This is a genomic window from Shewanella chilikensis (assembly GCF_002836945.1).
GTDB classification, from domain to species: domain Bacteria; phylum Pseudomonadota; class Gammaproteobacteria; order Enterobacterales; family Shewanellaceae; genus Shewanella; species Shewanella chilikensis.
The window spans coordinates 1-43,178 of the sequence record NZ_NIJM01000036.1 but is presented as its reverse complement, the minus strand read 5'-3'; the positions used below and the strand labels follow the sequence as shown (position 1 = coordinate 43,178).

Genomic DNA, 43,178 nt, shown 5'->3' with positions numbered 1-43,178 from the left:
GTTTACACAAGCGGGCTTCTCTGAATATGGCGGAGGAGCAGGGATTTGAACCCTGCATGACGGCGCTATAAACCCAGCAACCCTCAAAGCGGTGCCAAGCTAGTAGCTATCATCAAAACTCAGATACGAAAAAGCCCGCCTGTTTGCACAAGCGGGCTTCTCTGAATATGGCGGAGGAGCAGGGATTTGAACCCTGGATGGGCTATAAACCCATGCCGGTTTTCAAGACCGGTGCATTCAACCACTCTGCCACCCCTCCGAACGCTGCAAATACTATAGCGAGGATATGAGACTGTAAAGCAGAAAATGTCACAGCCTTATCTATTTGCTCAATCTGCAATCAGTCTTTGGGTGTTTCTTCTGCATGCAGTGCCAAACGCGCCGGATCCGGCTTGGTAAAACCTGCCCTCACCTGCGACCAGTCGGCAAACTGACGCAGTTTATAACCAGCCAATACCAGCACACTACACCCCAGGATCCCCCAGGCGATAGCGGTTTCCCCGGTCGTGGCCCACACAGCAACCAGACTTGATGCTCCGAATGCCAAAGTTATCTGTAAAAAATTTTGCAGCCCGGCCGCTTTGGAGGCGCACTGACTGAAATGTTGCAACGCACTGTTAACCACTATCGGATAAATGGCGCCATTGGCGGCGGCCAGCACAGAAAATGCAATAAGCAATGGATAGATGGTTTGCGCCTTGAATACCAAAGTCGCCAAGGCAATCGCCAACACACACAAACCAAACAGGGCCAGCAACAGTTTAAGCGTCATCTCGCTGCCTACCCGGCGGATAAGCAACTTACTGGCATAGCCACCGACAATAAACATGATGGTTTGCGGAATAAAGCTTAAACCTATGGCGTCTGCTTCATAACCGTGCTGCTCCATCACAATCGGCCAAAGTGTCAGGTAGGCGAAGAAAGCCCCTGAACATGCACCATAGATGAGCACATTGCCCAAATAACCCGTGTTGTTGAAAAAGGTCTTGTAAGCCACTTTTGCTTCAGCTTTGGCAGCACTCTCGCTTGCCGGCTTAACCAACACCATGGTCAGTGCCATCAATGCCAGCGCCGTCGCCGCCAAAATGAAAAATATCGCTTCCCAGCCCAGATGCCCAAGCACCTTGGCACCGAGAATAGGCGCCAATGCCGGTGACAAGGCCACCAAAGGCATGATGTTGGAGAAGATGCGCTGCGAATCTTTGGCATCATACTGCTCTACCACCAAAGCCTGCCAGATAACTGCCGCGCTGCAGACGCCAATCGCCTGGAAGAAACGGGCGCAGTTGAGCATGATGATATTGTCACTGAAACCTATACTGACTGTTGCCAGGGCGAACAGTGCCAAACCACCGAGCAGTGAATTACGTTTACCGAAACGCTGCACCAAAGGGCCGTAGAGCAGTTGCCCCAAGGCCAATCCGGCCAGGAAAGAGGTCAAGGACATGGCTACCTGAGAAGCGCTGGCATCAAGAGAGCTTTCAATTGCTTTGAATGCTGGGAGATACATGTCGGTCGCGATGAAAGCCAACATGCTCAGAAGCGCGAGATAGCATAAAAACATGAAATATTTAAGAGTCATATACAACCTGATTACAACTTAAGACAAAAGTAATATGAATACTGGTGCAGTCTAAAGTCTTGCTCAATCGAGGTGAAACGTTTATTTTTGACTTGTGTCTTCAAATATTCTCACAGCAAGGGATCGCCATGCTTTCTGAACAGTCGTTACAACTTATCGATATTGTTTCTCACCTTGGCAGTTTCACCGCAGCAGCCAACAAGCTGCATAAGGTGCCCTCCGCCGTGAGTTATGCCATTAAGCAGATTGAGGAAGAGTTGGGGGTTGTGCTGTTTGAGCGTCATCACCGCAGCGTCAGTTTGACGCCCGCCGGGGCTCACTTCGTCAAGGAAGCCAGGATCATGCTCAAGCAACTGGACGATCTGAAACGGGAAACCCAGCGGGTGGCCAATGGTTGGCAGCCGACACTGTCCATCGCCCTGGATAATATTGTCAGGGCCGACAGGATCAGTGTACTGATTGCCGACTTCTATCGTCACTTCACCGACGTGGAACTGATCATTCGCATTGAGGTGTTCAACGGTGTTTGGGAAGTCTTGTCTACCGGGCGCAGCGATGTTGCCATAGGTGCGACCACTGCCATTCCGGTCGGCGGCGCCTACCATCACAGAGACATGGGCGACATCGAGTGGGCATTTTTGGTGAGCAAGTCTCACCCATTGGCGGCCATCGACCGGCCACTGGAGGATGAAGAGCTCAGGCCCTTCCCTTCAATTTGCCTGGATGACACGTCAAGAGAGATCCCCAAGCGTCACACCTGGTTGCTGGATAATCAGCGCCGCTTGGTGGTGCCGGATTGGATCCGTGCCATCAACTGTTTCCGCGAAGGCTTGGGGATAGGCTATATGCCGGTGCACCTCGCCAGCCCCTTTATTCGCGCCGGTGCCCTGGTGGAAAAACAGTTGGCAACGCCGTTACCGGCCAGTTCCTGCTGCCTGGCATGGAATGCCAACAAGATGTCACCGGCACTTAAATGGGTGCTCGATTATCTGGGCGATACCGAAAAACTGCACAGAGAATGGCTCGCCTGACTTTAATTCATAAAAGATTCAGTGTTTAATGACACAATTCTTAATAGGAAAACGACAGCGGAACCTAATAAGGTTTAAGCTGCTCTAACATGGAAACTAGCCGGGCCATTAACCCTGGCTATGTCAAGTCAACCTTCGGAGAAGCAAATGACTCAGCAAACCCTTTATTCGAGCCAAACTTCCACTATGGAAGTGAACAAAATGCTCAGAAACACCTACATGCTGCTGGCAATGACCATAGGGTTTTCAGCCGTATGTGCCGCCATCGCCATGGCTATGGGTATCGGCCCCATGATGTCACTGGGACTTTCCATCGGTGGCTTGGTGTTGCTGTTCGTTACCCTGAGAAAAGCGGAATCTGCCGCCGGGATCTTTTGGGTATTTGCCTTTACCGGTATGGAAGGCGCGTCTCTGGGTTATATCCTCAATCATTACGCCGGTATGAGTAACGGCCCTGAGCTGATTATTCAGGCCTTTGGTCTGACATCAGCCATCTTCGTCGCCCTGTCGGCCTATGCCGTGACCACCAAGAAAGATTTTTCCTTTATGCGCGGCTTCTTGATTGCCGGTCTGGTGGTCGTCATTGCCGCTGCGGTGATCAATATCTTTGTCGGTAACGGCGCGGTATTTATGGCTGTCAATGCGGGTATCGCCCTGCTGATGACAGGTTTTATCCTGTTTGATACCAGCCGTATCGTTAATGGTGGTGAGACCAACTATATCCGCGCTACCATTGCCTTGTACCTGGATTTCCTCAACCTGTTTATCAGCCTGCTACACCTGATGGGTGTTGGTGGCGATGACTGATCCCCACGGGATGGAAAATAGGTTAAAATGGCCCTAATTCAGGGTCATTTTTTTTGGTATGAGCAAACTTATTATTATGGTGAATGGCAGTGTCTACGGCCCGGCGGCCGGCTTCCATGCACTCAAATATACCCGGGCGGCGCTGCAAGCGGGCCATGAGATTCACTGTGTATTCTTTTATCAGGACGGCGTGAGCCAGTCCAATGCCCTATGCGCGCCAGCGTCTGACGAACTGGACTTAACTGCCGCATGGCAACAGTTGGCGAAGGAGTGGCAGCTTAATCTGGTGAACTGCGTCTCTGCCGCCCTGCGCCGCGGTGTGCTTTCAGCACAGGATGCCAAGGATAACGCCAAAGCGAGTGCCAATCTGGCCGCGGGCTTTACCATGGGTGGGCTTGGCGAGTTGGTTACCGGGCTTGAAAAGAGTGATCGTCTGGTGAGTTTTTAATGAAGAAAATAGCCATTATTTTTCGCCGGGCCCCCCATGGCTCGGCTTCCGGGCGCGAAGGCCTGGATCTGGCGCTGCTGAGCGCCAGTTTTGAGCAAGAGGTGAGCCTGATCTTTACCGATGAAGGCGTGCTTACGCTGCTGAAGCAACAGCAACCTGAGCTTATCGGCTGCAAGGATTATATCGCTACCTTGGGTGCGCTGCCCCTCTATGACATAGACACAGTGCTGGTCTGCAAACAATCGTTGCAGGAGCTGGGACTTGGCCGCACTGAACTGGTTATTCCTGCCACTATTTGTGATAACGAGCAGATCCGCCAGACTCTGCTGGATGCCGATGAGGTCATGGTTTTCTGATGATATTGCACCAAATACAAACATCGGCGGCGCGCGACACTGCGCTGTCCTGCGCACTGAGATATGCCGGCAAGACAGATGTGTTTCTGTTGGCAGGCGATGCTGTAAACGCCCTGCTGAAACGTCAATGGGCCATGGCGCTGTCCCCTTTTAAAGTTGTGCTGGTGGCCGATGACGTCAAGGCCCGCGGGCTCGAGGACTTTCTCTCCAATTATGAACAGTTGGATTATCCGGCGCTGGTAGCGCTGACATTAGCTCATACAAAGGTTATTTCGTGGTAGATTTCATTCAATTCAATGACAAGCAGATAGCGACTGATCCTCAAGGGTATTTGAAACAAGTTTCAGACTGGACGCCTGAGCTGGCGCCTGTCATCGCCGCAGCTGAAGATATAGAGCTGACAGATGCCCATTGGGAAGTGGTTAACTTTGTGCGGAACTTTTATCTTGAATACAAGACCAGCCCGGCTATTCGGGTATTGGTCAAGGCTATCGGCCAGGCACTTGGACCGGAGAAAGGTAACTCCAAGTACCTCTACACCCTGTTTCCTATGGGGCCGGCCAAGCAGGCCACCAAGATTGCCGGACTGCCCAAACCGGCCAAGTGTATTTAATGCGACTCGATTCTGCACACAAAAAAGCCCCGGTTCTCGGGGCTTTTTACTATGCAGAATAACTATTTTAAATTCTCATATACCAGCATGGCTGCCTTGCCGAGCGTGGCTAAAAACAGGGCAGAAAAAACTGCGATGACGGCCACGTAGGCAAGCCAGCGCAGGTAGCGCTGACCTTTATCCATATGACCTCGCCCATCAACCTATTTTTTCAATGCCGCCCATATAGCTACGCAGTGCTTCAGGTACTGTGACACTGCCATCGGCATTTTGGTAGTTTTCCAAAATGGCCACCAGAGTACGGCCAACCGCCAGCCCTGAGCCGTTTAGAGTATGAATAAGCTTGGGCTTGTTGTCGTCTTTGGCGCGATAACGGGCCTGCATACGCCGCGCCTGGAAGTCACGCACGTTGGAGCAAGAAGAGATCTCACGATAAGTTTTTTGAGCCGGAACCCAAACTTCAACGTCGTAGGTCTTGGCGGCACCAAAGCCCATATCACCTGTACACAGGACGATAGTTCTGTGCGGCAGACCCAGCTTCTTCAGTACGTTTTCGGCGTGACCGACCAACTCTTCCAATGCAGCTTCAGAATCCTGCGGCTTCACCAACTGCACCATTTCGACCTTGTCAAACTGGTGTTGGCGGATAAGGCCGCGGGTATCTTTACCGTAAGAGCCGGCTTCACTGCGGAAGCATGGTGTGTGAGCAGTCAACTTGATTGGCAGCTCGGCTTCATCCAGTATGGTGTCGCGGGCCAGGTTGGTCAGCGGCACTTCGGCGGTTGGGATCAGGCTAAGCCCCTGACCTTCCTCTGTGGCAGGTTTGGTGTGAAACAGATCTTCACCAAACTTGGGCAGTTGGCCTGTGCCCTTGAGGCTGGCTTCGTTGACCAGTAAAGGCACGTAGCATTCTGTGTAGCCGTGCTCCTGGGTATGCAAATCAAGCATGAACTGCGCCAGAGCGCGGTGCATACGGGCAATTTGGCCTTGCATAAAGATGAAGCGCGAACCTGTTACCTTAACAGCACTCTTGAAATCCAGTCCTTTGAGCAGTTCACCAAGATCCACATGATCTCTTACCGGGAAGTCAAACTCCCTTGGCGTGCCCCAGCGGCGGATTTCCACGTTGTCGTTCTCGTCTGAACCGACAGGTACAGATTCATCCGGCAAATTGGGAATGCTCATGGCAATAGCGTCCAGCTCTTCAAGCAGTGCACTCAGCTCCTGCTTTTTGCTGTCCAACTGGCTGCCGAGATCGCCTACCTGCGCCATGATTGGAGCAACGTCCTCACCGCGGGACTTGGCTTGACCTATGGACTTGGAGATGGCATTGCGACTGGCCTGCAGCTCTTCGGTTTCCACCTGCAGCGACTTGCGCTTTTCTTCCAGCTTGGTCAGCCTGTCTACATCGAGGATAAAACCACGGGTCGCCAGGCGCTCCGCAGTTGTTGCGAGTTCATTACGCAGATATTTTGGATCTAACATGTCTACTTGTCTTATCAGTTATACACGTGAAAAAATCAGCAGTTGTCCCAGATAAACCATGGCCAGGCACAGTCCCAGGTTCAACGCCACATTCAGAAATGCCTTTAGCAACTCACCTCCCTGTATCAGCAGTAAGGTTTCATTTGAGAAAGTCGAGAAGGTTGTCAGTGCTCCAAGGAATCCGACACCGACCAGCGCCTTGATCTCAGGGCTGATATGACTGAGTTCTCCCAGTGCATAGATCATCCCCATCAGAAATGAGCCAAGTACATTAACAACCAGTGTACCAAAAGGAAAACCACTGCCAAATAGCTGGAGCGCAAATATCGATATCAGGTAGCGCAAAACTGCGCCGGTTGCACCGCCAAGGGCGACAACGGTCAGATTAATCATACCTTTTGTTCTCACTTTGGCTATCGAGTTGGCAAAGCTGCGCCAACTTATCGCGGATCCGTTTCTCGAATCCTCGCTCAGTCGGATAATAAAAACGACTCTCGGCCAAGGCTTCCGGGAAATAACATTCGCCGGCAGCGTAAGCATTGGCCTCATCATGAGCATAACGATAGCCTTCACCGGCGCCGATGGATTTCATCAGTTCGGTCGGCGCATTTCTCAAGTGCATGGGTACAGGCTGCTGGCCGGTTTCCCGGGCCAATTGTCTGGCCGCCTTAAAGGCTGTATACACCGCATTGCTCTTGGGCGCCGAGGCGAGATAAACAATCGCCTGCGCTATGGCGCGCTCGCCCTCTGCCGGGCCAACCCGGTGAAAGCAGTCCCAGGCGTTGAGAGCAACTGTCATCGCGGTAGGATCGGCATTACCCACATCTTCAGAAGCTATCGCCAGCAGGCGTCTTGCGACATACAGAGGATCGCAGCCTCCTTCCAGCATGCGACAAAACCAATAGAGCGCCGCATCCGGCGCCGAGCCGCGAATCGATTTGTGCACGGCTGAGATCAGGTCGTAGTATTGATCGCCATTCTTATCGAACCCCGCCAACTGCTCACCGGCCACCTGCACCAGCATAGCCTCGGTAAAACTACCACCATCCGGCAGCATGTCACTCATCAGCTCTACCAGGTTGAGAACCTTGCGGGCATCGCCATCGGCGAGAGTCGCCAACTTGGCCATCAGCTCCGGTGGCATCTGCAACCGGCGTTTGCCTAGGCCACGCTCTTCATCAGCAAGTGCCTGGGTCACTATGGTAGCAATCTCGGCTTCATCGAGACGCTTAATCAGATATACCCGTACTCTGGAGAGCAAAGCGTTATTGATTTCAAACGAAGGGTTTTCTGTGGTGGCGCCGATAAAAATCACTGTGCCATCTTCAATAAAAGGCAGAAAGGCATCCTGCTGGCTCTTGTTGAATCTGTGCACCTCATCGACAAACAGCAAGGTGCGCTGGCCGCGCGATTGCGCCACGTTTTTGGCGTGTTCTATCGCCGAGCGGATCTCTTTCACCCCGGATGTAACCGCAGATATTCGCTCCACATGGGCGTTGGCATAATGAGCAACCAGCTCTGCCAGCGTAGTCTTGCCGGTACCCGGCGGCCCCCAGAACATCATGGAATGGGCCTTGCCGGCTTCCAGTGCCAGTCTCAGCGGTTGCCCAGGTCCCAACAGATGCTGCTGACCGACGTACTGTTCAAGCGTCGCCGGGCGCATTCTTGCAGCCAGGGGCCGAAAGTCGGGGGCGAAATCAAAGCTCAGGCTGGACAAGGTTAACCTTCCTGCCCCGGGCGCTGATCATCAATGGAAACGCCTTCGGGAACCTCAAATTGGAACAATCTCTTGTCGCTATCTGTCAGCGGCTGTTGCTCGCTCAGGTTGAACTGACTGAGATTACCCTGAGTGTCTTTCAGTGCCAGTAGGGTCAGAGTATCATCCTTGAAACAGACGCTGACCTGTTGCACTCCGGCCTCTTCAGTTTTGGGTGCTATCTGGAAACACTCTTTGTCCAGAGTGATGTTATAGCGAGCCCAACTGGTCTCGTCACGGCGCACCAAAAGCGTCATGGGCGAAGCGGCAATGGCATTTTCCAGCGCCAGCACGCTTACTTCCTCGGCGAACGGGTTATAGATCCAAACGTCTTTACCATCTGCCACTATCACAGATTCATCCGGCTGCTGCAGATGCCAGTAAAACCGATTGGGCTGCGCCAAGGCGAGCTCGCCACTGCCTTGTTGAATAAGTTTGCCATTGATATCTGTAACCTGCTGTTGAAAATCGGCTTTCAGACCGGCAATGGCATCTAACTTAGCTTTGAGTTTTCCGGCATCATCGGCCACGGCCGGTAAGCTCATTGCCAGAGCAAGAAACATAACGTTTTTTTTCATCTGTACCTCAAATCTGTCTTATCTTGGCGGCGGTGGCGCCAATACTTCGCGGTTGCCATTATGGCCCTGGGCACTGACCACCCCTTGAAGTTCCATCTGCTCTATGATGCGAGCGGCGCGGTTATAGCCTATCTTGAACTTACGCTGCACACTGGAGATAGAACCGCGGCGGGTTTCGGTAACAAAAGCCACGGCTTCATCGTAGAGTGCATCCAGTTCCTCCTCGCCGGCTTCCGGTGCTTCACCGGGCAGCAACACCTGTTCGCCGTCACTGGCACCCTGAAGAATTTCATCAATATATTGAGGTTTACCACGGGCATGCCAATCGGCAACCACCGCATGCACCTCGTGGTCGTCCACAAAGGCGCCGTGAACCCGGTTGGGCACGCCGGTACCCGGGGGCAGATAGAGCATATCGCCCATCCCAAGCAGGGTTTCGGCGCCCTGCTGATCCAAAATGGTGCGCGAGTCGATGCGGGAAGAAACCTGGAACGCGATTCGGGTGGGGATGTTGGCCTTGATAAGGCCGGTAATCACATCCACAGACGGACGCTGGGTCGCCAGAATAAGGTGTATACCGGCAGCGCGGGCCTTCTGGGCGATACGGGCAATCAGTTCTTCCACCTTTTTACCGACTATCATCATCATGTCGGCAAACTCGTCCACGACAACCACGATAGAGGGCAGCTTGTCGAGTTCAGGCGCCGTATCTTCCATGCTTTCGTTGGACTTCCACAGCGGATCACATATTGGCGTACCAGCGGCCTTGGCCTCGGCAATTTTGGCGTTGAAGCCCTTGAGGTTACGCACCCCGAGCGCCGACATCAGTTTGTAACGCCGCTCCATCTCACCAACACACCAACGCAATGCATTGGCTGCCTCTTTCATATCCGTGACCACTTCACACAAGAGGTGCGGAATACCTTCATAGACAGAAAGCTCCAGCATCTTGGGATCTATCATGATGAAACGCACATCTTCAGGGCCGGACTTATACAGCAGACTGGTGATCATCACGTTGACCCCAACCGACTTACCCGAGCCTGTGGTGCCTGCCACCAAAAGGTGCGGCATCTTGGCCAAATCCACCACGACAGGATCGCCTGCAATGTCTTGTCCCAGCACCATGGTGAGATTGGATTTACTGTCCTTGAATGCCTGGCAATCGAGCACATCACGCATAAATACTGTTTCGCGGAACTTGTTGGGCAGTTCCAGCCCCACATAGGCTTTACCCGGAATAACCTCCACCACCCGCACACTTTCGGCCAGCAGGGAACGGGCTAAATCCTTAGATAAGTTGGAAATTTTTGAAGCTTTGACCCCAGGAGCCAAGTCCAGCTCAAAGCGGGTGATCACAGGGCCAGGATAGACTCCGACCACTTGCGCGGTAATATTAAAGTCAGCGAGTTTGCTTTCCACCAAACGCGCCACCTGATCCAGTTCTTCTTTACTGATAGGGTTTTTCTTGCGGTTGGGCACATCCAGCAGCGAGATGCTCGGCAAGGGATCCATGGGTTGTTTATGCTCTTTGGAAGCGCCCTCTTCACCGGGTAAAATAATAATACCGTTTTCAACCCTGGCTTTCTGGGTCTGCAATTGCCGCTCTTTATGGCTGATAGCCCCTGTTGATGCACGCTTGTCGAAGTCGATTGTGTCACTGCCTTCGGTGCTATCTTGCCAAGGCGGCGTGTCTTCAGCATTGCCCGAGGGAATGTCCGCAGCCTTGTCAGCCGCAGTTCCGGCAACGCCAACCGAAAGCACAGGCTCTACCCTGCCCTGACGCTTGGGCTCAGTATCAGTATTCTCATCGGCCAATTCCGCGGCTTCCCGCTCCAGAGTTTGCTGATCCTTTTTACGGAAACGACTAAGGAGTCCAGGCTTCTTGGCGGGCGCCTCTACGACATCTTCATCGTCATCTTCTTCGAATACTTCTTCCGGCTCAACTGTATCGCGTTCACGGCGGAACTTGTCCACTACCGACATAAAGCCGCGGGTATCTTCGGTTTCTTTCGGACCAGACAGGCGTGCCGGCAACTGCTTGAGCTTGCGAAAACACCAGATAGTTGCCAAGCCGGTGAGCTCAACTATGGTAAGCCAGCTTATTCCGGTCAGCAGAGTGAAGCCCGCACCGACAAAGCAAAGCAGCAGCAATGTGGTACCCAACTGGTTGAAGTAAGGCAACATAGCTTGGGCTATCACATCACCGGCCACGCCACCGGCAGAAAACTCATAGATATCACCGGCGTTCATACTGGCCAAGGCTGCCAGGCTGAGCACCATCAATAGGAAGCCAATCAAGCGCAAGCCGACCGAGAAGTAATCCACTTCCAACAGTTTGTGAGCACGCCTAAAAATCAACCAACCGGTTCCGGCGATGATGATAGGGATTAGGTAGGCGGTGTAGCCAAAGAAATAGAACAGAACATCGGCCAGCCAGGCACCTACGGCACCGGTGACATTTTCGATCTCCCCTTGATAATTAGACTGACTCCAACCGGGATCGCCCGGATGAAAGCTGCCCAGCGCCAACAGTATATAAATGGCGATCATGCAGCACAGAATAAGCCCCCCTTCCAGCAGGCGTTGCAGGCCGCTGAGGGTTCTGACGCTATTTCCCTGAGACAAATGCGATTTCCATAAGCAAACGAAAAACGGATGGATTTAAGATACCAGAATCATCCTGAATGTGCAGCGAATAAGCCTGCGAAAGCTACTAAAAGCAAGTGGATAGGGAGACTTTGTGTATCAGACTTTCTATTCCGGATTAAAAAGCAAACAGCCGTGGTGAAAAAAGGAGCCAAATTGACTCCTTTTTCGAGGACGGTATCGGGATCAAGCTTCGGCTGAAATACTGATGGCCACTTTACTGGTTTGCTTCACCTCTTCCATTACCACATAGGTGCGGGTATCGGATACGGAAGGCAATTTCAGTAGGGTTTCACCGAGCAACCTGCGATAGGCAGACATATCAGACACCCGGGTCTTGAGCAGATAATCGAAATCGCCTGATACCAGATGACATTCCTGAATATCATCCAAAAGCTGTACCGCACGGTTAAACTTATCAAAGACTTCCGGAGTATCTCTGTTAAGAGTAATCTCAACAAATACCAGCAAGGATGCACCTAAAAAGTGCGGGTTGACCAGTGCAGTATAACCGTTAATGTAACCTTGTTTTTCGAGGCGCTTAACGCGTTCAAGACAGGGAGTTGGACTCAAACCAACACGTTTGGAAAGCTCAACGTTGGAAATGCGACCGTCAATTTGCAGTTCATTAAGAATATTACGATCGATACGATCCAAGTCTTTTACAGGACTCTTTTTATTATTTACCATATTTTTAACCTTGTTTTATCACTAAAACAACATTTAATTTTGCGTATGTCACAAGTTTAGCAGCATAATCTGCCCGGGCAATACTATACTAGACTTTCCTGAATTGATCACGTTCAGGTCACTATAAAATAACAATTATGCCCATTAAAAGTGGGTTTTTTAGTATATTGAGGCTCGAAAATGATAATTGGTGTTCCAAAGGAAATCAAAAACCATGAATATCGCGTGGGTATGGTGCCATCCAGCGTACGCGAACTGACTATGCATGGCCATCAGGTTTTTATCGAAACGAATGCTGGTAATGGGATCGGTTTTACCGATCAGGACTATATCAATGCCGGAGCGTCCATTTTGGACACGGCCGCCGAGGTTTTTGCCAAGGCTGAGATGATAGTCAAAGTCAAAGAGCCACAGGCCGTAGAACGTGCCATGTTGCGCCATGACCAGATCCTCTTTACCTATTTGCATCTTGCCCCCGATCTGCCTCAGACAGAAGAACTGGTCAACAGCGGCGCTGTTTGTATCGCTTATGAAACAGTTACCGATGATCGTGGTGGCTTGCCTTTGCTGGCTCCCATGTCAGAAGTGGCCGGACGCATGTCCATCCAGGCAGGCGCAATGGCGCTGGAAAAATCCATGGGTGGTCTGGGCATGTTGCTCGGTGGTGTTCCCGGAGTTGAGCCCGCCAAAGTTGTGATCATCGGTGGCGGTATGGTTGGAACCAATGCCGCACAAATGGCAGTAGGGATGGGCGCCGATGTTGTGGTGCTAGATCGCTCCATCGACGCGCTGCGTCGTTTGAATGTACAGTTCGGCTCCAAGGTCAAGGCTATCTATTCTACGGCCGACGCCATTGAGAAACATGTACTGCAAGCCGATCTGGTCATTGGTGGCGTATTGATCCCCGGGGCAGCTGCGCCGAAACTGGTTACCCGAGAACATATCAAGAAGATGAAGCCAGGTGCCGCGATAGTGGATGTTGCCATAGATCAGGGGGGCTGTGTGGAAACCTCTCATGCCACAACTCACCAGGATCCTACCTATATTGTCGATGATGTAGTGCATTACTGTGTAGCCAATATGCCTGGTGCCGTGGCGCGTACTTCGACCTTTGCCCTGAACAACGCGACCCTGCCCTACATTCTCAAGCTGGCCCGTCTGGGTTACCGCGACGCGCTCTTGTCTGATAAGCACTTACTGAATGGTCTTAACGTGATGCACGGTAAGATCACCTGTAAAGAAGTTGCCGAAGCCCACAATATGGCTTATACCGCCGCCAACGAACTGTTACAGTAAATAAATTCATTACTAGGTTAAAGGAGCCTTTTGGCTCCTTTTTTTTCGATTAAACCAATCTGGAAGATTCTGTTCCAAGCGCTTTACCCTTTGGGGGAAATTACCTACAATCGCTGCTATTTGCCAAGGCACGGAGAGAATAAAATGAGCCAAGCCAAACATTGTAACCTACTTATCTTGGGGTCTGGCCCCGCCGGCTATACCGCAGCCGTTTATGCTGCCCGCGCCAATCTTAATCCAGTGATGATCACTGGTATCCAACAGGGTGGACAGTTAACCACAACGACCGAAGTCGAGAATTGGCCCGGCGATGCTGAAGGCCTGACAGGCCCGGCGCTGATGGAGCGGATGCAAAAGCATGCCGAGAAGTTTGATACCGAAATCATCTTCGACCATATCAATGAAGTTGACCTGCAGCAGCGCCCTTTCACCTTGAAAGGTGACAACGGTGAATACACCTGTGATGCGCTGATCATAGCCACAGGCGCCTCGGCCAAGTACCTCGGCCTGCCATCTGAAGAAGCCTTCAAGGGACGTGGTGTATCTGCTTGTGCCACCTGTGACGGTTTCTTCTACCGCAACCAGAAAGTGGCGGTTATCGGCGGTGGGAACACAGCTGTGGAAGAAGCGCTCTATCTTTCCAACATAGCGGCTGAAGTGCACCTGATCCATCGCCGTGACAGTTTCCGCTCTGAGAAAATTCTCATCGATCGTCTGATGGACAAAGTCGAAAACGGTAATATCATTTTGCACTTGGATAAGACATTGGATGAAGTGACCGGCGATGCCATGGGCGTGACCGGACTCAAGATGAAGAGCACCAAAGACGGCAGTATTTCCGATTTGGAAGTGGCCGGGGTGTTTGTCGCCATTGGCCACAGCCCCAACACAGGCATTTTCGAAGGCCAGTTGGAGATGAATGGCGGCTATATCAAGGTTGAAAGTGGCCTCAACGGCAATGCCACCCAAACCAGCGTCAAAGGCGTATTCGCCGCTGGCGATGTGATGGATCAGCACTACCGCCAGGCTATCACCTCAGCCGGAACCGGTTGTATGGCGGCTCTGGATGCCGAGCGCTTCCTGGATGCCCAGAAATAAGCTCTGCCGATATACTGAAAAAGCCAGTCATTGATGACTGGCTTTTTTGTTTAAGACATTGAAACATAGACAAATCACAGGCATGAAAAAAGGGACCTAAGGTCCCTTTTTAACAGCTACTACAACTTATCTCCAGAGAGATTAGTTTGCCAGTGCTTCCTTCGCTTTTTCTACCAGAGTAGCAAACACTACTTTGTCGAATACAGCGATGTCTGCCAAAATCTTACGATCGATTTCGATAGACGCCTTTTTCAGACCGTTGATGAAACGGCTGTATGAAAGACCATTCTGACGAGAAGCCGCGTTGATACGTGCAATCCACAGTTGACGGAATTGACGCTTCTTCTGGCGACGGTCACGGTAAGCATATTGACCTGCTTTAGTTACTGCTTGTACCGCTACACGGAAAGTACGTGAACGGGCACCGTAGTAACCTTTGGCAAGTTTAAGAACTTTCTTGTGACGAGCTCGTGCTGTTACACCACGCTTAACTCTTGGCATTTTTCAATTCCTCCTAATTAAGCGTATGGCAGTTGGCGTGCGATCATAGGCACGTCAGCTTTGGCAACTAAACACTTGGCGCGCAGATGACGCTTACGCTTGGTGCTCTTCTTGGTCAGGATGTGACGCAGATGGGCTTGCTTACGCTTGAAACCATTGGCGGTTTTCTTAAAACGCTTCGCTACACCCTTGTCGGTTTTCATTTTAGGCATTACTAAAACTCCGCATTGGGACATTAATAAAACGCAAGGCGAGCAAAGGCCCGTAGACCTTTGCTACTTTTCAGGGTTGCCCTGCTATTTCTTCTTGGGCGCCAGCACCATGATGGCTTGTCTACCTTCCATTTTCGGGAAGGATTCAACAACCGCATACTCTTCCAGATCGGCCTTGATACGGTTCAGAAGATCCATACCCAGGTTCTGGTGTGCCATTTCGCGTCCGCGGAAACGCAGCGTAACTTTCGCTTTGTCTCCATCTTCCAGAAAACGAATCAGGTTGCGTAGTTTTACCTGATAGTCGTTTTCATCAGTACCAGGGCGGAATTTAACTTCCTTCACCTGGATCTGTTTCTGCTTCTTCTTCTGTTCTTTCTGGGCTTTTGCCTTATCGAACAGATATTTACCGTAGTCCATGATACGGCATACAGGCGGCTCAGCATTAGGACTGATCTCAACCAGATCCAGACCTGCCTCATCGGCTACTTCCTGAGCCTCTTTGATGCTGACGATACCAATGGCTTCACCATCAACGCCATTCAAACGTACCTCAGGTACGCCGGTAATTTCTTCATTAATTCTATTCGGGGCCGCCTGACGGCCTGCTGATTTTTTGATCTTTATGACCTAATCCTCCAACAATTCAAGACTACGGAGTGAAATTTGTTGCTTAACCTTAGCGGCGAAATCATCGATTCGCATCTTACCTAAGTCCACCCCGTCTCGGGTACGCACAGCGACTTCCCGATTTTCCATCTCCTGATCACCTATGACCAGCAAATAAGGAACCCGCCTCAAAGTGTGCTCGCGTATTTTAAAGCCTATTTTTTCATTCCTCAAGTCTTTAGAGGCACGTATGCCCTGTTCCTTGAAGAATTCGACTACTTCTTCAACATAATCAGCTTGTTTGTCTGTTATGTTCATAACAACAACCTGCACAGGCGCCAACCAGGTTGGGAAGCGACCGGCGAACTCTTCGATGAGAATACCGAGGAATCGCTCCAAAGAGCCCAAAATCGCACGGTGGATCATTACCGGAGTCTGACGGCTATTGTCTTCGGCGACATAGGTCGCGCCCAGGCGTCCTGGCAAAGCGTAGTCAAGCTGCACTGTACCGCACTGCCAGGCGCGGTCCAGGCAGTCGTGCAGAGTGAACTCGATTTTAGGACCGTAGAAGGCACCTTCACCTGGCAGTATTTCAAATTCAATATCGTTGCTGTGCAGCGCTTGTTTCAGAGCTTCTTCTGCCCTGTCCCACATGGCATCGTCACCGATACGCTTCTCTGGACGGGTAGAAAGCTTAACCACGATATTACTGAAGCCGAAAGTGGAATAGGTGTCGTACACCATCTTGATACACTTGCTTACTTCGGATTGCACCTGCTCTTCAGTACAGAATACGTGCGCATCGTCCTGGGTAAAACCACGAACTCGCATCAAGCCGTGCAAGGCACCCGAAGGCTCGTTACGGTGACAACAGCCAAATTCAGCCATCCGCAGCGGCAGATCGCGATAGGACTTGAGTCCTTGGTTGAAAATCTGTACGTGGCCGGGGCAATTCATCGGCTTGATGGCGTATTCGCGGTTCTCACTGCTGGTTGTAAACATCGCCTCGGCGTATTTATCCCAGTGACCGGAGCGTTCCCACAGCACACGGTCCATCATCAGAGGCCCCTTCACTTCCTGATAGTCGTACTGGCTCAACTTCTGGCGAATAAAACGCTCCAGTTCGAGGAATACGCTCCAGCCGTCGTTGTGCCAGAACACCATACCAGGAGCTTCTTCCTGCATGTGGTACAGATCCAGCTGCTTGCCGATTTTACGGTGATCACGTTTGGCTGCTTCTTCCAGACGAGTCAAGTGAGTCTTGAGCGCTTTCTTGTCGGCCCACGCAGTACCATAAATACGCTGCAACATCTTGTTGTCTGAGTTACCGCGCCAGTAGGCACCGGCAACATTCATCAGCTTAAAGAAATGGCAAAAACGCATGTTGGGCACATGGGGACCACGACACATGTCTGTGTATTCTTCGTGGTGATACAGCGCCGGGGTGGCATCACGGCTAATGTTTTCATCCAGGATCGCCATTTTGTAAGGCTCGCCGCGAGACTCAAAAGTATCACGGGCTTCCTGCCAACTAACCACGCGCTTGACCACGTCATAGTTGGTCTTGGCCAGTTCCAGCATGCGTTTTTCCAGCTTTTCCAGATCTTCCTGGGTCAGTTTATGCTCCAGGTCGATGTCATAGTAGAAGCCGTTATCGATAACAGGACCAATCGCCATCTTGGTTTCAGGCCACAGTTGTTTGATCGCATGACCCAACAAGTGTGCGCAAGAGTGACGAAGGATTTCCAGCCCTTCTTCATCTTTGGCCGTGATGATCGACAGTTCTGCATCTGTTTCGATCAGATCACAGGCATCTTTTAACTCGCCGTTGACTCGTCCGGCAATACAGGCTTTCGCCAGACCAGGACCAATATCGGCAGCAACATCGAGTGTAGAGACTGGGTTGGCAAACTCGCGTTTGCTCCCATCGGGAAGTGTAATTACAGGCATGAAAATTCCTTGTCCAGTGGTGACCCACACGTAGGGCCACTTGGCTATCAATGATAAAAATGTATGTTAGCCCTTGGGTTAAGGCAGTACAGGAGCCTTAAGGTCTCCGCCGGGCAGACTGGTAATTTTACGGGATAAGACCCGGCCCACGCAACCCAAAAACGTTCAATGAATAAGCTTTGGCTCACAAGCCGGGGCTATACTTACTGTATGTTGCAGGCTTGGGTTCTATCGTCCAAAGGCATGGCGCTAGACGGCAGAGGAGGAAACTATGCAACTCAAAAGTCAAACCATTTGTTGCCCCCATTGTGGCCACCATCAAAAAGTAGAACTCGATGCCAGCGGCGGCGATCAGGAGTTTTACAATGATTGTCGGGTATGCTGCAACCCCATCCACATGAGGCTGCACATCAATGACCAGAGGCATATGATAGAACTGTACGTCGATGGCGATGACGAACAACTCTACTGAGAGCTACCACATAAGATCGTCCGGAATAACATAATCTGCGTAAGGATCATCTTCGTCCGTAACTTGCGCGGCGTTGTTCTCGGCCTGCCACAAATAGCCACACCAGGCCGGCACCAACAGATTAACCCGCTCGGCAAGTTTATGAGGCACCAGATAGCTGCTTTGCTCAATTCGCACTATCCCCAAGCGGCCACCAAGTAGCTGATTCTGGAGTTTCTCATTGATATACAAAGGGTATATCTTGTTCTCTAAGGTATAGTTGAACTTTATCTCGCCATCTTTCGGCAGCGCCACCGCATTTTGCTTAACTTCGGTGACCAGACCACGAACCAAACCTTTCTCTGTGGCCTCGGCAAAGCGTTGTTCGTTGAGCGCCTTGTCCTTTTCTGCCTGCTGCTTTTTCTGCTGAGCAATTTGCGCTTTCAGCTCGGCTGAGCCGTCATCGATATTGGACTTACGGTTACGTTTCTTCTGGGTTTTGACATCGCGAACTTTTTGCTTGCTGGCGAGACCCGCCTTGAGCAACTGTTCCTGTAATGCGTTTGCCATTTTATAATCTCTCTCTTGCTACTTACTTGATTCTTGCTTTGCTGCCAGTGCTCCGAGCTGACTCATAGCCGCACTAGCACCGCCAAGCGACCAACCGCCGTCAACCGGCAATACGGTTCCAGTAATATAAGAAGCCATTGGCGAGGCGATAAAGAGTGCGGCATTGGCCAAGTCTTCCCCCTCACCATTGCGTTTTAACGGTACACTTTCGGCCACCTGTTGCTGCAATTGCGCCGACGGCGCCAAACGATTGAACCCTTCGGTACCGGCAATCGGCCCGGGAACCAGGGAGTTTATCCGAATACCCTCTGGCCCCCATTCCAAAGCCAGGGTGCGGGTCAACATATCAACGCCCGCCTTGGCGGCGCAAACGTGGATCTGCATCGGCATGGCAATATACGCCTGCGGCGCCGAAATTTGAATAATGCTGGCGCCAGGGCGCTTAAGCATAGGATAGGCTTGCTTCAACACCTGAAAACTGCCCAGCAAATCGATATCCATGACAGATTTAAAACCGTTGGCACTGAGCTTGGCGGCACTGGCGGGGAAATTGCCGGCTGCGCCACTGACAAGCACATCGATATGCGGGAAACTCTGGGCCAAGACGGTAAAGCCTTGCTCGAGTGCCGGTAAATCCCTGACATCGAAGCTCAGGCCCAGATGTTGACCTTGTGGATTGGCTTCATTCAATAACGCCACTGCGGCTGCCACTTTTTCCGGGTTACGGCTGGCAACCGCCACATGGGCACCGGCAACCGCGAACGCCTTGGCGATACAGAGGTTAATGCCGCTGGTACCCCCGACGACCACTACATACTTACCCTGATAATCGAACATTGAGCTTCTCTCCTATCCACTGATCATTCGTTATTCCGGTCCATACTGCGAGTTGCCGGTATGTCACAAGTTTATGCCAGCGATTGATGTATCGCTTGCAGTGTTGCCAAAGGATCGGCCGCTTGAGTAATGGGGCGACCTATAACCAGATAATCTGAGCCCGCCGCCATAGCTTCGGCCGGGGTCATGATGCGTTTCTGATCGCCAGCATCACTGCCCGCCGGACGAATGCCCGGAGTCACCAGTTTAAAATCGGCGCCAAGTTCGGCCTTGAGCATACTGGACTCACGGGCCGAGCAGACCACACCGTCGAGACCGGCTTTTTGCGCCAGGCGCGCCAGCCTGCGAACCTGATCTTCGGCGCTACCTTCAACACCAATAAGCTTGAGCTCATCGTCGCTCATTGAAGTCAACACAGTAACGGCAATCAGCAAGGGGGCATTATCCCCGTAAGGTAATAAGGCCCGGCGGGCGGCTTCCATCATAGCGAGACCGCCACTGGCGTGGACATTCACCATCCACACCCCCATTTCGGCGGCGGCAGCAACCGCCTTGGCCACTGTGTTGGGAATGTCGTGGAACTTCAGATCCAGAAACAGATCAAACCCTCGGTCATGGATCTCTTTCACCAGTTGAGGCCCGAACAGGGTAAACATCTCTTTGCCTACCTTAAGGCGACACATAGACGGATCCAACTTATCAATAAGTTGCAATGCTTTGAATTTATTATCAAAGTCCAAGGCGACCACAATAGGTGTCTCTGTCATTTTTACTCCGTTATCTGAGGGTTATTCGCCGTCCAAACCGCGAACCCGTTTAATACTGCCCCAACTCTTGCAGGATGGGCAGTGCCAATACAAGGTATGTGCCGGGAAACCACACTCCCGGCAGCGGTAACTTGGACGGAATCTAATTTGTTGCTCTACCAGTTTTTCCAGCATCGCCAGGCTATCTCGTGCCTGGCCCTGCTCAGCCTGTTTGATATGCATCTGCATCAAGTGCTGGAATCCCCGCATGGTGGGGTGGCGATAGAGAGCTTGCATCACCATGTCTTCGGCGCCTTTGATGTCGCCGTCTTCAATCATACGTTGTGCCAATGCCACCACAACTGAGGCACCCGCGCCTTTATCTATCGCATGAGCCAACAACTCGCGATAACCGTCGATATCGTTGAGCTCTTGATAGAGCTGTCGGGTACAGGCGAGAGCATCGGCAAAAAGTTCGGCATCGGCGTCAATCAGTTGATTAAGCATCTGCTTGGCCTGAGGTAACTGCCCTGCGTCGAGGTAAGCGTTGGCCAGTGACAACAAGGCGCGGCCACATTGAGGGTCTTGCTTAAGCGCTGCTTGAAAGCCCTTGAGTTTACCCGCTTCTTCGCCGGCTTCTTCGGCCAATTGACAATAGAAATGAGCGATAACAGGTTTAAGCCCTTGTTGGCTTTTTCGGGGCAAGCGCTTGGTGATATCTATCGCCTTTTGCCAATCTTTGGTGATTTGGTAAATAGAGATCAGTTGGGTTTCCGCTTCTTCGCTGTGATCGTCCTGACTGACCAGGTTAAGGAAAATCTCCTCAGCTCTATCGTAGAACCCGGCGGCCATATAGTCCTTACCGAGCTCCATCATCGCCATGTCTCTTTGTTCAGTCGCGAGATTGGGACGGGCTATCAAGTTTTGGTGAATTCTAATGGATCTGTCCACCTCCCCCCGTTTGCGAAACAAGGAACCCAGCGACAGGTGAGTGTCTATGGTTTCATCATCGACATCCAACATGCTGATAAAGAGATCAACAGCCTTGTCCGACTCATTGGAGAGCAGAAAGTTGAGTCCGGTGAAGTAGTCTCGGCTCAGTTTCTTTTGCGCTGAATTCTGTTTCTGCTTCAAACTGCGGCGGCCCATGTACCAACCGTAAGCCGCAGCAATAGGCAGCAACAGAAAGAGAAGTTCGAGCATACTAGGCGTCTTGCCCCTGCTGCTGCGTTAATGTCTGGATCTTTTTACGGGCATTACGCAATGACAATTTCAACTTCATAATGTAGTAGAAAGCAATGACCCAACTGAGGATAAATCCCGCCAGAAATACGACGGCCAACACCACAGGCAAGCGGAACTCTCCCTGAGCCACAAAATAACTGATGGTGACCAGCTGTTCATTGCGAGAGCCAAATACCAGTGCCACTACAAACAACATTGCCACCAGTACGGTTGCGACAAATGACTTCACGTTGCACTCCATAAACGCGTTTCAATGTTCTGATTATCCAGTAAATTGACTGAGCTGACCAGCTTTAGCCAAGCTCCGGGCATAAAAAAGCCCCCTTTCGGAGGCTTTTAATACAACAGCGATTAACGGTTATAAGCGTCAACGCGTTCGCGCAGTTCTTTGCCTGGCTTAAAGTGCGGGACGTACTTGCCATCCAACTCGACTGATGTTCCCGTCTTGGGATTACGACCAGTGCGAGGTGCACGATAGTGAAGTGAAAAGCTGCCAAAGCCACGGATCTCTATGCGGTCACCGCTTTCCAATGTTTTAGCCATTTGCTCCAACATCTCTTTGATGGCGCCTTCTACTTCTTTCGCCGACAGTTGCGACTGCCCACTGGCGAGTTTTTCGATCAGTTCGGATTTAGTCATCCTAGCTACCCCTATTATCAAGCCAAACACAGTCACCTAACAGGGGGCTAGCCCCCTGTACTACAGGCACTTACTTACGAGCTGCTTTAAACGCTTCAGCCATTGCATTAGTCATGATAGCGTCGTCCTGCTTGTTCAGGTTAGCCATCACTTCTTTTTCTTCAGCTTCGTCTTTAGCACGTACAGACAGGCTGATTGCACGGTTCTTGCGATCTACGCCCATGAACTTGGCTTCAACGCTGTCACCTACATTGTAGACGCTTGATGCATCTTCAACACGGTCACGGCTGATGTCAGATACACGGATGTAACCTTCAACAGTGTCAGCCAACTCAACAGTCACACCTTTGGCGTCAACAGCAGTAACAGTACCAACTACGATAGTACCTTTCTTCTTGTCGGCCAGGTAAGCGTTGAATGGATCGTCTTCAGTCTGCTTAACACCCAGGCTGATACGCTCACGCTCTGGATCAACAGACAGAACCACTGCAGTGATTTCGTCGCCTTTCTTGTACTCGCCAACAGCGTCTTCGCCGCTACCGTTCCAAGAGATGTCAGACAGGTGAACCAGACCGTCGATACCGCCGTCCAGACCGATAAAGATACCGAAGTCAGTGATAGACTTGATCTTACCGGTAACTTTGTCGCCCTTGGCATAACGGTTAGCGAAGTCTTCCCATGGGTTGGTCTTGCACTGCTTGAGACCCAGAGAAATACGACGACGCTCTTCATCGATGTCCAGAACCAGAACTTCAACTTCATCACCCAGGTTAACAACCTTGGATGGGTGGATGTTCTTGTTGGTCCAATCCATTTCAGAAACGTGTACCAGACCTTCAACGCCTTCTTCGATTTCAACGAAGCAGCCGTAGTCAGTCAGGTTGGTTACGCGACCAGTCAGACGAGTGTTTTCTGGGTAGCGCTTGCTGATTTCCAGCCATGGGTCTTCACCCAGTTGCTTCAGACCCAGAGATACACGAGTGCGCTCGCGATCGTACTTCAGTACTTTGACGTTGATTTCGTCACCAACATTCACGATCTCGGATGGGTGCTTAACACGCTTCCAAGCCATGTCGGTGATGTGCAGCAGGCCGTCAACACCGCCCAGATCTACGAATGCACCGTAGTCAGTCAGGTTCTTAACGATACCTTTAACTGCTTGACCTTCTTGCAGATTTTCCAGCAGAGCATCACGCTCAGCGCTGCTTTCAGATTCGATAACAGCACGACGAGAAACAACAACGTTGTTGCGCTTCTGGTCCAGCTTGATAACTTTGAATTCCAGTTCTTTGTTTTCCAGGTGAGCAGTATCGCGTACTGGGCGAACGTCAACCAGAGAACCAGGCAGGAACGCACGGATACCGTTCAGCTCAACGGTGAAACCGCCTTTAACCTTGCCGTTGATGACACCGATTACAGTTTCAGCATCTTCGTAAGCTTTTTCCAGAACGATCCAGGCTTCGTGGCGCTTGGCCTTCTCGCGAGACAGTTGAGTCTCACCGAAACCGTCTTCAACGCTATCCAGCGCAACGTCAACTTGGTCGCCAACGGCGATTTCCAGTTCACCTTGAGCGTTTTTGAATTGCTCAGCTGGGATTGGGCTCTCAGATTTCAGACCGGCGTCAACCAGTACCATACCGTTTTCGATGGCAACTACAGTACCACGAACGATAGAACCTGGGCGGAATTCCAGTTGTTGAAGGGATTGTTCAAACAGATCAGCAAAAGATTCAGTCATGTTAATTAACTTTAAGTAATAAACCACGTATCTATCCTGAACGTGGAGTCAGTAAAATAACTCGCCTCTTCCCTGTGGCGAATGCCTACCCCGCCAGTCTCAGAGACTGACGTCAGATAACTTGTCGACTATGTGCCTGAGCGCCAGCTCCAGCACAGTATCAATTCCGAGTCCAGTAGTGTCTATCACCAGGGCATCTTCTGCGGGCACCAAAGGCGCAACGGCGCGATTCATATCCCGGTGATCTCTTTCCTGGATCTCGGTTAAAAGACGCTCGATATTAACATCGAAGCCCTTGTCCTGCAACTGATTATAGCGCCGCTGGGCCCTTTCTTCAGCCGAGGCTGTCAAAAACAATTTAACCGGTGCATGCGGGAAAACAACGGTTCCCATATCCCGGCCATCGGCTATAAGCCCGGGGGCAACTCTGAAAGCGCGCTGCCTTCTGAGTAAGGCTTCTCTCACCCGGGGAAACGCCGCCACTCTTGAGGCTGCGTCAGAACATTCTTGAGTGCGAATGGCATGGCTGACATCTTCGCCTTCCAGCACTACTTTTATGGCTTCATTTCCGGCTCCCGCCAGAAACTGTACATCCAGGTGTGCGGCCAACAGGGTGATGGCTTCTTCGTTATCCAGTTCCACGTCGTGGTGAATAGCGGCAAGTGCCAGCACTCGATATATGGCACCACTGTCGAGCAGTTTCCATCCAAGTTTGTTGGCAAGCAACTGACTTATAGTGCCTTTTCCCGCACCGCTTGGGCCGTCAATTGTGACAACAGGCGCCCGTTCAGACATAAATTCCTCCGCAGTAATTATCATCTTCCATGAGGACACAGTATGAGTTCACCGAAAATGAGCGGCCAATATTATATATCAACTGCATGCTTTCCGTATGCTGAATTCAAGGTCAATTTCGGGCTGCAGTAATCAACAGCCCGAAATTCAGCCGCTTAACCGGCCAAGGCCGCAAAGCGTTGGAAGTAATCCGGGAAGGTTTTTGAGGTGCAATCCGGGTCATTGATGGTGACACCGCATTCGGCAAATGCCAGCAGCGAAAAACACATGGCCATGCGGTGGTCGTTATAGGTATCGATAGCGGCATGCTTGGGCGTAAGTGGTGGATTAACCAGAATATAATCCTCACCTTCTTCCACCTCGGCACCAATTTTACGCAGTTCTGTCGCCATGGCGCTGAGACGATCAGTCTCCTTGATACGCCAGTTGTAGATATTGCTGAGGCGGGTCGGCCCTTTGGCAAATACCGCAGCTGTGGCTATGGTCATTGCCGCGTCGGGAATATGGTTCATGTCCATATCTATCCCCTTGAGCTGGCTGCCCCTGGCAATAATAAAGTCATCTCCCCATTCAATCTCAGCGCCCATGGCCGCCAGCGCATCGGCAAACTTGACATCGCCCTGAATGCTGAGACAGCCAACTCCGGTGACTTTCACCTCGCCGCCGGCAATGGCGCCAGCGGCCAAGAAATAAGACGCCGATGAGGCATCGCCTTCCACCAATACCTTGCCTGGTGACAGATAGCTTTGACCGGATGGGATCTCAAAACGCTGATAGTCGTGGTTGATAACCTTGACACCAAATTGCGCCATCAAGGCTAAAGTAATATCGATATAGGGCTTGGAAACCAGTTCACCCTTGACCTTGATATTGACAGCGGCACCTGCCAGCGGCGCAACCATCAGGAGCGCGGTAAGAAACTGGCTGGAGAGATTACCGGCAATTTCCACATCCCCGCCACTGAGGCCTGTTGCCTTGATTTTTAATGGCGGGAAGCCGGGATTCTTCAGATATTGAATATCCGCGCCCAAGGCCTTGAGACTGTCGACCAAATCTCCTATCGGCCTCTCCTCCATTCTGGGTTCACCCATGAGAACAAACTCACCATTCCCCAGGGTCAGCGCGGCGCACAAGGGCCGCATCGCGGTGCCGGCATTACCGAGAAACAGCTCTTGCAGCTTGTTGCTGTTGATTGCGCCGCCAAGGCCCTGCAGGCTGCAGCGGCTCTTGTCTTCGGAAAGCTCAAATTGCACACCGAGCTGTTTCAGCGCTGCCAACATGTGGCGAATATCATCTGAGTCGAGCAGATTGGTCAGTTCTGTGGTGCCCTTGGCCAGGGTAGCCAATAGCAACGCCCGGTTGGAAATACTCTTGGAGCCGGGGATGTTGACCTCCCCATGCATTCTACTTATGGGATCCAGTCGCAATTGCTTCATCTTTTTCGGATTCTTGCATCTGTGTTTGACGGAGCTGCAGCGTCATGCCACATACCGCCAAAGCGGGTTAAAAGACCTTGTCACCGATTATGGGATAAAACCGGCAAATCAAGACAAAAGATTAGATACAGCGAGTGCTGATAGGCCTGAATTAAGTGTTCGTGGCATTAAAGTTACCTGAGCGCCACAGGGATTCAACCGTTTTTTGCTGAAAAAAGCCGATTTCAGCGGAAAATTATTCAAGCAGCGCTAAATAAGCTCTTTGCTGTCCGATTGACTTTCGAAGACGTGACTCACAGATGCGACTCTGCTTTCCTGCAACTGAGCTTTACACCCTGGAAGCCCAGCTTGCCAGTTACATCGCTCAGGCTATTGTGTCCAGTAGCCTCACCAACCGTTAACAAATAACCTAAATGTCGTTATGCTAATCCTCTTCAACCAGTATTCAATCCAGGGAACCCTATGTTCAGCACACTCAAGGCGATGCCAGCCGATCCCATTCTTGGGCTGCTCAGCCAATATCGCGACGACCCTCGCCATGAAAAAATTGATTTGGGCGTCGGTGTTTATAAAGACGTCTTGGGAAATACCCCCATCCTCGACTGCGTTAAAACTGCCGAGCAGCGCCGCACCGCCACAGAAACCACCAAGGTGTATATCGGCCCTGCCGGTAGCAGTGATTTCAATCGGCTCATTGCCGAGCTGGCATTCGGTGAGCAGCACCCTACCCTGAACGCCGGACGCATTCGCAGCGTATCCACTCCCGGCGGCACCGGCGCGCTGCGGGTCGCCGCCGACTTTATTAAACGTTGTCGCCCAGGCGCAACCGTTTGGGTCAGCGATCCTACCTGGGCCAATCACAGCGGACTTTTTGAAGCGGCCGGTCTCAAGGTTGAGCGTTACCCTTACTATGACTACGCCACCAAGGCGCTGAAGTTTGATGAAATGCTCGCCAAACTCAACACCCTTGGGGAAAACGATGTTGTGCTGCTGCATGCCTGTTGTCACAACCCATCGGGCCAGGATCTCAGCAAAGAGCAATGGGACCAAGTGGTACAAGTCGCCGTCAAACGCGGTTTTACCCCGCTAATCGATATGGCTTACCAGGGCTTTGGTGACGGTGTCGAGGAAGATGCCTACGGCGTTCGCAAGATGGCGGCCGCCGTGGAAGACATGTTGCTCTGCTCCTCCTGCTCAAAGAACTTTGGCCTTTATCGCGAACGTATCGGCGCCTGCAGCATCATAGCCAACAGCAGTGCTGCCGCCGATGTAGCCTTGTCGGTACTGCTTTACGTGGTACGTTGCCTCTACTCCATGCCGCCGGCACATGGCGCGGCGTTGGTGGAAACCATTCTCGGCGACAATCAGCTCAAACAGCAGTGGCTGGATGAACTCAAGGTGATGCGTGACAGGATAAACGGTAACCGTGCCATCCTGGTTGAGCGTTTAAAGGCGATAGGCGTCGAGCGGGACTTCAGCTTTATCGCCCGCCAAAAAGGGATGTTCTCCTTCCTTGGGGTATCGCCCGAGCAGGTTGAACAACTTAAGCAGGAGTTCGGTATCTATATGGTGGATTCAAGCCGGATCAGTATCGCCGGGATAAGCGATAGCAATGTCGATTACCTTGCCAAGTCTATCGCCAAGGTGTTGCAAGGTTAAAATTGGATAGTGAGATGAAAAAAGCGAATGCCTCGGCATTCGCTTTTTTATGGAACTTGTTGCAATAACGCGCTTTTCGCCGGGGTTCAGCTGCTGTGCTTGGCCGCAAACGCCTGCATAAAGGCAACCAGGGCCTCAACGCCGGCCAAAGGCATGGCGTTATAGATACTGGCGCGCATCCCGCCGACAATTCTGTGCCCCTTAAGAGCCACCAAACCTGCGGCCTCCGCCTCTTTCAGGAACTCACCATTGAGCGACTCATCGGCCAATTGGAAAGTTACATTCATCCGCGAGCGGTTTTGCGCCGCCACACCATTGCGGTAAAAGTCCAGTTCATCGATACAGGCGTAAAGCAGTTCGGCCTTGGCCTTGTTGAGCTCTGCCATCGCCTCGATACCGCCCATTCGGTGCAGCCACTCAAACACTTCGGCCGCCAGATACCAGGCAAAAGTAGGGGGAGTGTTAAACATGGAATCGTTTTCGGCCGCCAAGCGATAATCCATGATGGACGACTGTGGCATGGCCGGCAAAGCCAGCATCTCTTTACGCACTATCACTATGGCCAAACCTGAAGGACCAATATTTTTCTGCGCCCCGGCATAAATGAGCCCGTAACGACTGACATCGATTTCACGGGACATGATGGTGGATGACATATCCGCGACTATTGGCCAGGGAGACTCCAACTCTTCAAAAATTTCGATACCATCTACCGTTTCGTTGGGGCAATAGTGCACATAACGATACTTACCACTATCACCTTCCAGCTTAGGCAAGGTTACTTTATTGAGTCCATTGACCTTTTCAACAATGCTCTGGCTATCAATTCTGTCATCTCCGGCCAACTTTCTGGCCTCTGCCGTGGCCGATCTTGACCACTGACCGCTCTCCAAATACAGGGCTCTGCCGTTATTGCCCAAAAAATTATTCACGACAGCCGAGAACTGACCGCGACCACCGCCATGCATAAACAGGACATGATAATCTTCGGGAATATTCATCAACGAGCGTAATCTGGATTCGGCAGCTTTGGTGAGATCGATAAAGGCCTGACTGCGGTGACTGATCTCCATGACGGAGACACCGTGCCCCTGCCAGTCCAGTAATTCCTGCTGGGCTTTTTGCATTACCGCGGCCGGCAACATGGCTGGTCCGGCACAGAAATTATAAATCGTGCTCACTTCATTGTTCTCCTTGAAAAAAAGAGCGTCCAGATGGACGCTCAGATATGCTTGATGCTGTTATTCCTGCTCGGCTTCAGGTGCTTCGGGCGCTTGGCCTTCAGTATCCTCGGCTGCAGCTTCGGCCACTATGGGTTCGCCGTTTTCATCGAATTCCACTTCGTCTTCATCAGACTGGATTTCATCGATACGTTGTAAACCCACCACGGCCTCGTCACCGGCAGTGCGGATAATGGTCACGCCCTGGGTATTACGGCCTATGATGGAAACACCGGCCGCTGGGGTTCTCACCAGTGTGCCCTTGTCGCTGATCAGCATGATCTCATCATTGTCGCCGACCTGAACCGCACCGACTACGGCGCCGTTACGTTCGCTGACCTTGATGGAAACCACGCCCTTGGTAGCACGGCTCTTGGTTGGGTATTCACTCAACTCGGTACGCTTACCAAAACCGTTCTCTGTCACTGTCAGAATGGCGCCATCTTCTTTTGGCACTATCAGTGAAACCACTTCCTGACCGTCTTCGAGTTTGATACCGCGAACACCGGTAGCGGTACGGCCCATGGCGCGCACCTGATCTTCGCTAAAGCGAACAACCTTACCTTCGTTGGAGAACAGCATGATTTCATTGCTGCCGTCGGTCAGGTCAACGCCAATCAACTGATCACCGTCTTTCAGGTTAACGGCGATAATGCCGTTGGCTCTGGGGCGACTGTATTCGATAAGCGATGTCTTCTTCACGGTACCGTGGGAAGTGGCCATGATGACATACTTGTCGGCTTCGTATTCACGAACCGGCAGAATCGCTGTAATGTGCTCCCCTTCGGACAATGGCAGCAGGTTAACGATAGGCTTACCGCGCGACTGACGACTGGCCAGCGGCAACTGATAGACCTTGAGCCAGTAGAGTTTGCCAAAGTCAGAGAAACACAAAATAGTGTCGTGGGTATTGGCAACCAATAGCTTCTCAACGAAGTCTTCGTCTTTGACCTTGGTGGCGGCCTTGCCCTTACCACCGCGGCGCTGCGCCTGGTAATCGCTCAGTGGCTGATACTTGGCATAACCCAAGTGCGACAGGGTCACTACCACATCTTCTTCGCAAATAAGGTCTTCGAGGCTGATATCCACGGCAGAAGCGTTGATCTCGGTGCGGCGTTCGTCGCCATACTGCTCGAGCACTTCTTCCAGCTCTTCTTTGATCACTTCCATCAGACGCTCCGGGCTTCTGAGGATATGCAGCAATCCGGCGATCAGCTCCAGCAGCTCTTCATATTCCTGGAGGATCTTCTCGTGCTCAAGACCGGTCAGACGGTGCAGACGCAGCTCGAGGATAGCCTGGGCTTGCTGCTCTGTCAGATAGTAGAGACCATCGCGAATACCAAACTCCGGCTCCAGCCATTCAGGACGGGCTGCGTCATCACCGGCTTTTTCCAACATGCCCTGCACGTTGCCGAGCTGCCAACCGGTTTCCACCAGTTTTACCTTGGCTTCGGCCGGTGTTGGCGAGGCCTTGATCAGCGCAATCACAGGGTCGATGTTGGCCAGGGCGATAGCCAGGGCTTCCAGGATATGAGCGCGTTCGCGGGCCTTACGCAGTTCAAACACGGTTCTGCGAGTCACCACTTCACGGCGGTGCAGAATAAAGGCTTCCAGCATCTCCTTAAGGTTAAACAACTTGGGCTGACCATTTGTCAGGGCCACCATGTTGATACCAAAAGAAGTTTGCATCTGGGTCTGGGCATAGAGGTTGTTAAGCACCACCTCGGCCACTTCGCCGCGCTTGACCTCAACGACAATACGCATACCGTCTTTATCAGACTCGTCGCGCAGGCCGCTGATGCCTTCAATTTTCTTGTCTTTCACCAGCTCGGCAATCTTTTCAATCAGACGAGCCTTGTTCACCTGGTATGGGATCTCGGTAACAATGATCCGCTCGCGGCCATTGTCTTCGGTTTCCACCTCGGCACGGGCGCGCATAATCGCCTTGCCGCGACCGGTACGGTACGCTTCCTCTATGCCTTTCTTGCCATTGATAATGGCGGCTGTCGGGAAGTCCGGGCCCGGGATATAATCCATCAGCTGTTCGATAGACAGCTCAGGTTCTTCGATAAGTGCCAAACAGCCTTTAACCACTTCGGTCAGGTTGTGCGGCGGAATATTGGTGGCCATACCCACGGCGATACCGGAGGAACCGTTGACCAGCAGGTTGGGGATCCGGGTCGGCAACACGGCCGGGATCATTTCGGTACCGTCGTAGTTGGGGACATAATCGACGGTTTCTTTCTCAAGATCTGCCAGCAGTTGATGCGCCAGCTTTTCCATACGAATTTCGGTATAACGCATGGCCGCCGCGGCATCGCCATCGATGGAGCCGAAGTTACCTTGGCCATCCACCAGGGTGTAACGCAGCGAGAAAGGCTGCGCCATCCGCACTATGGTGTCGTACACGGCGCTGTCACCATGAGGGTGATACTTACCTATCACGTCACCGACAACACGTGCCGACTTCTTATAGGGTTTATTCCAATCGTTTTTCAGCTCGTTCATCGCAAAGAGTACGCGGCGATGTACCGGCTTGAGGCCATCGCGTACGTCTGGCAATGCCCGCCCGACGATAACGCTCATGGCGTAATCCAGATAGGAGTTCTTTAGTTCGTCTTCAATATTTATTGGCGAAATTGATAAAGCCAGATCAGTCATAAACTGCTCGATCCCCTTAAATTAGCTGACAACTTGTAATCCGTGTCATTGTCGAGCCCAACAAACGTGATTTGGCATTCTAACACAGTTATTTAATGTCGGAAGTCCTTAAAGCCGCCTTTGCAGCCAAAAACGCCAAGGGCATGATACAAGTCGCGAGCGGGGCTGATATCACTGTCATAGACATGAGTTCCGTTGCTGTTTTTATCATCAAAAACCGAATCTTGCCGATATTTTGTGCAGCTTTTAGCCTTTAGTGCCATCGATCACATTGAGGCGCCAATTTATGCTGCCCTTCCCTATGGCTTATATGGTTATAATGGGCGCATCTTTATTATTGCTGTTTCAGGTCTGAATATGTCTTCTCAACCCAATGTCGACCCTCAGGAAATTGCCAAGTTTGAAAGTATGGCCGCCAGTTGGTGGGATCCTGCCGGTGAATTCAAGCCACTGCATGAACTCAACCCCCTGCGCCTTAATTATATAGACGCTCAATCCGGCGGTATCTTTGACAAGCTGGTACTGGATGTCGGCTGCGGCGGTGGCATTCTGTCCGAGAGCATGGCTCGCATCGGCGCCAAGGTCACCGGGCTGGATATGGGCTTTGAGCCGTTGGAAGTCGCCAGGCTGCATGCACTGGAAGCCGGCGTCAGCATAGACTACTTACAGGAAACCGCCGAAGTGCATGCCCAGAATCATCAGGGACATTACGACACAGTTACCTGTATGGAGATGCTCGAGCATGTACCGGATCCGCAATCTGTGGTCCAGGCTTGTTGCGATATGGTCAAGCCCGGAGGTTGGGTGTTCTTCTCCACCATTAACCGCAACATCATGTCTTGGGTGCAAACCATACTCGGTGCCGAGTATGTGCTGAAAATGCTACCGGCCGGTACCCACGACCACAGCAAATTTATCCGCCCGTCCGAGTTGATCGCCATGGCGGAACACACCGAACTATTGTGCCGTGACGCGCTTGGCATCAAATACAATCCCTTGAGTGGCGTATTCAGTTATACCAAGAGCGTTGAAGTCAACTATATGATTGCCTGTCAGCGCCAGGACTGATGCCATGACGCCTAAGCTGCCGTTTCAAGGGATTCTGTTCGACTTGGATGGAACTTTGGTGGATACCGCCGAGGACCTGACCGAAGCGCTGGCTTTGGCACTGGCATCCCGTGGCGTTTCGATAGAGGATAAGCGCAAACTTCTTCGCACTCTGGCCTCTCACGGCTCGCTCGCCATGGTGCAAGCCGCCGTGCCCCAAGCCTCAGCAGAGGAGCAGGAGCATCTCCGGCAAGCGATGCTCAGGGAATATGACGCGGTCAACGGCCAAAAAGCCTGTTTGTTTGAAGGCATAGAAGCCTTGCTGGACAGTGCCCTATCAAGAGCCATGCCGCTGGGGATTGTCACCAATAAACCGGCGCGTTTTACCCGCCCCTTGTTAGAGCGCATGGGGCTGCTTAAGCGCTTTAATGCGGTGATCAGTGCCGATACCACCCGCTATCGCAAGCCCCACCCGGCTCCTATGTTACTGGGGGCTCAGCAGCTTAACTGCGCTCCTGAACGTATTCTCTATCTTGGCGATGCCGAGCGCGACATAGCCGCGGCGCAGGCGGTCAATATGCCCTCTGCCATCGCTATGTGGGGATATCTGGCGGCTGACGATAAACCGGCAGACTGGGGCGCAGATTGGCAGTTGAACCATCCACAGGCAGTGATGTCGCTGCCATTGTGGCAACAATGATAAGAAAAACGCTAAATCGGCACTGTTTTCCCGGGAAGACAAGGCCTTAATCAAAGTCGCAGTCCGGATGCTGCTTTAACCGACCGGATCTGCGCAGGATCGCGGATCGATGCTTATTTTAGCAGTCGATCACCTTGAGTGAGATCGCTTGATTTTTGACCATGACGACTGTGCGCCAGCAATGATGCAGCTTTGCGGAATCGGTCAATCAATATCCTCAAGATATCCACAAGATATACCCAAAACTCAGGCTTGCAAAAAGTGCCACACCTCACTATCTTGTTATCCAAGATATAGAAAAACACCATATCTTGTGTATCAGTCGCAATCAAACATACTAGTCTTGCACTGAAAACTCCCGGTTAACAGAGCCCACTCGGGCCGCCGTCGTTAACTGTTCGGTTGATTGTTTTACAAGGGAAGGTTTAATGACGCCGACGCGTCATTGTCACAGATATTACAACCAAGGCCTATCTTCAATGAATAGCACTATGACAGTTACCAAACGCAGTGGCGCACGCGAGACGATAGATCTCGATAAGATCCACCGTGTTATCACCTGGGCAGCCAAAGGATTAAACAACGTCTCGGTCTCCGAGGTGGAGTTACGTTCTCACCTGCAGTTTTACGATGGTATTCCCACCGAAGCCATCCATGAAACCATTATCAAGGCCGCAGCCGATCTGATCTCTCCAGACTCTCCGGACTATCAGTTCCTGGCCGCCCGCCTTGCTGTTTTTCATTTGCGTAAGAAGGCCTTTGGTCAGTTTGAGCCGCCAAAACTGTACGATCACATCAGCAAGTTGGTTGCCATGGGCAAGTACGACAAGCACCTGTTGGAAGACTACAGCCGTGAAGAGCTGGACGTACTCGACAGCTATATCGACCACTGGCGCGACATGAACTTCTCCTATGCCGCCGTTAAACAGCTGGAAGGCAAGTATCTGGTACAAAACCGTGTGACTCATGAAGTCTACGAAAGTGCCCAGTTCCTCTACATTCTGGTAGCCGCTTGCCTGTTTGCCCGTTATCCGAAAGAAACCCGGCTGCAGTATGTCAAAGACTTCTATGATGCGGTATCTACCTTCAAGATCTCTTTGCCGACGCCTATCATGTCCGGTGTGCGTACGCCGACCCGTCAGTTCAGCTCTTGCGTGCTGATCGAGTGTGACGACAGCCTGGATTCTATCAATGCCACGGCCTCTTCCATCGTCAAGTATGTCAGCCAGAGAGCCGGTATCGGTGTGAATGCCGGCCGCATTCGCGCCCTGGGTAGCCCTATTCGTGGTGGTGAAGCCTTCCACACAGGTTGTTTACCTTTCTACAAGTATTTCCAGACTGCGGTGAAATCCTGCTCCCAGGGCGGCGTTCGCGGCGGTGCTGCAACTCTGTTCTACCCTATCTGGCACCTGGAAGTTGAATCACTGCTGGTACTGAAAAATAACCGTGGTGTTGAAGACAACCGTATCCGTCACCTGGACTACGGTGTGCAGATCAACAAACTGATGTATCAGCGGATGATCAAGGGACAAAATATTACTCTGTTCAGCCCATCAGATGTTCCCGGCTTGTATGACGCCTTCTTTGCCGATCAAGACGAGTTTGAGCGTTTGTATGTGAAATACGAGCAAGACCCGAGCATTCGCAAGAAGACCCTAAAAGCGGTCGAGCTCTTCTCGCTGATGATGCAAGAGCGTGCCTCCACCGGCCGTATCTATGTACAGAACGTGGATCACTGTAACACCCACAGTCCGTTCAACGCCGAAGTGGCCCCTGTGCGTCAATCCAACCTGTGTCTTGAGATAGCCCTGCCAACCAAGCCACTGAACAATATTGACGACCCAAATGGTGAAATCGCCCTTTGTACTCTGTCAGCGCTGAACCTGGGTGCGATAAAAGACTTGGGCGAACTGGAAGGCCTTGCCGATTTGGCCGTGCGCGCCCTGGATAACCTGCTGGATTATCAGGACTACCCAATTCCTGCAGCCAAGACGGCATCAATGAACCGCCGCACTCTGGGTATCGGGGTCATCAACTTCGCCAACTATCTGGCCAAGAACGGGGTGAAATACTCTGACGGCAGCGCCAACGGCCTGACCCACAGAACATTTGAAGCCATACAGTACTACCTGCTCAAGGCCTCGATGAATCTGGCCAAAGAGCTCGGTGCCTGCCCGCTGTTCCATGAGACCACTTATTCTCAGGGGATCATGCCGGTAGATACCTACAAGCGGGATCTGGACAAGATTTGTGATGAGCCGCTGCACCTGGATTGGGATGCTCTGCGTCACGATATCAAGCAGCATGGCCTGCGTAACTCGACTCTGTCGGCACTGATGCCATCCGAGACCTCTTCGCAGATCTCCAACGCCACTAATGGTATTGAGCCTCCACGCGGCCTTATCAGCGTCAAGGCCAGTAAAGATGGCCAGCTCAAGCAAGTGGTGCCCGATTTTGATGAGCTCAAGGACAAGTACGAGCTGCTGTGGCAGATGCCCGGCAACGACGGTTACCTGCAGTTAGTGGGTATTATGCAGAAGTTCGTCGATCAGGCGATTTCGGCCAATACCAACTATGACCCATCCAAGTTTGAAAGTAACAAGGTTCCGATGAAGCTGCTGCTCAAGGATCTGTTGACCGCCTACAAACTCGGGGTCAAGACCCTTTACTACCATAACACCCGGGACGGTGCTTCCGACAAATTCGATGACATTACCAGCATCGAGAAGGAAGACGACGGTTGTGCCGGCGGCGCCTGCAAGATTTAAGCAGGATTAAGTAACAAGTTCGGGGCCCAGGTGGCCCCGTTGTTTGGAAAGAGTAGATCATGGCTTATTCAATTTTTTGTCAAACCCCCAACGATGCCACCCGCGAACCTATGTTTCTCGGTCAAGCGGTTAACGTGGCCCGTTACGATCAACAGAAGTACGAAGTATTCGAGAAACTGATCGAAAAGCAGTTGTCTTTCTTCTGGCGCCCGGAAGAAGTGGATGTCAGCCGCGACAAAATCGATTTCGGCGCCCTGCCGGATCATGAAAAGCATATCTTCCTCTCCAACCTCAAGTACCAAACCCTGTTGGACTCGATTCAGGGCCGTAGCCCCAATGTGGCTTTCCTGCCACTGGTGTCCCTGCCCGAGCTGGAAACCTGGATTGAAACCTGGTCTTTCTCCGAGACCATTCACAGCCGCTCCTACACTCATATCATTCGCAATATTGTCAACGACCCATCCGTGGTGTTCGATGACATAGTGGTCAATGAGGAGATCCTCAAGCGCGCCGGCGATATTGCCGAGTATTACGACCGCCTTATCGAGCTGACTCAGCTGTATCACCTGCATGGTGAAGGCAAGTTCGACGTCAACGGTCGCACGCTTGAAGTCACTACCCGCACCATCAAAAAAGCCCTCTATCTGTGCATGATGTCGGTCAATGCGCTTGAAGCAATACGTTTTTACGTCAGCTTCGCCTGCTCCTTTGCCTTTGCCGAGCGCAAATTGATGGAAGGCAACGCCAAGATCATTCGCCTTATCGCCCGCGATGAAGCTTTGCACCTGAACTCGACCCAACACATTATCAACCTGATGCAGGGTGGTAAAGATGATCCTGAGATGGGTGAAATCGCCAAAGAGTGCCAGCAGGAAGCTTACGATCTGTTCCTGCGCGCCGCCGAGCAGGAAAAGGCCTGGGCCAAGTACCTGTTCAAGGATGGCTCCATGATAGGCCTGAACGAAACCATTCTCTGCCAGTATGTGGAGTTCATCACCAATCAGAGAATGAAGGCGGTTAACCTGGGTGCACCATACAGTGAGCAGAGCGATCCCCTGCCCTGGATGAAAAACTGGCTGGAGAGCGATGCCGTGCAAGTTGCGCCTCAGGAAGTGGAAGTGTCATCCTATCTGGTCGGCCAGATAGATTCGGCTGTCGATGACGATGAGTTCTCCGACTTTGACCTTTAACAAAGCCCCTATCGTGCTGCTGCGCGGAGAGCCCCTGCTGCTGTATACCACAGAGCACAGGACTCTCCTGACAGCGCTCGAAGCCCGTAAGGTGAGTATTTTTTCCGAGTGCCGCAGCGGGTTTTGCGGCGCCTGCAAGACCCGGGTGCGCAGTGGCGCGGTCACTTACCTGACCACGCCATTGGCCGAGTTAAAGGCTGATGAATGCCTGCCCTGCTGCTGTGTACCCACGGAAGATCTGGACTTGGATCTCTCCAGCGAAGGCGCCGACATGCCGCTGCTGCGGGTTAAACACTTGGCCTGAAACAAGCGCAAAAAACACCGTCAATGGCAGATATCCTACAGTCAAACAAGCGTTTTTTCGTTGTAAATCCTGCCTGACTCCGGTACTCTGCCGGACTTATGAAATCAGACTCAAGTTATTCATTCAAAAGTCTTTATTGCGCTTTTGATCGCTACCCTCTGCCCAAAGGCGCTTCGACCCATATACGTTATATGGCGTCAACCCTGTTTGCCTTCCAGTCCCCTGGTATGCTCTATCTGCAAGGTGATCCCCAGATGCCTTCCTGGCAGCAGGAAACCCTGTCACTCGGCAGCAATCCCAGCGAGGTAAGCAGTGAGGTCAGTATCGTCAGGCACCAGCTAAACCCAAGCTCGGGCAATAACGTGCTTGCCAAGGCGCTGGACTATGCCAATCAGCTTGGGGCACTGCTCAGGCAAAATCGCGATACCTTGACATTGGCGCAGTTTCGCGACCCCTGGGCGGGGGTGCCTTTACTGGATCATCGCAAGGACAATCCAGCGCTCAAGCTCGTCTATGAGGTCAATGCCCTGCCCAGCATAGAGCTGCCTATTCACTTGTCGCTGCCGCGAAAAACCCTGGCCAAAATCAGCGCCTGGGAGCAGCGTTGCCTGGATGGTGCCGATCTGATTGTGACCCCATCAAAACTCACGGCTGCCGGCCTTGAAAAACGCACTACCACTCCAGTAGTCTATCTTCCAAACGGCGCCGAGTTGCCGCCTGCCGAGCCATTGAGGCAAGCAGAGGATGCGAGTCTGCCCAGGCTCATCTATTTTGGTGCTGCCCAGCGCTGGCAGGGGCTTAGGGATCTGCTCAAAGCTTTTGCCTTGGTGCGTCAGCAGTTAGAGGTCCGGCTGGATCTCTGCCTGTCACTCGAAAATCGCCAGGCCCGGCAGGTAAAGGCCTGGCTCAAGTCCATGGAACTGGAAGATTGTGTTTCGCTGCATTTCGGGCTGGACCAAGCCAGTCTCAGGCAAAAAATTCAGGCCGCGAGCGCATCTTTGGCGCCGCTCACGCCCTGCAGGCGCAACATGCTTCAGGGATGTTGCCCTTTGAAAGTGCTCGAATCCATGGCTTGCGGCACCGCAGTTATCGCCTCGGATCTACCGGTCATTCGTGAACTAGTAACCCATGAAGAGCATGGGCTCTTGGTTCCCCCCTCCAGGCCCTCCGAGCTCGCCAGAGCCTGTATTGAGCTGCTCAGCCAACCGGCCAAGGCCAAAGACTTGGGACTCAAGGGCCAACAAAGGGTGGCAGAGCAGTTCCAATGGCAACAGATCTGCGCTCAGCTCAGCGACTTGTATCACCAGCTGAGCCAAGGCCCAATGCAAGCTAGCGCTTAATAGCTACTCGTTTAATAGCACCTGTTTAATGTCAAGGAAACGATATGGAAACAGCCGTAAACCCTTTTAACGCCCCGCTTCACTACTGGCGAATGCGCAAAGTGTTCAAGCAGTTAACCCCGGCGGAGCAGGAATTTATCCGCACCAAGAAGTTGGATGCAACCCATTCGACCCAGCACTGGTTACTGTTTCTCAAGCGCCTGACCCGATTGGATCGTATGGGCAGCCCATTGAGACGCCAGTTTCGCCGCAGCCGCAATTGGTTAATAGGTTTCACTATTGTCAGCATATTCCTGCCCGTACCTCACCTGGTGGTGTATGCCTTGGTGGGTTTGACCCTGGCCTCGATATTACTGCTTCACAGCTGCAACCGTATGGACGTCAACGACAATGTGCGCACCGGTCTTATCAAGTTAATGCAGGTATTGGCTATGGAGACTAACAGCGTACAGCTGAAACTGGATCTCGACTCCATACATAAACGTAAGCCGGCCCGAACCGAAAAGCCCGAGAAGAGCACCCAACTGGCCTACTTTGAAGTGCCACTGTTGCAATTCAGGGCCAAACTCAAAGACGGCAATGAGCTGCAACTGCGGGTGGATGATGTTATCTGTCGTCGTAAACGCACCCGTCGCAACACCCGAGGCAAGGTCAAAACCAAGATCAAGTACAAGGGACGGCGCAGCATTCGCAGCTGCCTGACGCTGAATGCTGAATTTTATCATCTACGCCAGGGTAAACTGGCACCAACTAGCAAGGCACAGACTCAAAACGGCATCACCAAGGTGAAATCCAACTCCACCTTTAAATTTATCGGTGAGTCACGTTTGATGGATGCCGAGAATATTCTCAGAACCATCGCCAAGTCCTATCAACAGACCAGTATTCGAGCCAGGGGATAATATGAGTCAGTGTCAGCTAAAAATCGGTTTTTTCACCCTCAGCCCTTGCGGCCAACCTGCCGTTGGCAGTTGCAGTGAGTGCCAAGCCAGTGTCTGCGAACATCATCTGGATCCCAAAACCTGTCTGTGTTTTCAGTGCGCCGCCAAACCCTTGAAGGTTGGCAAGGAAGTCTATGAAGATCCGCGCTCAGGCACCAAATATGAGCAATTGAGCCTACAAGGCGTTAAACCTGAGGATCCGCTTGCCGGTTTCGCCCTCAAGCAACTGTATCTCGGCAGTGCCTGGTATCAACTGCACACCAAACACGGCAGTTACAACAAGGAGTTTGATGCCGAAGACTTGGCCGCTTTTGAGCTCCCTGTCGACGAAGATGATGAGCAGTTGCCGGATTACGAATATCGGGATATCTATGACAGCTAACCCCAGGCTACTCTGGCTGACTCAACACTACCCGCCGGCCAAAGGCGGCATGGCACTATCCTGCGATAGACTGGTGTGCCATTTGCGGCGACTCGGGGTACATATCACCCTTTATCATTTACGCTCCGGCGGCCTGGAAAAGGAGACCGGCTATTTTGCCGAGCAGGGTTGCGATCACAGCTTCCCCATGGGTACAAACCCGGCGCACTCGCTCAATCTTCTATGGCACAAGCTGGAGGGTGAATATGATGCTGTCGTTGCCTATGGCTATCCCTTCTCCATGCATGCCGGGCGCATCTTTGCCGCCTGGCTTGGGCTACCGCTCATCACATTGCTGCGCGGCAACGACTTTGACTTGAGTATTCTCGATCATCGTCGCTATCAAGTGCTGCAGGATACGCTGCAAGCCAGCGCGCTGGTATTGACCGTCAGCGCCGACAAGGCAAAACGGGTCAAAGCCCTGTGGCCGCAAGTCAGAGTTCACAACATGAGTAATGGCCTGGATAGCGAACGTTGGCAGCCATTGCCGCTGGATAAAGAGCAAGCCAAAGCCTGGCGTTCCAATAATCTGAAAAATCCCAGTCAGCCTGTGATTGGCCTTTTCGGTCATTTGAAAGAGAAAAAAGGTTTGGCCTTTTTTATCGAGACCTTCAAACGCAGCCCCTTGGTAAACAACTGCCATCTGTTGTTGATTGGCGAGCTGGATGAAAGCGCCGCCGAGCTGTTGCAGACCCTGCCCGAGGGCAGTTACACCCTGGAGCCGTTTCTTGACAGGTATCAGCTGATAAGCCGTTATCTGGTATGCGACCTTATCGCCATTCCCTCTTTCTATGAGGGAACCCCCAATGTGCTGCTGGAGGCGGCGGCGCTCAACATCCCTGTGCTCGGCGCCTGCTGCGGCGGTATGGCCGATCTTATCTTCGACAGTCTGCATGAGCGCGAAAAGCATGTCTTAGAAAGCCGTTTGACTGACAGTGACGCGGCCCATAATCTCCGCGGTCAAACGGACTCAGGTTATCTGTTTCATCCAACTTCTGCGGAGTCGCTTTTGGATGCGTTGGTGCATTGGCAAACCGATACGGCTTCGATTCGCGCTGCCAAGAGCCAGGCCTTGTACCAAACGGTACTGAGTCAATGCGGCGCCGAGGCTGAAGCCGAGCGTTATTTGGCTGCCATCAAGACACTGGTCGCTCAAACGGCGAGTCACTGATGCTTATCTATTACGCCCCCGGCGGCGGGCTCGGGCACTTGAGCCGGGCACTGAAAGTGCTCGGCTTTATCAAGGCGCAGCAAGCGTTGGTGATCACAAGTCCGCTGCCATTAGCGGTCGATGCGCTGCTACCAAAGGGCATTCAACACATCAGTCTGCCGCCCAGGCTTCAGAGCCGAGCCGAACTCAGCGCTTGGCTCACGCAGTTACTGGCATCGCTCAATAAGCAACAAGAGTGTCGGCTCATGCTGATAGATGCCTTCCCCGGGGGCATTTGGGGCGAACTTGGGGATATTCTCTTGCCTGGCAAACTTGTCTATATCGCCAGATTGCTCAATTGGAATGTCTATCGCCAGCGCGTTGCCCATATTCCCCGTTTTCAGCAAATCTGGTTTTGTGAATGGCCAACCCCGGAGCAGGAACAGGCGCTCTCCAATCAAACGGGCCAACGCTTCTGGCTGCCATTACTCGGCGAAGACAAGTCCAAAGGCGCAACCCCAAATGGTTTTGAAAAGCCTAAACAGACTCTGGTGATCCACTCGGGAAGCCTTGCCGAACAGGCTTTGCTGCTTGAACACGCCACAAAGGCGGGGGAAGAGATAGATATTATTGCGCCGCCGCACCCAAGCGCCGACGCAGGCTTTAATAGCAACCCCCTTGATAGCAAATCCCTTGATAAGAGTGCTCTGAGCGACTTCAACAACTGCACCAACAAAGAGCACGAACCCGGATTAACCCGGCTGCAGCTGTACCCGGCCTCAGATATTGGCTGGCAGTATCAAAAGGTTATCTGTGGCGGCGGCTTCAACCTGGTGAGCGAATATATCCTGCATCCCGGCGCCCTCTTCGTGCCCCTGACCCGAGCGCTGGATTTGCAGCATCTGCGTATCGAACGCGGCTTGGGCGGTTTTTTACCGCCGCCCGGGTTGAGCTCAGTGCCGAACGATATTCTCAAGCGACTTTGAAACGCTCATACTCATATAGTGGTGCTAGCGGAGCTTGTCACTCAAGGCTGTGACTCGGCTATACGAGTGTGAATACGGTTGACCTCCAGCAAAGCCGCACTGCCGTACCAGGCTTTAAGTTCCATGATAAGGCTACCGGCCTGAACAGCAGGATCACTGGCCGTCAAGGCTTCAGCCTCAGCCAAACTGGCAACATCAAAGATATAAATCCCCCGCCACTCGCCGCCATCGATAAAGGGCCCGGCCAACACGAGTTTGCCCTCATGCGCCAAACGCTGAATATGGCTCATGTGCGCTCTTTGAAGCTCGGCGCGCTGTTCTTTGCTGCCACTTCGATTGGGACCCGCCTTTAAAAACGCCATTACATAAGGTTTCATACCATATTGATCGGCACCGAGTGCATGGGCCAGAGCCTTATCATAGGCAGGCGTTTCAACGGAAACCGGATTATCTGAATCAGCGGCGGTTGCCACTAAACTCAAGCCGGTCAACAGCGCCAGCGCGCAGCAACTCGCCATGGTAGTTTTCATCATTGATATCTCCCCAATCCGATGCCCTTGTATGTCCGCTTTTCGACAATAAGGTTATAAGTAAAGCAAAAAAATCCCCGCCGTGGCGGCAATGTAGATCAGATAAGGATCGGTTGACCGATCCTTCTGATGAGAGACAATCG

At 52.1% G+C, this 43,178-nt stretch carries 44 protein-coding genes and 1 tRNA gene; 20 read left to right on the top strand and 25 right to left on the bottom strand.

The window, feature by feature from the left end; all coding sequences use genetic code 11:
• Positions 1 to 168: 168 nt before the first annotated feature.
• Both CX651_RS13855 and punC read right to left on the bottom strand, forming a co-directional pair.
• Positions 169 to 259 (bottom strand) — tRNA-Ser (locus CX651_RS13855).
• Positions 260 to 340: 81 nt separating this feature from the next.
• Entirely contained in the window at positions 341 to 1,582 is a 1,242-nt protein-coding gene (gene punC / locus CX651_RS13850; RefSeq protein ID WP_224867499.1) for a purine nucleoside transporter PunC, read from the bottom strand.
• Between the two features lie 128 nt (positions 1,583 to 1,710).
• Here punC and punR point away from each other — a divergent pair, with 128 nt between their 5' ends.
• From punR to CX651_RS13820, 6 genes are all read left to right on the top strand, one after another.
• The gene (gene punR, locus CX651_RS13845) at positions 1,711 to 2,613 is read left to right on the top strand and encodes a DNA-binding transcriptional activator PunR (RefSeq protein ID WP_101056520.1); all 903 of its coding nucleotides are present in this window, start codon (positions 1,711 to 1,713) and stop codon (positions 2,611 to 2,613) included.
• A gap of 147 nt (positions 2,614 to 2,760) precedes the next feature.
• Positions 2,761 to 3,420, top strand: coding sequence for a Bax inhibitor-1/YccA family protein (locus tag CX651_RS13840; RefSeq protein WP_100143689.1), 660 nt, complete (start codon positions 2,761 to 2,763; stop codon positions 3,418 to 3,420).
• A gap of 58 nt (positions 3,421 to 3,478) precedes the next feature.
• Positions 3,479 to 3,868: a sulfurtransferase complex subunit TusD gene (tusD, locus tag CX651_RS13835; protein WP_101056519.1), complete on the top strand. Its 390-nt coding sequence runs from the start codon at positions 3,479 to 3,481 to the stop codon at positions 3,866 to 3,868.
• Positions 3,868 to 4,224: a sulfurtransferase complex subunit TusC gene (gene tusC / locus CX651_RS13830; protein ID WP_039032968.1), complete on the top strand. Its 357-nt coding sequence runs from the start codon at positions 3,868 to 3,870 to the stop codon at positions 4,222 to 4,224. The genes tusD and tusC overlap by 1 nt, the downstream gene beginning before the upstream one ends.
• Entirely contained in the window at positions 4,224 to 4,505 is a 282-nt protein-coding gene (tusB, locus tag CX651_RS13825; RefSeq protein WP_101056518.1) for a sulfurtransferase complex subunit TusB, read from the top strand. The genes tusC and tusB overlap by 1 nt, the downstream gene beginning before the upstream one ends.
• A complete protein-coding gene (locus tag CX651_RS13820) occupies positions 4,499 to 4,837 on the top strand; it encodes a TusE/DsrC/DsvC family sulfur relay protein (protein ID WP_101056517.1) in 339 nt (112 codons plus the stop codon). The genes tusB and CX651_RS13820 overlap by 7 nt, the downstream gene beginning before the upstream one ends.
• A gap of 62 nt (positions 4,838 to 4,899) precedes the next feature.
• Here the strand turns inward: CX651_RS13820 and CX651_RS20275 are convergent, their stop codons facing one another.
• The 7 genes from CX651_RS20275 to lrp form a co-directional block, all read right to left on the bottom strand.
• Positions 4,900 to 5,022 carry a hypothetical protein gene (locus tag CX651_RS20275; RefSeq protein ID WP_025009737.1) on the bottom strand — a complete coding sequence of 41 codons (123 nt, stop codon included), beginning with the start codon at positions 5,020 to 5,022 and terminating at the stop codon, positions 4,900 to 4,902.
• A 13-nt stretch (positions 5,023 to 5,035) separates the two neighbouring features.
• A complete protein-coding gene (gene serS / locus CX651_RS13815; RefSeq protein ID WP_101056516.1) occupies positions 5,036 to 6,322 on the bottom strand; it encodes a serine--tRNA ligase in 1,287 nt (428 codons plus the stop codon).
• An 18-nt stretch (positions 6,323 to 6,340) separates the two neighbouring features.
• A complete protein-coding gene (crcB, locus tag CX651_RS13810; protein ID WP_101056515.1) occupies positions 6,341 to 6,715 on the bottom strand; it encodes a fluoride efflux transporter CrcB in 375 nt (124 codons plus the stop codon).
• Entirely contained in the window at positions 6,708 to 8,039 is a 1,332-nt protein-coding gene (locus CX651_RS13805; protein ID WP_101056514.1) for a replication-associated recombination protein A, read from the bottom strand. The genes crcB and CX651_RS13805 overlap by 8 nt, the downstream gene beginning before the upstream one ends.
• A 2-nt stretch (positions 8,040 to 8,041) precedes the next feature.
• Positions 8,042 to 8,656, bottom strand: a complete 615-nt coding sequence (gene lolA / locus CX651_RS13800; RefSeq protein WP_101056513.1) for an outer membrane lipoprotein chaperone LolA — start codon at positions 8,654 to 8,656, stop codon at positions 8,042 to 8,044.
• 18 nt (positions 8,657 to 8,674) lie between these two features.
• Complete coding sequence (locus tag CX651_RS13795; protein ID WP_101056512.1) at positions 8,675 to 11,284, bottom strand: DNA translocase FtsK; 2,610 nt, start codon at positions 11,282 to 11,284, stop codon at positions 8,675 to 8,677.
• A 207-nt stretch (positions 11,285 to 11,491) separates the two neighbouring features.
• The gene (gene lrp, locus CX651_RS13790; protein ID WP_101056511.1) at positions 11,492 to 11,995 is read right to left on the bottom strand and encodes a leucine-responsive transcriptional regulator Lrp; all 504 of its coding nucleotides are present in this window, start codon (positions 11,993 to 11,995) and stop codon (positions 11,492 to 11,494) included.
• A gap of 180 nt (positions 11,996 to 12,175) precedes the next feature.
• Here lrp and ald point away from each other — a divergent pair, with 180 nt between their 5' ends.
• Entirely contained in the window at positions 12,176 to 13,291 is a 1,116-nt protein-coding gene (gene ald / locus CX651_RS13785) for an alanine dehydrogenase (protein WP_101056510.1), read from the top strand.
• Positions 13,292 to 13,435: 144 nt separating this feature from the next.
• Positions 13,436 to 14,389 (top strand): thioredoxin-disulfide reductase, encoded by a 954-nt coding sequence (trxB, locus tag CX651_RS13780; RefSeq protein ID WP_101056509.1) that lies wholly within the window; start codon positions 13,436 to 13,438, stop codon positions 14,387 to 14,389.
• 141 nt (positions 14,390 to 14,530) lie between these two features.
• Here the strand turns inward: trxB and rplT are convergent, their stop codons facing one another.
• The 4 genes from rplT to thrS all read right to left on the bottom strand — a co-directional run bounded on the left by rplT (position 14,531) and on the right by thrS (position 17,661).
• Positions 14,531 to 14,890 carry a 50S ribosomal protein L20 gene (rplT, locus tag CX651_RS13775; RefSeq protein WP_025009729.1) on the bottom strand — a complete coding sequence of 120 codons (360 nt, stop codon included), beginning with the start codon at positions 14,888 to 14,890 and terminating at the stop codon, positions 14,531 to 14,533.
• 17 nt (positions 14,891 to 14,907) lie between these two features.
• Positions 14,908 to 15,102: a 50S ribosomal protein L35 gene (gene rpmI, locus CX651_RS13770; RefSeq protein WP_025009728.1), complete on the bottom strand. Its 195-nt coding sequence runs from the start codon at positions 15,100 to 15,102 to the stop codon at positions 14,908 to 14,910.
• 84 nt (positions 15,103 to 15,186) lie between these two features.
• Complete coding sequence (gene infC, locus CX651_RS13765) at positions 15,187 to 15,729, bottom strand: translation initiation factor IF-3 (RefSeq protein WP_039032977.1); 543 nt, start codon at positions 15,727 to 15,729, stop codon at positions 15,187 to 15,189.
• 3 nt (positions 15,730 to 15,732) lie between these two features.
• Positions 15,733 to 17,661 carry a threonine--tRNA ligase gene (gene thrS, locus CX651_RS13760; RefSeq protein WP_101056508.1) on the bottom strand — a complete coding sequence of 643 codons (1,929 nt, stop codon included), beginning with the start codon at positions 17,659 to 17,661 and terminating at the stop codon, positions 15,733 to 15,735.
• A 271-nt stretch (positions 17,662 to 17,932) separates the two neighbouring features.
• Here thrS and CX651_RS13755 point away from each other — a divergent pair, with 271 nt between their 5' ends.
• Positions 17,933 to 18,133 carry a CPXCG motif-containing cysteine-rich protein gene (locus tag CX651_RS13755; RefSeq protein WP_039032979.1) on the top strand — a complete coding sequence of 67 codons (201 nt, stop codon included), beginning with the start codon at positions 17,933 to 17,935 and terminating at the stop codon, positions 18,131 to 18,133.
• 3 nt (positions 18,134 to 18,136) lie between these two features.
• Here the strand turns inward: CX651_RS13755 and CX651_RS13750 are convergent, their stop codons facing one another.
• The 9 genes from CX651_RS13750 to aroA all read right to left on the bottom strand — a co-directional run bounded on the left by CX651_RS13750 (position 18,137) and on the right by aroA (position 26,118).
• Positions 18,137 to 18,682 (bottom strand): DUF2058 domain-containing protein, encoded by a 546-nt coding sequence (locus CX651_RS13750; protein ID WP_101056507.1) that lies wholly within the window; start codon positions 18,680 to 18,682, stop codon positions 18,137 to 18,139.
• 18 nt (positions 18,683 to 18,700) lie between these two features.
• Positions 18,701 to 19,519 (bottom strand): SDR family oxidoreductase, encoded by an 819-nt coding sequence (locus CX651_RS13745; RefSeq protein WP_101056506.1) that lies wholly within the window; start codon positions 19,517 to 19,519, stop codon positions 18,701 to 18,703.
• Between the two features lie 71 nt (positions 19,520 to 19,590).
• On the bottom strand, positions 19,591 to 20,286 hold the full coding sequence (gene pyrF, locus CX651_RS13740; RefSeq protein WP_101056505.1) for an orotidine-5'-phosphate decarboxylase: 696 nt from the start codon (positions 20,284 to 20,286) through the stop codon (positions 19,591 to 19,593).
• A gap of 21 nt (positions 20,287 to 20,307) precedes the next feature.
• A complete protein-coding gene (lapB, locus tag CX651_RS13735; RefSeq protein ID WP_101056504.1) occupies positions 20,308 to 21,468 on the bottom strand; it encodes a lipopolysaccharide assembly protein LapB in 1,161 nt (386 codons plus the stop codon).
• Between the two features lies 1 nt (position 21,469).
• Complete coding sequence (locus CX651_RS13730) at positions 21,470 to 21,739, bottom strand: LapA family protein (RefSeq protein WP_039032984.1); 270 nt, start codon at positions 21,737 to 21,739, stop codon at positions 21,470 to 21,472.
• A 122-nt stretch (positions 21,740 to 21,861) separates the two neighbouring features.
• Positions 21,862 to 22,149: an integration host factor subunit beta gene (gene ihfB, locus CX651_RS13725; protein WP_025887377.1), complete on the bottom strand. Its 288-nt coding sequence runs from the start codon at positions 22,147 to 22,149 to the stop codon at positions 21,862 to 21,864.
• A 70-nt stretch (positions 22,150 to 22,219) separates the two neighbouring features.
• Complete coding sequence (rpsA, locus tag CX651_RS13720; RefSeq protein ID WP_025010414.1) at positions 22,220 to 23,887, bottom strand: 30S ribosomal protein S1; 1,668 nt, start codon at positions 23,885 to 23,887, stop codon at positions 22,220 to 22,222.
• A gap of 99 nt (positions 23,888 to 23,986) precedes the next feature.
• The gene (gene cmk, locus CX651_RS13715) at positions 23,987 to 24,682 is read right to left on the bottom strand and encodes a (d)CMP kinase (protein ID WP_101056523.1); all 696 of its coding nucleotides are present in this window, start codon (positions 24,680 to 24,682) and stop codon (positions 23,987 to 23,989) included.
• A 155-nt stretch (positions 24,683 to 24,837) separates the two neighbouring features.
• The gene (gene aroA, locus CX651_RS13710) at positions 24,838 to 26,118 is read right to left on the bottom strand and encodes a 3-phosphoshikimate 1-carboxyvinyltransferase (protein WP_101056503.1); all 1,281 of its coding nucleotides are present in this window, start codon (positions 26,116 to 26,118) and stop codon (positions 24,838 to 24,840) included.
• A gap of 462 nt (positions 26,119 to 26,580) precedes the next feature.
• On the opposite strand from aroA, the gene CX651_RS13705 reads away from it, so the two are divergent.
• Positions 26,581 to 27,777, top strand: a complete 1,197-nt coding sequence (locus CX651_RS13705; RefSeq protein WP_101056502.1) for an amino acid aminotransferase — start codon at positions 26,581 to 26,583, stop codon at positions 27,775 to 27,777.
• 86 nt (positions 27,778 to 27,863) lie between these two features.
• Here CX651_RS13705 and serC read toward each other — a convergent pair whose 3' ends face one another.
• Positions 27,864 to 28,958 (bottom strand): 3-phosphoserine/phosphohydroxythreonine transaminase, encoded by a 1,095-nt coding sequence (gene serC / locus CX651_RS13700; protein WP_101056501.1) that lies wholly within the window; start codon positions 28,956 to 28,958, stop codon positions 27,864 to 27,866.
• A gap of 60 nt (positions 28,959 to 29,018) precedes the next feature.
• Entirely contained in the window at positions 29,019 to 31,658 is a 2,640-nt protein-coding gene (gyrA, locus tag CX651_RS13695) for a DNA topoisomerase (ATP-hydrolyzing) subunit A (RefSeq protein WP_044734507.1), read from the bottom strand.
• A gap of 357 nt (positions 31,659 to 32,015) precedes the next feature.
• On the opposite strand from gyrA, the gene ubiG reads away from it, so the two are divergent.
• The 10 genes from ubiG (at position 32,016) to CX651_RS13640 (ending at position 42,505) form a co-directional block, all read left to right on the top strand.
• Entirely contained in the window at positions 32,016 to 32,726 is a 711-nt protein-coding gene (gene ubiG, locus CX651_RS13690) for a bifunctional 2-polyprenyl-6-hydroxyphenol methylase/3-demethylubiquinol 3-O-methyltransferase UbiG (RefSeq protein WP_101056522.1), read from the top strand.
• Positions 32,727 to 32,730: 4 nt separating this feature from the next.
• Positions 32,731 to 33,405, top strand: a complete 675-nt coding sequence (locus CX651_RS13685) for an HAD family hydrolase (protein ID WP_101056500.1) — start codon at positions 32,731 to 32,733, stop codon at positions 33,403 to 33,405.
• A 479-nt stretch (positions 33,406 to 33,884) separates the two neighbouring features.
• Positions 33,885 to 36,173: a class 1a ribonucleoside-diphosphate reductase subunit alpha gene (gene nrdA, locus CX651_RS13675; protein WP_101056498.1), complete on the top strand. Its 2,289-nt coding sequence runs from the start codon at positions 33,885 to 33,887 to the stop codon at positions 36,171 to 36,173.
• Between the two features lie 59 nt (positions 36,174 to 36,232).
• Positions 36,233 to 37,363, top strand: a complete 1,131-nt coding sequence (gene nrdB / locus CX651_RS13670; RefSeq protein WP_025010421.1) for a class Ia ribonucleoside-diphosphate reductase subunit beta — start codon at positions 36,233 to 36,235, stop codon at positions 37,361 to 37,363.
• Positions 37,332 to 37,667: a class I ribonucleotide reductase maintenance protein YfaE gene (gene yfaE, locus CX651_RS13665; protein ID WP_165565095.1), complete on the top strand. Its 336-nt coding sequence runs from the start codon at positions 37,332 to 37,334 to the stop codon at positions 37,665 to 37,667. The genes nrdB and yfaE overlap by 32 nt, the downstream gene beginning before the upstream one ends.
• A 98-nt stretch (positions 37,668 to 37,765) precedes the next feature.
• Positions 37,766 to 39,007 carry a glycosyltransferase family 4 protein gene (locus tag CX651_RS13660; RefSeq protein ID WP_101056496.1) on the top strand — a complete coding sequence of 414 codons (1,242 nt, stop codon included), beginning with the start codon at positions 37,766 to 37,768 and terminating at the stop codon, positions 39,005 to 39,007.
• Positions 39,008 to 39,051: 44 nt separating this feature from the next.
• Positions 39,052 to 39,909, top strand: coding sequence for a hypothetical protein (locus CX651_RS13655; protein WP_101056495.1), 858 nt, complete (start codon positions 39,052 to 39,054; stop codon positions 39,907 to 39,909).
• A 1-nt stretch (position 39,910) separates the two neighbouring features.
• Complete coding sequence (locus CX651_RS13650; protein WP_101056494.1) at positions 39,911 to 40,330, top strand: hypothetical protein; 420 nt, start codon at positions 39,911 to 39,913, stop codon at positions 40,328 to 40,330.
• On the top strand, positions 40,320 to 41,540 hold the full coding sequence (locus tag CX651_RS13645; protein WP_167398138.1) for a glycosyltransferase family 4 protein: 1,221 nt from the start codon (positions 40,320 to 40,322) through the stop codon (positions 41,538 to 41,540). The genes CX651_RS13650 and CX651_RS13645 overlap by 11 nt, the downstream gene beginning before the upstream one ends.
• Entirely contained in the window at positions 41,540 to 42,505 is a 966-nt protein-coding gene (locus CX651_RS13640) for a hypothetical protein (RefSeq protein ID WP_101056492.1), read from the top strand. The genes CX651_RS13645 and CX651_RS13640 overlap by 1 nt, the downstream gene beginning before the upstream one ends.
• Positions 42,506 to 42,546: 41 nt before the next feature.
• Here the strand turns inward: CX651_RS13640 and CX651_RS13635 are convergent, their stop codons facing one another.
• Positions 42,547 to 43,038, bottom strand: a complete 492-nt coding sequence (locus CX651_RS13635) for a YciI family protein (protein ID WP_229839774.1) — start codon at positions 43,036 to 43,038, stop codon at positions 42,547 to 42,549.
• Positions 43,039 to 43,178: the final 140 nt, after the last annotated feature.

Coding starts and splice junctions, on each gene's coding strand:
- CX651_RS13640 (WP_101056492.1), top strand. CDS start 41,540: ATGCTTATCTATTACGCCCCCGGCGGCGGGCTCGGGCACTTGAGCCGG.
- CX651_RS13650 (WP_101056494.1), top strand. CDS start 39,911: ATGAGTCAGTGTCAGCTAAAAATCGGTTTTTTCACCCTCAGCCCTTGC.
- gyrA (WP_044734507.1), bottom strand. CDS start 31,658: ATGACTGATCTGGCTTTATCAATTTCGCCAATAAATATTGAAGACGAA.
- crcB (WP_101056515.1), bottom strand. CDS start 6,715: ATGATTAATCTGACCGTTGTCGCCCTTGGCGGTGCAACCGGCGCAGTT.
- rpmI (WP_025009728.1), bottom strand. CDS start 15,102: ATGCCTAAAATGAAAACCGACAAGGGTGTAGCGAAGCGTTTTAAGAAA.
- CX651_RS13685 (WP_101056500.1), top strand. CDS start 32,731: ATGACGCCTAAGCTGCCGTTTCAAGGGATTCTGTTCGACTTGGATGGA.
- lapB (WP_101056504.1), bottom strand. CDS start 21,468: ATGCTCGAACTTCTCTTTCTGTTGCTGCCTATTGCTGCGGCTTACGGT.
- ubiG (WP_101056522.1), top strand. CDS start 32,016: ATGTCTTCTCAACCCAATGTCGACCCTCAGGAAATTGCCAAGTTTGAA.
- tusB (WP_101056518.1), top strand. CDS start 4,224: ATGATATTGCACCAAATACAAACATCGGCGGCGCGCGACACTGCGCTG.
- tusC (WP_039032968.1), top strand. CDS start 3,868: ATGAAGAAAATAGCCATTATTTTTCGCCGGGCCCCCCATGGCTCGGCT.
- CX651_RS13645 (WP_167398138.1), top strand. CDS start 40,320: ATGACAGCTAACCCCAGGCTACTCTGGCTGACTCAACACTACCCGCCG.
- ald (WP_101056510.1), top strand. CDS start 12,176: ATGATAATTGGTGTTCCAAAGGAAATCAAAAACCATGAATATCGCGTG.
- yfaE (WP_165565095.1), top strand. CDS start 37,332: ATGACGATGAGTTCTCCGACTTTGACCTTTAACAAAGCCCCTATCGTG.
- CX651_RS13705 (WP_101056502.1), top strand. CDS start 26,581: ATGTTCAGCACACTCAAGGCGATGCCAGCCGATCCCATTCTTGGGCTG.
- lrp (WP_101056511.1), bottom strand. CDS start 11,995: ATGGTAAATAATAAAAAGAGTCCTGTAAAAGACTTGGATCGTATCGAT.
- pyrF (WP_101056505.1), bottom strand. CDS start 20,286: ATGACAGAGACACCTATTGTGGTCGCCTTGGACTTTGATAATAAATTC.
- CX651_RS13660 (WP_101056496.1), top strand. CDS start 37,766: ATGAAATCAGACTCAAGTTATTCATTCAAAAGTCTTTATTGCGCTTTT.
- punR (WP_101056520.1), top strand. CDS start 1,711: ATGCTTTCTGAACAGTCGTTACAACTTATCGATATTGTTTCTCACCTT.
- CX651_RS20275 (WP_025009737.1), bottom strand. CDS start 5,022: ATGGATAAAGGTCAGCGCTACCTGCGCTGGCTTGCCTACGTGGCCGTC.
- serS (WP_101056516.1), bottom strand. CDS start 6,322: ATGTTAGATCCAAAATATCTGCGTAATGAACTCGCAACAACTGCGGAG.
- CX651_RS13840 (WP_100143689.1), top strand. CDS start 2,761: ATGACTCAGCAAACCCTTTATTCGAGCCAAACTTCCACTATGGAAGTG.
- ihfB (WP_025887377.1), bottom strand. CDS start 22,149: ATGACTAAATCCGAACTGATCGAAAAACTCGCCAGTGGGCAGTCGCAA.
- rplT (WP_025009729.1), bottom strand. CDS start 14,890: ATGCCAAGAGTTAAGCGTGGTGTAACAGCACGAGCTCGTCACAAGAAA.
- nrdB (WP_025010421.1), top strand. CDS start 36,233: ATGGCTTATTCAATTTTTTGTCAAACCCCCAACGATGCCACCCGCGAA.
- CX651_RS13655 (WP_101056495.1), top strand. CDS start 39,052: ATGGAAACAGCCGTAAACCCTTTTAACGCCCCGCTTCACTACTGGCGA.
- CX651_RS13750 (WP_101056507.1), bottom strand. CDS start 18,682: ATGGCAAACGCATTACAGGAACAGTTGCTCAAGGCGGGTCTCGCCAGC.
- lolA (WP_101056513.1), bottom strand. CDS start 8,656: ATGAAAAAAAACGTTATGTTTCTTGCTCTGGCAATGAGCTTACCGGCC.
- thrS (WP_101056508.1), bottom strand. CDS start 17,661: ATGCCTGTAATTACACTTCCCGATGGGAGCAAACGCGAGTTTGCCAAC.
- tusD (WP_101056519.1), top strand. CDS start 3,479: ATGAGCAAACTTATTATTATGGTGAATGGCAGTGTCTACGGCCCGGCG.
- cmk (WP_101056523.1), bottom strand. CDS start 24,682: ATGTCTGAACGGGCGCCTGTTGTCACAATTGACGGCCCAAGCGGTGCG.
- CX651_RS13745 (WP_101056506.1), bottom strand. CDS start 19,519: ATGTTCGATTATCAGGGTAAGTATGTAGTGGTCGTCGGGGGTACCAGC.
- CX651_RS13755 (WP_039032979.1), top strand. CDS start 17,933: ATGCAACTCAAAAGTCAAACCATTTGTTGCCCCCATTGTGGCCACCAT.
- aroA (WP_101056503.1), bottom strand. CDS start 26,118: ATGAAGCAATTGCGACTGGATCCCATAAGTAGAATGCATGGGGAGGTC.
- CX651_RS13635 (WP_229839774.1), bottom strand. CDS start 43,038: ATGATGAAAACTACCATGGCGAGTTGCTGCGCGCTGGCGCTGTTGACC.
- punC (WP_224867499.1), bottom strand. CDS start 1,582: ATGACTCTTAAATATTTCATGTTTTTATGCTATCTCGCGCTTCTGAGC.
- rpsA (WP_025010414.1), bottom strand. CDS start 23,887: ATGACTGAATCTTTTGCTGATCTGTTTGAACAATCCCTTCAACAACTG.
- trxB (WP_101056509.1), top strand. CDS start 13,436: ATGAGCCAAGCCAAACATTGTAACCTACTTATCTTGGGGTCTGGCCCC.
- nrdA (WP_101056498.1), top strand. CDS start 33,885: ATGAATAGCACTATGACAGTTACCAAACGCAGTGGCGCACGCGAGACG.